The organism is Micromonospora parva (assembly GCF_040649675.1).
In the GTDB taxonomy this organism is placed as follows: domain Bacteria; phylum Actinomycetota; class Actinomycetes; order Mycobacteriales; family Micromonosporaceae; genus Micromonospora; species Micromonospora parva.
The window spans coordinates 57,672-100,560 of record NZ_JBEZFX010000004.1; the positions used below are offsets into that span (position 1 = coordinate 57,672).

Genomic DNA, 42,889 nt, shown 5'->3' on the forward strand with positions numbered 1-42,889 from the left:
CGGGCCACACGCCTCCATCCCGTACGTAATCAGGGAGTTATCTCTCGTGGCAGTGACCTCCCGACGCGGCTCGCGTCGGCTCACCTTCACCGTGCTCGCGGCCGGCGCCGGGTTCTTCGCGATGCTCCAATCGCTGATCACCCCCGTGCTGCCGACCATCCAGCAGGACCTGCACACCTCCCAGAACACAGTGACCTGGGTCCTGACCGCCTACCTGCTCAGCGCGTCGATCTTCACGCCGATCCTCGGACGCGTCGGCGACATGGTCGGCAAGGAGCGGATGCTGGTCGTCTCGCTCGCCGCCCTCGCCCTCGGCTGCCTACTGGCCGCCATCGCGCCGAACATCGGCGTGCTCATCATCGCCCGGGTCGTCCAGGGCATCGGCGGAGCTGTCTTCCCGCTGTCGTTCGGCATCATCCGCGACGAGTTCCCGGCCGCCCGGGTCTCCACCGCCGTGGCCGCCATCTCGGCGATCGTCGCCGTCGGCGGTGGCCTGGGCATCGTGCTCGCCGGCCCGATCGTCAGCACGCTGGACTACCGCTGGCTGTTCTGGATCCCGATGGTCGTGGTCGGGCTGACCGCCGTGGCCGCGCACCTGTTCGTGCCCGAGTCGCCGGTCCGCACCCCCGGACGCATCGACTGGCGCGCCACAGTGCTGCTCTCCGGCTGGCTGGTCGCGCTGCTGCTGCCGATCAGCCAGGGCGCGGCCTGGGGCTGGACCTCCGCCCGGGTGCTCGGCCTGCTGGCCCTCGCCGTGGTGTTGCTGGCCGGGTGGCTGGTCGCCGAGGTGCGCTCGGCCAACCCGCTCATCGACATGCGGATGATGCGCCTGCCCGGCGTCTGGACCACCAACCTGGTCGCCCTACTCTACGGCGCGTCGATGTTCTCCGTGTACGCGTTCCTGCCCCAGTTCGTGCAGACCCCGACCGCCGCCGGCTACGGCTTCGGCGCCAGCATCAGCCAGGCCGGTCTGCTCATGCTGCCGATGCTCGTCGCGATGTTCGTCGCCGGCCTCGTCGCCGGCCGGCTCCAGGCCGTGTTCAGCGCCAAGGCGCAACTCGCCACCGGCGCCGCGTTCAACGTGGTCGCCGCCGCGATGCTCGCCGCCGCACACGACACCCGCTGGGAGGTCGCCATCGCCGGTGGCCTGGTCGGCCTCGGCATCGGCCTGGCCTTCGCGTCGATGGCCAACCTGATCGTCGCCAGCGTGCCGGCCAGCCAGACCGGCGTGGCCACCGGCATGAACGCCAACATCCGCACCATCGGCGGGGCGATCGGCGCCGCCGTGGTCAGCGGCGTGATCACCGCCCACCCGCAGGCCAACGGCCTTCCCCGGGAGGCCGGCTTCACGATGGGGTTTCTGGTCCTCACCGCGATCGCCCTGGCCGCCGCGCTCGCGGCCCTCGCCGTCCCGTCCGCCCGGCGGGCGTCGGCCGGTCGCCGGCCGTCCGCCACGACGATCGTCGAGTCGGAGCTAGCCGGCGAGTTCGCCACCATGCCGGCGACCCGCTGACGGACCGTGGCGCAGCCCGGGCGGTTCGCCGCCCGGGCTGCGCCATGTCCCGGAGTACGCTGGCCGCTCCCCCGCCCACCGACCGTCGTCTTTCAGGATGCGCCCATGTCCGAGTTGCTGACCGCCGACCGCATCGAAGAGATCGCCGCCCTGGGCTCCGAGAGCCCGGACCCGGCCGCGCTCGTCGCCGAACTGGTGGGCGCCGTCGACGAGGGTCGGGTGGCGGACCCCGACGAGACCGGGTACGCCCTGCTGGTCGCCGCTGACATCCTGGAGCAGGCCGGTGACCTGGCCGACGCGCTCGCCCTGGCCACCCGTGCGGTCGCCGAACAGCCGGACGACAACGCGTACGCCCGAGCGGTGCGCGGCGGCCTGCTGCTGCGCCTCGGCCGCTCGGACGAGGGCCTGACCGAGCTGACCGCCCTGCGCCCGCTGCTGGAGACGGACCCCAAGTCCATGTACCTGATCGACGAGCTGGCCGAGTCCGGCCACGGCGAACTGGCACTGGAGTGGCTCACCGGGGCGCTGGACGCCATCCTGGAGCGGACCCGCACCCAGCAGCACGCGTCCGAGGACGCCCAGGACGAGGCCGCCGCCATGATCTACGGCCTGGCCCAGCAACGGCACGACCTGCGCGAAGAGGCGGGCCTACCGCACGACGAGTACGACAACCTCGCCGACCGGCTGCGCGCCGCGAGCACCCACGCCCTCGACGCCCTCGACGACGGCCCGGCGACACTGCTGTTCTGGCCGCAGGCGGAGTTCACCGCGCTGCTGCTGCGCTGGCCCACCCTCGTCGACAGCTACCCCGCCACCTGGGACGAGCACCGCGCCCAGATCGAACGCGCCCTCGTGGACGCCTCCGGCATGGGCGGCGCCGACCTGGGCGTGGTCGTCGGCACCGTCGACGGACTGGCGGCGTTCGCCCAGACCGCCGGCAGCGACCCCACCAGCGAGGAAACCCTCGACGAGTACGCCGACAGCCTCGACGAGGCCGGCGTGACAGCCTGGCCGCCCGGCCGCAACGACACCTGCTGGTGCGGGTCCGGCAGCAAGTACAAGAAGTGCTGCCTGCCGCGCTCACGCGGCTGACCCTCCCCCGCCGCGTATGATCGACACCCCGCTCGACCGTCCGGGCTCGACGATGGAGGCGATGCCGTGACCACCCACGAGCAGCACGAAACGGTCGAGGACAGCCCGGTCGGCTGGGTCGCCAGCCACATCCGGCGCTACGTGCAGACCGACGGCGCGGACGGGGGCACCTTCCACGGCGTACCCTCGCTGCTGCTCACCACCCGCGGACGCCGATCGGGCACACTGCGCCGCACCGCCCTGATGTACGGGCGCGACGGTGACAACTACGTGCTGGTGGCGTCCAACGGCGGCGCGGCCAGACACCCCGCCTGGTACCTGAACCTGACCGCCGACCCGACAGTGGAGATCCAGGTCGGGGCGGAGCGGATCGCCGGGCGGGCCCGGACCGCGACCGGCGAGGAGCGCGTCCGGCTGTGGCCGGTGATGACGAAGGTCTTCCCGACGTACGCCCGCTACGCGAAGGAGACCGACCGCGAGATCCCGGTCATCGTCATCGACCGCATCGATTGATATCCGTAACTGCCGGGGCAGGCTAGGGTGACCGCAGGTAGGCACCCACTCCGGCAAGGAGGACCATCGTGCGCCGCATCATCACCGCCATCGCACTACTCGGGCTGACCCTCTCCCTCGCGCTCGCGCCAACCCCGGCGAGCGCGGCCAGCAGCGTCGAAGTCACCTCCGCGGCCCTTGTCGCACGCGGCGTCGCCGTGGACATCACCCTCACGGTGACCTGCCCAGCCGGCCTGTCCGGCGCCACCGAGCTGATCGTCCGGCAGCGGTCGGGCGACAGAGTCGCCTACGCGGGTGGCTGGGCACCCCTCAACAGCTGCACGGGCGAGCCGCAAGCAGTGACCGGGAGGGCGTGGGCGCAGCCCGACGGGCTGGTCCTGCACAAGGGCGTCGCGCTGATCAGCGGTGGTTTCGAACTCTGCAACCAGGACGTCTGCGACTACCCGACCTTCGAGCAGACGTTCCGCATCACCCGCTGAGCACGGTTGCGCTGCCCTCGCAGGTGGTCAGTTGCCGAGCGCCCGGACCTTGGCGATCGTCTCCTGGACGTGCTGCTTGGCCGGGTCGCCACCCTGGGCGGCCTGTGCCAGCGCCTGACGGTACGAGTCGATCATGCCAACCAGCGGACCAGCGGCAACGCCCTCAAGGGCACCGGCGACCAGCGCCCGCGCCTCGGCCGCGTCCTGTGCCGCCGCTGCGGTCTTGGCCTTCGCCTCGTCCAGCTTCTGCGCCGCCGCCGCCAGCCTCGCGATGATCTGTGCCGCGCTCACGCGCACCTCCCCGTGCTCGACCACCAGCTCCACCGCGGAGACCACCTGGGAGCCTACGAGATCCGGGCACCCCACGCGATCGGGCGCTCGTTCCCGCCTCTCCAGGTGTGGACACGAGATCTTGGACAGTTTCCGTCACGTCCTGACGGAAACTGTCCAAGATCTGCAGCAACACCAGCCGGCAGGCCAGGCCGAGGCGGGCTACGGCGACGGCGGGCCGTTCTGGGCCCGGGTGATCAGATCGTGCAGCGGCTTGGTGCCGCTGCCGACCATCACACCGGTCACCACGGCATCGACCCAGACCGCCACCCCGTTCCAGTCGGCACCGGCGACCGCGTGCAGCACGTAGAACCCGCCGGCGCTGGACGCCACGGTGGCCAACCCGCTCGCGAGACCCCACGCGACGATGGTGCGGTTCGCCTTCGCCCGGGCGACCTTGGCCGTGGCCACGGCGATCGCCGCACGGTCGGCCTCGGTGGGGCCGTCGATCCGGCTGTTCGCGTCGGTCATCGTCTGGGACAACGCGGCCTCGGCGGCGCGTCCCGGCAGCCACCGCGAGAACGGTTCGAGGATCCGTTCGACAGCCGCGGCGAAGACCAACAGGGTGAGGAACACGCCGGTGGTGTCCTCGGGCTGGATCTTCGCCGCGGATGCGCCGCTACGCCAGATCAGCCAGCCGGCGACAGCGCCGACGCCGATCAACCCGAAGCCCGCAACCACCGCGCCGAGGCCGGCCTGCTGCGACGCGGCGACGACCGACAGCGCCCGCTCCTGGTCTGAGCCGGGCGTCGTCCTCGATGCGGCAGCATCGGCTTCAGGTGGCGAAACGGTCGTGCTCTCCCGCACCGACACCGGATCCCCGTGAGTGGACACCAGACCCTGCAATTGCCCGACCAACCTTTCGACAGCCGCTCATGAGATGCCGAGGCTGGACATTCCAGCCCCGGTCTCCCCATCGGAACCGACAGCGCTCGGGGCGCGAGACTACGGCACCGGTGTAGGCACAGTGGAGGCGACGGCCGGGAGGCGTGGCCGGGCACGCCCGCACCGTCGACCGGACCACGCGGGTCGTTCGGCGAGTCGAGCCTCGGCCGCGACGCCAGGTAGCAGCGGTGGCGCACGATCGACGGTGTGGACATGGCGCTGGAGTGGTTGCGGATGTGGGACTGGCTGGACCGGGGTGAACTGCTGCTGAGCACCCTGCTGGCCATCGTGGTGGTCTCAAGCTGGGCGAAGCTCCGGATGCGCCAACTGCGGCGCGGGGCGCCCGAGGAGCGGTACCGCCGATGGTTCATCACCGAGCACCGGGTGTACAACCCGTACCTGGCTGCGCCGGAGACGCTACGACTCGAACGGACCCTGGTGCCGCTGTTCGTCACCGAGGATGGGCAGCCGGACCGGGCAGCCGACGCCGGCGAACGGATCGCCGACCGGGACAGCCACGTCGTCCTTCTGGGTGACGCCGGGTCCGGCAAGACGACCACACTGAAAGCGTTCGGGATCGCGGCCCTCGGCGGCGTCGACGGTCACAGTGGGGACGGGCGGAACCGTGAGGTGCCGTTCCTGGTGCCGGTACGGCTGCTCCGCGGCGTCGGACAACCGGTCACCCTGACCGACTACATCCTTGCGATGTTGCGGTCGCAGAAGGGGTTGGCGCTGACCAGGGAGGAGGCCCACCAGCTCTTCGCCCAGGTGTTGCAGCAGCGGCGCTGCGTGGTGCTGCTCGACGGGTTGGACGAGGTGACGCCAACCGTCTACGCGGCCGTCCGGGACGAGGTGTACCGCTTCCTCACCGACCACACCCCGGAGCTGCCGACCACCAACGCCCGCATCGTGATCACCTGCCGGCGACTCACGTTCCTGCGGATCGCCGACGACTGGCAGCCCCAGCCGTTCGGTGCGCACCGCAGCTATGTGCTGGCACCACTGCGGGACACCGAGATACTCGCCTACCTGCGGGCCTTCCCGGACCGGTTCCCGGAGGTGGACGGACCGCAGCGCTTCATGCGGCAGCTACACGCATCGGGCACGCTGGGCATGCACCGCAACCCGCTGGTCCTCTCGATGTCGGTCGGCCTCTACGCGGGGCGGAAGTTCCCCGCCATCGCGCACTCGACGGCGCGGCTGTACGACGAGATGATCGACGAGATGCTCGGCCGGCACAGTTTCCGGGCCGATGACCTCACCAGCGGTGCGAACGAGTTCGATCAGGCCGACAAGCTGCGAGTTCTGCGGGAGTTCGCGTTGCGGGCGGCGATCGGCCCGCCCGGGTTCGGACCGTTCGACCGGTTGACGCTCGTCGACTTCGTGTCGGCGACGGGAGATCGACTACGGCAGAACCTCAACGGCCGCGCCGAGGAGTTCGTCGGCGAGATCATCCATCGGTCTGGGCTGCTCAGCCGTGTCGCCGACGAGCAGTACGAGTTCGTGCACCGTTCGTTGCAGGAGCACCTGGTCGCCGCCGAACTGCTACGCCAACGCGACGACGGCCTACGACTGCTACGTGAGCGGGCGACGGAGCGCGAGTGGCGTCGAGTGGTGCTCTTCTACACCGCCACGGCGGACCAGGCCGTGGTCACCGGCTTCATCGAGGACCTGGCCGACCTTGACCCGGCCCTCGCCTGCGCTTGCCTGGCCGGGGCGGACTGCCTCAACCCGGTCGGATTCGCCGTCCTGGAGCGGATGGCCAAACCGCTGCGCGACCCGAGGCCCGCGGTGATGCTCCCGGCGCTGGCAGCGGTGCTGAGCGCCACGGCCTCGCCCCGCGCGGCGATCCGCGACACCGCGCGCGACCTGGCCTTCACCTGGCTGACGAACGTCGCCGGCGAGGCGGACGCGGCGGACGCGCTCGGCGGCACCCACGAGACGCTGCTCGAGGTGGTGACGATGCTGGTGGAACGGTTGGGGGAGAGTTCCATCAGCCGCTTGATGGTCGCCCGGTTGGTGGGCGTCGTGCCTGATGATCCACGATTCGTCGAGCCGTTGTGGCGGTGCCTACGCACCGCCGAGGGCGCGGGCACCGACGACCCCTCCCTCGTACCGCTGGTCGACCGACTGCTCCGGCTCGCCACCGACCCGGCCTGCTTCCACACGTTGCAGCGTCAACCGGCCGCGCAGCCGAGGTTCGCGACCGCGCTGCTGCGTCAGCAGGTGTATCCGTTCCGGCGCGGACTGGACCGACAATCGAACCTGGTGACCCTGCTGTGCTGGGCCAGGGAGGTCACCGCGGAGGCACCGGACGTCAACCGTTTCCTGGAAGCCAAGGCCACCGACCCGGGCCGCTGGGCCAGCCTTGAGGCGGACTGGCGGCACCGGACCGCCTCGGTCGTCGTTCCGGTCTTCCGGGCGCACCGGGTCGACCGCCACCGGGCCGAGCGGGCGACGGGCGCGACGCTGACCCTGCTCTCGGTGGCGGCGCTCGTCGCGGTCGGCTGGGATCTGGCCCGACCCAGCGGCTTGCTGGGCCCGGTCGGCGGCACCGCGGCGGTCCTGTTGGCGACGGTGGAGCTGGGGCTGGCGCTGACCATGCTGGGGCTGCAGCCCTGGATCCGGATGCGTGCCGTACGGATGTGGCGACCCAACGAGTGGATCGACACCTACGAGGATCCCCGCAGCCGACACTGGTTGGTGCCGGACGGCGGCGACGGCCGGCCGGTGGGCGGCGTCACGGCGTGAGGTACGGCGGGACGTTGGCCGGCAGTCGGGGGCCGGTCTTGCCGAGTTGCCGGTACATCACGACCTTGCCGGTGGCCCGCCCGTCGCCGTTCGCCCGGCCACCGAACGACAGGGTGCCGGACGCCCCGGCGACCTTGTGGGCCAGCGTGAGGTTGCTGAACTGGGTTTGCACGTCGGCGGCTCCGGGCAGGTTGTCTCTCCCGGTGGCCATCCGGATCGCTTTCACAGCGCTCGCGACGGCGTCGTGGTACATCACCGCGTAGCCGTCGTTCAGATTGTCGGACGGGAACTTCTCGTCGACGTGGTATGCCTTGAGGAAGTCCGCGAAGCCCGCCGGCGTACCGGGTCGCCTGCCGATCCAGGCCGGCGCGTCCGCCGAGGAGGCCCAGATCACCGAGACGTTGGCCTCGTCGAGGAGATTCACCTGCTGCGGTGAGAGCTGAAATCCGGTGGCACCGACCATGATGGTCAGTGGGTGACTGCGGCAGGTCCGCTCCCGCAGTGCGGCGGCCAGGCTCGGAAAGTCGGCGACCCGGCCGGCGTAGAACACCATTTGCAGTTTGATGGCGTCGTCGGCCACCGCGTTGCACAGGTTCGTCACCACCGGGCTGAAGACGTTCGGCATAGCTGGATTGCCGACCGTGCCGCCGGCGAAGGCCTGCGGCGGCGCTTTGAGGTAGCCCTTCAGCACACTGGTGAAGGCCTCGGTCAGCGTCAACGGATAGGGGTCCTTGTTCTGGTCGTAGACGACGATTCCGTTGCGGGGCAGCGTGTCCGGGTTTTTGTCCAGCAGGTCCTTCAGCGACATCGCGTAGTCGTCGTTGCTCGGCGACACACTGTGGAACGTCGAGTATCGCTCTGCGTTCAGGCTGGTCGCGGAGGTGACCGCCCCGACCATGGGGATGCCCCGCTGGGACAACGCCGACGCGACCCCTTCGGTACCCGTGAAGCTGGAGCCGAGGCCCACGACGGCCACCACCGGATGCTCAGCGTCGCCCAGCGCCACAATCGCCGGAACGAGCGCGTCGAGGGCCGGTTGCCTGCTGCCCTGGTTGACCAGGAGCAACTGCACGGCGGGTGCGTTCTGGTCGCCGAAGGCCGACGAGGTGTTTGCCCGGCGCAAGGCCACGTAGGCGCCCTGCAAACTGAATGTGATCGGTTCGAGGGACATGGCCGAGGCTGCGGGTTTCGGGGCGATGCTCAACGGCGTCAGCAGCACCACCCGGACGTACCGTCGGGCCTGGGCACCGACCTCTCGATTGCTGACGAGGATCTTCTCGGCGACGTCCCGGATCGCGGGGTCGAGCGTGGCACTGTCGGTGACCGGGCCGAGGCATTCCTGGGTGCTGTCGTCCAGCACGCCGGCGCAACCGGCCGCGGAGGGCGTCGGGTCGCTCGTCCGCTTCTGGTCGGGCTCGCTGTCGCAGAAGGCCAGCACACCGACGAGCGCGAGCAGCGCAAGAGCGATGACCCCGGCCATCCCAATCCGTAACGCATTCGTACCCGTCGAACCGAACACCGAACTACCTCCATTTGACCAGAGCCCTGGGACGCAATTTCTGCCGGCGCGCCAGATCCGAGACATTTGCACTTCATTTCTCGGCTCGGGGGCGGCTACCGGCAGACGCGGACACCGTCTCCACCATCGGTCATGCCCAACGAATGGATGCGCTTCAGTCATCTAGCTGACTCGGCACCGCGACCAACCCCTCGGCCTACCGCTCACGACCCCCCGAGGTGGAACGACCCAGATCCTCGGCAAGCGGAATGCACACCGATAGCGCTCGGGGCGCGCACACCGATCAGCGCAGGCCGCGCACCAGCAGCAGATAGGCGCAGTAGGCCACCGGCACCAGCAGGAAACAGATCAGGAACCCCAGCGGCAGATAGCGCGGCGGGGTGCCGACGACCATCGCGGGTCGTCCCCACCGGCCCAGCACCAGGTACCCGCCGAAGAACGCCACCGCCGGCAGCCCCGCGCAGATCCACGCGCCGAGGGTGAACCCGTCGACCAGACCGACGCCGGAGGCGAGCACCAGCATCAGCATGAGCACCCCGGCCGCCGCGCCGCAGCCGGCGTAGACGGCGACCGCCCGGGCCAGCGGCGACCACGTCGGCAGCAGCACCGGCCGCTGGGCCAGCAGCTCCGCCTGGTGCCCGTGCCGGTCGGCCTCGTCGGCCATCCGCCGGGCCAGTTCCAACTCCACCGCCGGGTCGGCAGCGGCCGCGCGTTGCGCCGGCACCCCACCGCCCGCCGGGGTCACCGCCGTCGGCAGCGCCAGCCGCGCCTCGCCCGCCGGCAGCTCGGGGTACGCCTCGACCCCCGCCCGCCCCGGGGCGCCGGCTGCGCCGGCGGATTCCCCGCCCCCGGTTCCGGGTGCGGTGGCGGGGCCGAACCCCGTGGCGGACGCCGAACCGGAGCCGGACGGTGGCACCGAGCCGGCAGCGGACGCCGATCCGGGGCCGGACGGCGGGCCGGGCCAGGTGGCGGCGTCGCCCGACGCCCCGGCCCCCGGGCCAGCGGTCGGGGATGGCTGGTCGACGCCGATCGCCCGGCCGAGCTGGTCGAGGCGCTGCCCCTGGGCGGTCAGCCGCTGCTCGAGGGAGTCGACGGCGGCGTGCAGGTCACGACGGCGCGCGGACTCGGTGGCGGCGTGTTGTTCACCGGCGCGGCGCTGCTCAGAGAGCTGCCGGGCCAGCGCCGCGTACTCCTCGAAGGACACTGTCACCGCTCCCCGTCCGGCTCGTGCCCGTCGCCGACGAACGGGACTATCAACCGGATGCGCTGGTCGTGCCGGTCGATCAGCAGCGCCCGGTCGGCGCGGGGCGTGTAGGTCAGGTCGTGTGCGCCGAGGTGCACTGCCAGCTCGGCGCCGGGCACGTTGAGCGCGACCAGGCAGGCGACGTCGTCGCGGTTCTGGGTGCCGCCGAGGTCGTCGGCGAGCCGGCGCAGCCCCCGCCACCAGCCGAGCAGGTGCACCCCCTGCCCGGGGCCCTGACGCAGCACGGTACGCAGGTCGTCCAGCCCGGAGCGGAACGTGTCGGGGTCGGTGGCGCCGAGGACGGGCGCGGCGGCGTCCATCCCGAACACCACCAGGTATTCGCGGCCGGTGGGCTCGGCGGCCAGCGCGGCGATCCGGTCGCGCAGCCCGGTCGCGTCCAGGCGCTGCACCGGGTGGCCGGCGGCCCGCAGCGCGGCCTCGGTGTCGTCGGCGACCGGGTCGGCGGCGGTGACCAGGCAGGCCAGCTGGAACCGGGCGTCGCCGGGGGTGTGCTGGCGGGCCAGGCTGAGCGTCGCGGCGCGCAGCACGTCCGCGCCGGTCGGTGCGGTGCCCACCACGGCGAGGTGCCGGCCGGGGGTGGTGTCCATGAGGAACAGTGCGGTGGTGCCGTGCACGTCGACGGTTCGGCCGACCAGGGCCATCGGGCGTCGACCACCGGGGCGCAGCCCCGCGAAGGTGCTGTCGTCCTCGATCCGCGCGGCTTCGTACCCCTTGAAGACCGCCGGTGCGCGCGAGCCCGGCGGGCGGGCCTGCCACAGCTCGTGGCGCAACGCGGCGAGGTCGGCCGCGGCGGCGTGCGCGTCCGGGAAGCGCAGCACGGTGTCGGCGCCGACCGCGCCGGCGGCGGTGTTGACCACGGCGGAGCCGACCGGCAGGGCCGCGGCGGCGTCGTTGAGCTGGTCGAGCACCCCGCCACCGCCGGGCAGCGCCACCCGCAACGCGAACTGCCCGAAGATCGCCTCGGCCCGGCCGTAGAGGGCTTCGATGCCGGTCATGCTCTGGCTGGCCAGCACCAGGTGGATGCCGTACGAGCGGCCCTTGCGGGCCAACTCCTCCAGCAGGTCGACCGCCTCGCGGGCCAGCGCGTCGTTGCCGGCGAGCAGCACGTGGAACTCGTCGATGACGGTCACGATGCGCGGCAGCGGATTGTCCCGGGGCAGGTCGGCGAGCTTGGTGACGCCGTGCCGTTTGAGCGCGGTGGCCCGGCGCTGGGCTTCCCGGCGCAGCTCGCGCAGCACCGCGAGACCGTACTCGCGGTCGGACTCGATGCCGACGGCACGGGCGTGCGGCAGCCAGGACGGGTCCCGACCGGTGGGCACGAACTCGGTGAAGCTCACGCCCTCCTTGAAGTCGAGCAGGTAGAGCTGCAACTCGGCCGGCGAGTAGCGGGCGGCCAACCCGTAGAGGACGTCGAGGAGGAAGACGGTCTTGCCGGCACCGGTGCGCCCACCGACCAGCCAGTGCGGGGTGGCGTCGTCGAAGGCGAGCGTCAGCGCGGTGGCGAAGGCCGCCGTCGACCCGTCGCCGGCCCGGCCGATCACCGTACGCAGACCGGTGCTGGCGGACTCGGCCCAGCGCCGTTCGGGCAGCAGGTCGGTGAAGGGCAACGCGTCGGCGCGACGGGTGGCGGTGCCGAGGTGCTCGGCGAGCGCGCGGACCGAGGCGGGCGGCGGGTCGCCGTCGAGCAGGACGCGGGCGGCGAGGCCGCTGCCGTCGGCGCTGAACGGCGCGCCGGGCGGGTCGCCGACGTGTGCGTACCCCTGGTTGAGCCGCACCGCCGTGGTGCCACCCAGCGGCGGCGGGGTCTCGCCGGGCTGCCGGGACGGGTGGCCGGCGAGCAGCACGCACACGGCGGCGGCCGGGCCGGCGTGGGTGAGCGCGGCGAGCCGGGCCAGCTCGCGCGGCGGCGGCGCGGCGGTGGCGACGACCAGCAGCAGGCGGCGGGCGGTCGCCGCACCGTGCTGCGCGGCACGGGCGTGTTTCTCGGCGGCGTCCAGCAACGCGGCCACCTCGGCCTCGCTGGTGGCCGGCGGGTCGAGCACCCCGGCGTCGAGCAGCGGTCGTAGCGGGCCGAAGGTGGCGCCGAGCGTGGCGGTGTCGATGCCGACGACGCGGACCTGACCGGGTGGCGCGGTGGCGACCAGCCGCAGCACCAGCGCCCGCAGCAGCCCGGCGACCTGCGGCTCCCGGGCGTCGGCGTCCAGCGCCAGGTGGTGGCCGCCGCCGAGCGGGACCAGCACCGGGAAGCCGCCGTCCGCTGTGGACGCCGCACCGATCCGCACCGCTGCCGGCTGGTCCGTCAGCGGGGTGGCACCCGGGGCGGGGTTGGCCAGCGCACCGCCGAGGCGGGCGAGGCGGGCCACCACGTCGTCGTCGACCGGTGCGACGGTCGGTGCCGCCCCGAGGACACCGCGGACGGTGTCCAGGTGCGCCCGGGCCGCCCGGTGGGAGTTGACCGCCTGCCCGTACGCCGACGCGAGCCTGCCCACCCTCTGCCCCCAACGCCACGGCCGCCTGGTCCCAGGAACCCTAACGGACACCGGCGGCGCCCGGACAGTCCTGCGAGGACGTGTCGGTCAGGCCGGGCCGCACACCGCCGGGCCGGGCACGTCGGCCACCCCGCAGCGGAACACCTCCACCGGCGCCCTCGCCACATCGGGCACCTGCTCCACCCGCATCAGGGCCAGTCGCTTGTCGACCGGCTCCCCCGAGTCGGCCGTGAACCGGATCAGCCCGGCCACCCCCGGATAGCCCTGACCGGCGTTCTGCCGCAGCACCTCGGCGTGCACCGCCACCGGGTTGACGGCGCTCGGCTCCCAGCGTTGCCGGGGGTCGGCGTGGTGCAGCCGGGCGGCGAGGCTCTCCACCGCCCGGATCAGCATCATCGCCGCGTCGTAGGCGAGGCTGACCCGCTCGCCGACCTGCACCTCGGCGCCCGGCCGGCAGCGCGGCGGGTCGAGCAGGTCGTCGGCCTGGATCCGGGACAGGAAACTGGCCCGCGCGTCGTCGCGCCGGTCCTGGGCGGCCCGCAGCGCGGCGCAGGTGGCCAGGGCCGCCTTCGAGACGTACGTGACGGGCAGGTTGCCGGGTGCGGCGGCGCGCAGCCCGGGGTTGGCCATGTACCGGTTGGCCGAGTCGTCGGCGACGAGATGTCGGGGCGGGTTGCCGCCGCATTCGCGCAGCGCCCGCAGGAAACCGTCGAACTCCGACCACCGACCGGCGTAGAAGAGCAGCCCGGTGTAGCCGCACTCGTCAATCAGCCGCTGCCCGGTGTGCCACTCGTCGAGGCGGGTGATCCGGGGGCCGAACCGTTGTCGGAGCCCGTCGACGAGGGTGCCCACGTAGAGGTCCTCGGTGAGCGAACTGCCCTCCAGGGTGGTGTAGAAGACGTGCGCGTCGTTGACCTTGAGCACCTGGGTGGCGTACGCGTCGACCAGCTTCACCTGATCGGTGTTCGGCGCGGAGATCTGCAGGTAGAGGCGGGAGTTGGCGTCCATCCTGTCGGCGGAGAGAGTGGGCGCCAGCGCCGGCAGCCCGGCCTGGTTCAGCTCGCGCAGCGCGCGGGCGGTGCTGGTGCGACTCTCCACCAGCCCGACCACCCCGAGCACCGTGGGGTCGTCGCGGGCCAGCCCGGCCAGCATCGCCACGGCCCGGTCGGCGTAGATCATCTGTCGGCCGGCGTTGGCCACCACGATCCGCAGCAGCGCCGCGCCGTCGGCGCCGGCCGACTCCTTCAGCAACGCGTACTGGGCGGTGGCCATCCCTTCGAGTTCCTCACGCTCGGAGACGTACGACTCCTCGTCCGCGCGGGTCAGGTTTCCGGTCAGGGTGCCGAGGTAGACCAGGGTGAGGAAGGGCCGACGTCGGTCGCTGCGCTGCCAGACCTCCTCGGCGGCCCGGTTCTGCGCGAAGATGCGCCGTTGGACGGTGCGCAGCCGGTCCTGGCCGGGGTCGTTGTTGAACACCTGTGCGGCGCTGTCGCTGTAGCCGACACACTCACCGCTGGGGGCCACCTCGACGGAGACCTGACCGGTGAGCGAGGGGTGACAGCCCGGCCCCCACCGGCTGGCCACCCACAGGCCGAGCGCCGCCACCAGCACCAGACAGAGCGCCGCCGGCAGAAAGCGCCGCGACCACCACGGCGGGTCGGGCGCGGAGAACGGCCGCACTCCGCCCCGCGCCGGTGGGCCGGTGTCGGTCTCGTCGGGGCGCAGCGCCACCAGCCAGGTGGCCGGGCGGCGCAGCCGTCGCATCTCCGGCAGCGCCTCGGCCCACTCGTCGTACGCCTCCTCGGCCTCGGTCAGCGGGTGCGGTTCGGGCAGGTCCGGTGGGGGTTGCCCACCGGACGCGACGATCAGCAGCGGGTCGTTGCGCCCGGTCTCGGTGCGGACGTCGCCGATCAGGCGGACCAGTTCCCCGCCGACGTTGCCGGGGGCGACGTGATCGATCAGCAGCGCCGGGTACGCGGTGCGCCGCCAGTCCGACGGGCGCCACGGCCGACGCCGGTACGCCTGCCGCAGGTCCTCCAGGAAGGCGTGCAGCAGCAGCTTGTTGACCTGGTCGGGTTGCTCCCCGTCGCGCCAGCCGGCGGTGAGGCGCTCGGCGAAGCCGAGGAAGGTGACCGACTGCCGGGGCGCCAGGTACTGCTGGCGCATGAACCAGTTGTAGTGCCGGCCGAGCACCGGCACCCGACCGGAGACGGCAGCCCGGAAGACCACCCCCGGCACGGCGCGACGGACCAGCCAGAGCAGCACCTGCGAGACGATGCTGACCGCGTCACCGCCGGAGGGCAACGCCTCCGGCGTACGCGGGCCCCTGCGGTCGCGCAGCCGGCGGACCAGAGCCGCGCGGCTGTCGTCGGCGTCGACGCCGAGGGTGAAGCTCTGCTGCATGAGCCAGTCGGCGAGTGGATAGTGCCGGAAGCGCAGTCGGGCGGCGCCGAAGGCCTCCAGGGAGAGCTGCCGGTGCAGCTCGCGCAGCAGCGCCGGCACGTCCCCGGCACCGGGCGGCACGTCAGCGTCCAGCACGGCGTGCGGGACCCGCCGTCGGGGGCCCTGGCCGAAAAACCGGCGCAGCGGCACCATCAGTTCCGCGGTGTCGGAGCGGACCAGCCACAGCAACGGCAGCCGGCGGTCACCGCGACGGGGCCGCCGCAGCAGCCGGGCGAGCAGCGCGAAGAGCTCCAACCCGCCGGGCGGCAGTCGCTCCCGGGCCGCTGTCGACTGCCGTTGGCTGATCAACTCCCGCTTGGGCAACTCCGAGCGCCGCACGCGTCACCTCCGATCCCACTCAGTGTGACGCATCGGGTACAGACGCGACGCCGGCCGACGGCCGAGCGCCCACAGGGGACACTCGGCCGCCGGCCGGTGCGGGGGTACGAGGACGGATCCGCGTTGGATCCGGTGGCGCGGAATCGTCAGCCGGTGACCGCGTTCAGCGCCGGCAGGTACCCGTAGCGGTAGCCGTCGGCGTCCGGGTGGTAGGCCTCGATGATCCCGGAGACGTCGTTGATCCACGGGTCGCCGGCGCAGACGCCGTGCCCGGAGAAGGAGGACCGGGTGTCGGCGAAGGTGGCTCCGGCCGCTGTGGCCCGGGCAGACGTGACCGAGGCGAGCACGTCGGCGGCCTCGTTGAGGATGGTGCGCTTGTAGGTGCTCATCGCGAGCCAACCGCAGGAGTTCGTCTCGAACAGGCGTGGGTAGCCGAGGACGATCAGGCGTGCGTTGGGAGCCCGGTTGCGGATGGCGGCGTAGGTCGCGTCCAGTCGGGCGGGCAGCGTCGTCGTGGCGAAGGTCTTCGCCGTGTTGACGGCGTTGGTGCAGGACGAGGTGCTGCCGAACCGGCAGCTGGTGATGACGTTGACGAAGCCCGCGTCGTTGCCGCCGATGGTGATGGTGACCAGGGTGGTGCTGGCGCTGAGGGCGCCCACCTGGTTGTTGAGCACGTCGGCGGTGACAGCGCCGCCGCAGGCCGGGAAGCTGAAGGTGGTCACGCCGTGGGCGGCCGCCCAGAGCGGGGCGTACGACTTCTGACTGCGCAGGCAGCCGGACAGATCGTACGGACCGGCGCCGACGCCGGAGGAGTACGAGTCGCCGAGCGCGACGTAGTTGACGGCGGCGGCCTGCGCGGTGCCGGGCACGAGCACGGCGCCCAGAGCGGCGGTGAGGACGGCGACCAACGCGGCCAGCGCGCGGGCCAGCGGACGGTGGGGCATGACGGACCTCCACAGAACGGGGGTGGTGGGATCCTGCGACCGCGCGCGTGGCCAGGGGCGGAACGGTTGTTACCAGGCGGTAATGCTATCGAAACATCGACATCAATGGAATAGCGCGACCACGCCGCGCGGCGGGTCGGCGACGTTCACAGTTGTCGATTAGGTTGACGAGGCGAACACCCCGATGGAGGGAGTCCACCCCGTGCGACGAGCACTCACGGCGGCCACCGCCGCCCTGACCCTCACCACCGCCGGCACCATGCTCGCCGGCACCCCCGGCCAGGCGGCCCCGACGGGCTGGGGCCGGCCGGTCGTCACCGCCGCGCCGCAACCCGGCGCGCCCGGCCTGGGCGACAGCTACTTCCCCGACTACGGCAACGGCGGCTACGACGTCGAGCACTACGACGTCCGGCTGCGCTACGACCCGGCCACCGACCTGCTCACCGGCACCACCACCATCCTCGCCACCGCCACTGAGGACCTCTCGACGTTCAATCTGGACTTCCTGCTCGACGTCGAGTCGGTCCGGGTCAACGGCTGGGCGGCGACCACCAGCACCGCGGGGGCGCACGAGCTGGTGGTCACCCCGGCCCGCACGGTGACCCGGGGTCAGCAGCTCACCATCGTGGTGCGCTACTCCGGCGTGCCGTCGGAGACGCTGGTCGGCGGCTACACCGGCTGGACGCGCACCGACGACGGCGCGCTCGCCGTCAACGAGCCCGAGTCGGCGTGGTGGTGGTTCCCGAGCAACGACCACCCACTGGACAAGGCCACCTACGACATCTCGGTGTCGGTGCCCACCGGCGTCGAGGTGATCAGCAACGGCGTGCAGCCGAGGCCCCCGGCGGCCGAGGCCGGCAACCGCACCCGGTGGATCTGGCGGACCACCACCCCCACCGCCACCTACCTGGCCTTCATGGCCATCGGCCAGTACGACATCGTCACCGACACCACACCGGGCGGCCAGCCGGTGATCAACGCGTACAGCACCTCGTTGGGCGCGCTCGGGCCGGCCGCGCGGGCCAGCATCGAGCGGACCGCCGAGATCGTCGACTGGGAGAGCGGGATCTTCGGCCCGTACCCGTTCGAGGCGCAGGGCGGCGTGGCCGGGCCGGTGGACGGCATCAGCTTCGCGTTGGAGACGCAGACCCGACCGGTGTACGGGCCGGGTTTCTGGCGACGCGGCGCCAACACCTACGTGGTGGCCCACGAGAACGCCCACCAGTGGTTCGGTGACTCGGTCTCGGTGGCCGAGTGGCGCAACATCTGGCTCAACGAGGGCTTCGCCTCGTACGCCGAGTGGCTGTGGTCGGAGGAGCAGGGCGAGGGCACCGCCCAGGAGGTCTTCGACTTCACCTACGCCAGCTACCCGGCCGACGACGAGTTCTGGCAGGTGCTGCCCGGTGACCCGGGTGCCGCCCGGGTCTTCGACAACGCCGTCTACGACCGGGGCGCGATGACCCTGCACCAGCTGCGGTTGGCCGTCGGCGACGACGCGTTCTTCGAGATCCTGCCGGCGTGGACCGCCGAGCACCGGTACGGCAACGCCACCATCGAGCAGTTCCAGGCGCTGGCCGAACGGATCTCCGGTCTGGACCTGGACGACCTGTTCACCACCTGGCTGTTCACCGCCGGCCGCCCCGACGTGGCCAGCGTCGCCCGCAAGGCCGCCGCGCCGACCGAGCCGAAGTCCTGGGCCAAGATCCGCGAGGCCCACGACCTGATGTCGCACTGAAGGTTCGACCACTGCTGAAGATCCGCGCAACTTCAGGGAGGCGCCACGTTCCTGTTGTTGCGCGGATCTCGGCGTGGGGTGGACGCCGCGCTCACCGCGATGTCGGCGCCGGGCCGGCGGTGGCCAGCTCCCTGAGCTGGGTCCTGTTCGACGCGACAGCACCGGCGTCGGCGGGCGCGATCACACAGACCGCCCCGGTGGGCCGCACGATGCGGGCGGCCCGAAACGCCGCCCGGCGTACCGGATGGCGGGGCCGCGGCACGACCAGTGCGAGGGTAGCCGTGCGGGCGCGCTGCCGGTCCAGCGCGACGCTCGCCGCCACCGTGGCGATCGCGGCGGCCGATCCGGCGAGGACAAGCGTCTGACGGGGCCCGGCGTGTTCGGCGAGCCAGCCCAGCAGCGGGGCGCCGACCGCGGCGGAGACCGAGCCGGTGACCGCCAGGGCGGCGAGCACCCGCCCCCGCATCGCGCTGTCGGTGTCGAGTTGAGCGCGGGTGCCGACGGTGGTGTCGATGACCACCGCGGCGGCGGCGATCGGCAGGATCACCGCGGCGAAGCTCCAGGTGCCCGGTGCGAGACCGGCGACGATCTGCAACCCGCTGGCGAGCAGGCCGGCGACGACAAGCGTCCGGTAGCCCAGCGATCGCCGTCGGGCCGCGACGAGCGCGCCCACCACCGTGCCGACAGCGAACACCGTCGACAGCAGGCCGTACCCGGAGGCGCCGGCGTGCAGCGGGCCGTCGCTCATCGCGGCCATCGTCACCTGGTAGTTGCGGCCCAGGCTGCCGAGCACGAACGACAGGGCGAGCGCGAGGAGCAGCACCGGCTGCCCCCGCAGGTAGGTGAACCCGGCGCGGACACCGCCCCGGTTCGGCCCGGCGTCGGGCACCGCGAGTGCGGACACGGCTCCCTGGCGTACGGCGAACAGCGCCACCACCACGGCGATGAAGCTGGCCGCGTTGATGCCGAACAGCAGGGCGGGGCCGACGGCGGCCACCACCACGGCACCGAGGCTCATGCCGAGGATGCGGCCGGCGGAGTTGGTGAGCGAACCGAGCGCCAGGGCGTTGCCCAGCGTCTCCCGGTCGACGAGGCTTGCCGCCCAGCGCCCCATCACCGGGCCTTCGACGGCCGAGACGGCACCGGTGGCCAGCGAGATCGCGAAGATCAGTGGCAGGCCGCCGACCCCGGTCAGGGCGACCGCCGCCAGTCCGGCGGCGAGCGCCGCGTGGGCGCCCTGGGCGGCGATCAGCAACGGGCGGGCGGGCAGCCGGTCGGCCAGCACGCCACCCCAGACGCTGAGCAGCAACGTGGGCGCCGCCTGGAGCAGCACGGCGAAGCCCATTGACGTCGCCGAGCCGGTCTCCTTCAGCACGTACCAGTTGACCCCGAGGACCTGCATCCAGGTGCCGACGACGGAGACGAAGCCGGCGAGCGCCCAGATCCGGTAGTTGCGGTGGCGCAGCGCGGCGAAGGTGGCACCTCTGGCCACGACGACCCTCCAGCGATCGGCAGCACGAGCATTCACACCGATCGCGGCGCGGTTCGGCAGCCGACAAGTCTTGCCGGCTTATACCCTTTTACCCACTTTTGTGAGCGGCTTCACCAGCGGGAATACCCGGCCGGTGCGGCAGCGGACCTGCCGCACCGGCCGGGCGCCCGCAGCTCAGCGAGCGGCGAGAGCCTGCGCGTCCGGGCCCACCGGGGCCGGCAAGGCACCGACACCACCCAGATAGCCGTGGATGGCGGCGGCCGCCGCCCGCCCCTCGGCGATCGCCCAGACGATCAGCGAAGCGCCCCGGTGCATGTCACCGGCCACGAACACCCCGTCGGCGGCGGTCTGCCAGTCGTCGCGGGCGTCGACGGCGCCCCGCGGGTTGCGGGCCACGCCGAACTGGGTCAGCAGCGGCTGCTGCTCGGTGCCCTCGAAGCCGATCGCCAACAGCACCAGATCGGCCGGCAACTCCCGCTCGGAGCCCGGCACCACCGTGACGATCCGCCGGCCGTCGCGCTTCTCCACCGTCACCTCGGCGATCCGCACCGCCCGCACCTGACCGGTGCCGTCGTCCACGAACTCCTGCACCGCCACGGCGAAGACCCGCTCGCCGCCCTCCTCGTGCGCCGGGTAGCTGCGCAGCACCCACGGCCAGGTCGGCCACGGGTCCCGTGCCTCGTCGCGCTCCTGCGGCGGCTGCGGGTACAGGTCGAGCTGGTGCACGCCCGCGGCGCCCTGGCGGTGCGCCACCCCGAGGCAGTCGGCCGCCGTGTCCCCACCACCGATGATCACCACGTGCTTGCCGGCCGCGTCGATCGGGGTGCCGTCCGGCAACACCGCCCGACCCGGCCGACCCTCGCCGGTCACGGCGACGCCCGGCTGGTCGGTGGTCGCGGTGGCGACCGCGCGATTCGCCGCGACCAGGTGCGCCATCGCCTGGTGTACGCCCCGAAGCGCCCGCCCGCGGGTCTCCGGGGTATCCCGGCCCTGCAACGCCCCACACGCCAGCAGCACCGCGTCGTGCTCGGCACGCAACTGCTCGGCGGTGACGTCCACCCCGACGTTCACGCCCGTACGGAAGCGCACCCCCTCGGCGGTGAGCTGCGCCAACCGGGCGTCGATGTGCCGCTTCTCCAACTTGAAGTCGGGGATGCCGTACCGGAGCAGACCACCGATCGCGTCGTCGCGCTCGTACACCGTCACCGCGTGACCGGCGCGGGCCAACTGCTGGGCGGCGGCGAGGCCGGCGGGCCCGGAGCCGACGACGGCGACCGACCGGCCCGACGGCGCCGGCACGGCGCGGGGGGTGAACCCACGCGCGGCGGCGGCGTCGGCGATCTCCACCTCGACCTGCTTGATGGTCACCGGTTGACCGCCGGAGATGCCGAGCACGCAGGCCGCCTCGCAGGGCGCCGGGCAGAGCCGGCCGGTGAACTCCGGGAAGTTGTTGGTGGCGTGCAGCGACTCCACAGCGGCGTCCCAGTTGCCGGTGCGCACCAGGTCGTTCCAGTCCGGGATGCGGTTGCCCAGCGGGCAGCCGTCGTGACAGAACGGGATGCCGCAGTCCATGCACCGGGTGGCCTGCTCGCGGATGAGGTCCTCGCCGGCCGGCGGGTAGACCTCCCGCCAGTCGCTGATCCGCACCGGCACCGGGCGGCGGGCCGGCAGTCGCCGGTCGTAGCGCAGGAAACCGTTCGGGTCAGGCACGTGCCACCTCCTGGGCAGCCACCCGCGGGGCGGGCGGCACCGGCATCGCCGGCACAGCGGGTGCGGTCAGTTCTGTCATGACCGCGTCGTCGACGTCGCGGCCGGCGGCTTCGGCGGCCCGCATGATCTCCAGCACCCGGCGGTAGTCGCGGGGCACCACGGCGGTGAACTCGGCGACCGCCTCCGGCCACCGCTTGAGCAGTTCCTCGGCGACCGCCGACCCGGTCTCGGCCACGTGCCGTTGGACCAGCTCGTGCAGCAGCGACTGCTCCTGCTCGCCCAGCGGCATCAGGTCGACGAGCTCCGCGTTGACGCGGGCCCGGTCCAGGTGGTGCACGAACGCCGTGCCACCGGACATGCCGGCCGCGAAGTTCCGGCCGGTCGCGCCGAGCACCACCACCGTGCCACCGGTCATGTACTCGCAGCCGTGGTCGCCGACACCCTCGACGACGGCGACCGCGCCGGAGTTGCGCACCGCGAACCGCTCCCCCACCCGGCCGCGCAGGAAGACCTCGCCCGCGGTGGCCCCGTACAGGATGGTGTTGCCGGCGATGATCTGGTCCTCCGCGCGCTGGCCGGGCGCGGCGTCCGCGTCGAGGAACGGCGCGGCGGCGTCCGGACGGACGATGAGGCGACCGCCGGAGAGGCCCTTGCCCACGTAGTCGTTGGCGTCGCCGTGCAGCCGCAGGGTCACCCCGCGCGGCAGGAACGCGCCGAACGACTGCCCGGCCGTGCCGTGCAGCACGAACTCGATGGTGTCCTCGGGCAGGCCGGCACCCCCGAAACGGCGGGTCACCTCCCCGCCGAGCATCGCGCCGACGCTGCGGTGCTCGTTGCGTACCGCCACCTCGACCCGCACCGGCGCGCCCTCGGACAGCGCCGGGCGGGCCAGCGCGATCAGCTCGTTGTCGAGGGCGTGCTCCAGGCCGTGGTCCTGCGCCCGGACCCCGCGCCGGGCCGCGCCGGCCGGCAGTTCGGGCAGGTGCAGGACGGGTGCCAGGTCCAGTCCGTGCGCCTTCCAGTGCGTCACCGCCGGGGCGACGTCGAGCAGCTCGGACTGCCCGATCGCCTCCTCGATGGACCGGAAGCCCAGCTCGGCCAGGTACCCCCGGACCTCCTCGGCGAGGAAGAGGAAGAAGTTCTCCACGAACTCCGGCTTACCGGTGAACCGCTCCCGCAGCACCGGGTTCTGCGTGGCGATGCCGACCGGGCAGGTGTCCAGGTGACACACCCGCATCATCACGCAGCCCTCGACGATCAGCGGCGCGGTCGCGAAGCCGAACTCCTCCGCGCCGAGCAGCGCCGCGATCAGCACGTCCCGGCCGGTCTTGAGCTGACCGTCGACCTGCACGGTGACCCGGTCACGCAGCTTGTTGAGCAGCAGCGTCTGCTGGGCCTCGGCCAGCCCCAGCTCCCACGGGGTGCCGGCGTGCTTGAGCGAGTTCAGCGGAGACGCGCCCGTGCCGCCGTCGTGCCCGGAGATGAGGATGACGTCGGCCTTCAACTTGGCCACGCCGGCAGCGACCGTGCCGACACCCACCTCGCTGACCAGCTTGACGTGCACCCGGGCGGCCGGGTTGACGCACTTCAGGTCGTGGACGAGCTGCGCCAGGTCCTCGATCGAGTAGATGTCGTGGTGCGGCGGCGGGGAGATCAGGCCAACGCCAGGCGTGGCGTGCCGGGTCCGCGCGATCCACGGCCAGACCTTGTTGCCGGGCAGTTGGCCACCCTCGCCGGGCTTGGCGCCCTGCGCCATCTTGATCTGGAGGTCGTCGGCGTTGACCAGGTATTCGCTGGTCACGCCGAACCGGCCGCTGGCGATCTGCTTGACCGCCGAACGGCGGGCCGGGTCGTGCAGCCGCTCGACGTCCTCGCCGCCCTCACCGGTGTTGGACTTGCCGCCGAGCCGGTTCATGGCGATGGCCAGCGTCTCGTGCGCCTCGGCGGAGATCGACCCGTACGACATGGCGCCGGTGGCGAACCGCTTGACGATCTCGGAGGCCGGCTCGACCTCCTCGATAGGCACCGCCGGGCGGACCCCGGTACGCAGGGTGAACAGCCCGCGCAGCGAACCGGCCTGCGCGGCGAGCGCGTCGACTTTCGCCGTGTACTGGCGGAACACGTCGTACTGCCGGCTGCGGGTGGCGTGCTGGAGCAGGAAGACCGTCTCCGGGTTGAACAGGTGCAGCTCACCCTCGCGGCGCCACTGGTACTCGCCGCCGACCTCCAGCCGGTCGGAGACCGCCGCGCCGGCCGGCGGCCAGGCCAGCGCGTGCCGGGCGGCCACCTCGGTGTGCACGCCCGCGAGACCCACCCCGCCGATGCGGCTGGGGGTGCCCCGGAAGTAACGCTCGACCAGCCGGGTGTCCAGGCCGACCGCCTCGAAGACCTGCGCCCCGCAGTACGAGGAGACCGTCGAGATGCCCATCTTGGACATGATCTTCAGGACGCCCTTGCCGAGCGCCTTGGCGTAGTTGCGCACCGCGGCGACGGGCTCGATGCCGGCCAGCGCGCCGGTGGAGATCAGATCCTCCACCGACTCGAACGCCAGGTACGGGTTGACCGCCGCCGCGCCGTAGCCGATCAGCACCGCCGCGTGGTGCACCTCCCGGCAGTCGCCGGACTCGACGATCAGCGCCGCCTGCGTACGTGTCTGCTCCCGCACCAGGTGCTGGTGCACGGCGGCGGTGAGCAGCAGCGACGGGATCGGTGCCAGGTCGGCGTTGGAGTCCCGGTCGGAGAGCACCAGGATGCGCACGCCGTCCTCGATCGCCTCGGAGACGTGCCGGCAGATCTCGGTCAGCCGTGCCTTGATCCCGGCGGCCCCCTCCCTGATCCGGTAGAGCCCGGAGACCCGCACCGCCTTGAAGCCGGGCAGGTCGCCGTCCTCGTCGATGGAGAGGATCTTCGCCAGCTCGTCGTTGTCGATGATCGGATGCGGGAGCACGATCTGCCGACAGCTCGCCGCGCCCGGGTCGAGCAGGTTGCCCTCCGGCCCGATGGTCGACGCCAGGCTGGTCACCAGCTCCTCGCGGATGGCGTCCAGCGGCGGGTTGGTGACCTGGGCGAAGAGCTGGTGGAAGTAGTCGTAGAGCAGCCGCGGCCGGGTCGACAGCGGCGCGATCGGGGTGTCCGTACCCATCGAGCCGAGCGGCTCGGCGCCGGTGCGGGCCATCGGCGCGAGCAGGATCTTCAGCTCCTCCTCGGTGTAGCCGAAGGTCTGCTGCCGGCGGCGCACCGAGTCGTGCGTGTAGACGGTGTGCTCGCGGGCCGGCAGGTCGTTCAGCTCGATCAGCCCGGCGTGCAGCCACTCGCCGTACGGCTCGGCGGCGGCCAACTCGGATTTGATCTCCTCGTCGTGCACGATCCGCCCGGCCACGGTGTCGACCAGGAACATCCGGCCCGGCTGGAGCCGCCCCTTCGCGACCACGTGGGCCGGGTCGAGGTCGAGGACGCCCGCCTCTGAGCCGAGCACCACGAGCCCGTCGTCGGTCTGCCACCAGCGCCCCGGGCGCAGCCCGTTGCGGTCCAGCACCGCGCCGACGATCTCGCCGTCGGTGAACGCCACCGAGGCCGGACCGTCCCACGGCTCCATCAGGCTGGCGTGGAAGCGGTAGAAGGCACGCTTGGCCGGGTCCATCCCGGGGTCGTTCTCCCAGGCCTCCGGAATCATCATGAGCACCGCGTGCGGCAGGCTCCGCCCGGCCAGGTGCAGCAGCTCCAGGACCTCGTCGAAGTTCGCCGAGTCGGAGGCGGCGGGCGTGCAGACCGGGAAGATCCGCCGGATGTTGCCCGGCACGTTCGGCGAGCGCAGCAGCGCCTCACGGGCCTGCATCCAGTTGCGGTTGCCCCGGATCGTGTTGATCTCGCCGTTGTGGGCGATGAACCGGTACGGGTGCGCCAGCGGCCAGGACGGGAAGGTGTTGGTGGAGAAGCGGGAGTGCACCAGCGCGATGGCGCTCTCCACCCGCTCGTCGCGCAGGTCGGGATAGAACGCCGGCAACTGGTCCGGCGTGAGCATGCCCTTGTAGACCATGGTGCGGCTGGACAGCGACGGGAAGTACGCCGGAACGCCCCGCTCGGCGGTCTCCCGTTCGGCCTGCTTGCGCAGACAGAACGCCACCCGGTCCAGCTCGATGCCGCGCAGCGGGGAGCCGGCCGGCCCGCCGGGCGCGTCGGTCAGCCGGTGCGCGGCCAGGAAGATCTGCCGGACCCGGGGCATCGCCGCCAGGGCGGTCTCGCCCAGGTCACCCGCGTCGGTCGGCACGTCCCGCCAGCCGAGCAGATCGGCGCCCTCGACCAGCGCGTACTTCTCGACCACCCGCCGGGCACGCGCCTCGGCGGCATCGTCGTCGGGAAGGAACACCAGCCCGGTGGCGTACTCGCCCGCCGGGGGAAGCGCGACGTCGGCCACCGCGCGCAGGAACGCGTCGGGCACCTGGATCATGATGCCGGCGCCGTCGCCGGTGTTCGGTTCCGCGCCGCGGGCGCCCCGGTGGTCCAGCCGACAGAGCGCGCCGAGCCCGTTGGCGACGACCGAGTGGGAACGCCGGCCGTGCAGGTCCGCCACGAAGGCCACGCCGCAGGCATCGTGCTCCTGCGCTGGGTCGTAGAGGCCCTGGGCGGCCGGACGGGGGTGGGGCGTCGGGGACGCCTGCGGGCTGTGCGGGTGCGGCTGTGCTGTGTCCGCGTACGGCTGAGCCACCGGGCCTCCTGTCGTCACTCAGGTTGGATCATGATGGGGACGACGTCGGCCCGTGGGTCTATTGAGTCTACGTTAGGGCCGGGGTCGCACGGCCACCCGAGATTGATCACACCGTCCACTGGCTGGGACGTGTAGTCTCGCGCGGTGGATCCGCTACACAAGCACGTCTTCGACCGGTTGGAACGCTTCTACGACGCGGTGCCCCGCGACGCCGCCGGTGCGGAGGAGCATGGTGGGCTGGTGCTGTTCGTCCGCGATGGCGCCGGGTGGCCGTTCTACGCCCGCCCGCGCATCGACGCCACCGAGCCGCCGTCGCTCGCCGACGTGACGTCGGTCCGCGAGCGCCAGCGGAAGCTGGGTCTGCCGGAAGCCTTCGAGTGGGTGCACGAGACGACGCCCGAGCTGCTGGCGGTGGCCCGCTCGGCGGGGCTGAACGTGCTGGAGGCGCCGCTGATGGTGCTCGACCCCAGCGCGCTGCCCGACCCGGCGACGCTGTCCGACGCGGCGGTGCGGGTGCTGGCGGCGGACTCCCCCGGCTTCGCCGCCGATGTCGCCGCCCGGCGTGCGGTGGCAGCGGTGTCGTTCGCCGCCGCCGGCACCGCGCGCGGTGAGGCCGGCCCGGCCGAGCGCGACGCCGCCGTCACCGAACTCGAACTGGCCGCGCTCGACGAGGAGCGCGCCCGGATCGCCGACGGCCGGCGGATCTCCGCGCTGGCCGGCACGCCGACCGAGGGCGCGCTGGCCAGCGGCATGGCGATGCGGGTGGACGACGTCGCGGAGATCGCCGGGGTGGCCACCCTGCCGTCCGCCCGGCGACGCGGGCTGGGTGCCGCGCTCACCGCCACCCTGGCCCGGGAACTGCTGGCCGCCGGCACCGACCTGGTCTTCCTCTCCGCCGGCAGCGAGGAGATCGCGCGGGTCTACCTGCGGGTCGGCTTCCGCCGCATCGGCACCGCCTGCATCGCCGAACCCGCCGCCCTCATCTCCTGACCCGCCGCGCCCGCCTGCCCTGCCCGGCGACCGAGGTCAGGTCGGTGGCCGCCACTGCGCGGCGGAGGCGGCGGCGCTGGAGAGCAACCGCGAGTTGATCGTGCCGAGGGCGGCGTCCCGGGCGCGCAGCGCCAGCCGGCCCCGGGTCTGCAGCACCGCCGACATCCGCCGGGTCTGCCGGACCACCGTCGCGGCCCGGGGACGGCGCACCCGGTCGTACGCCACGACGGCGTCGGGCAGCCGCGCCTCCCGCAGCAGCGAGGAGAGGGTGGCGGCGTCCTCGAACGCGAGGCAGGCGCCCTGCCCGAGGTGCGGCGGCATGGCGTGCGCCGCGTCGCCGAGCAGCACCACCCCACCTGGACCGACCGGAAAGCCGTACGCCCGGGGCAGCGGGCGCAGCTCGCGAACTTCCTGCTGGACCAGGTCGGCCGGGTTGGTGGCCTCGAGGAGCGCGCCGACCGGCGCCGGCCAGTCCGCGTACCAGCGGCGCAGCAGGGCGAGCTGGGTCTCCGGTGGTTCCGGGCGTGGCGCGCCGGCGGCGGTGGCCACCCAGTAGATGCCGCCACGGCTGGACCCGCCCGAGGAACCGCGCTCACCCAGCGACGCGGCCACGAACCGGTAACCCGCGCCGAGAATCTCACCGGCCAACGGCTGGTCGTCGGGGAGTCGAGGGGCCTGGTACCAGGGGATGACGGCCCGCCAGGCGGCGCACCCGGAGCTGACCACCCGGGACTCGGGTGCGAGTTGGCGGCGGATGCCGCTGTCCGTGCCGTCGGCGGCGACCACCAGATCGGCCTCGATGGTGTGCCGCCCGTCGCTGACGCCCGGTCGCTCGCCCGGCTCGACACGGACGTGGCGCACCGTCACCCCGGTCCGCAGCTCGACCCGGTCACCGAGGCCGGCGATCAACGCGTCGTGCAGGTCCTCCCGGTGCACCACCACCGGCATCCGGTCGGCCGGGATCGGCCGGGGCTGCACCAGCCAGTGCCCGTCCGGGCGACGGACGCCACCGTCGGGCAACGGGGTGGCGATGGCGGCCAGCCCGGCGCCGAGACCGAGGGCCTGCAGCGCGCGGACACCGTTGGGCCAGAGCACCACGGCGGTCGGCTCGGGGCGAACCCGTTCGGCGCGTTCCAACACTGTGACCTGCCAGCCGGAACGGGCCAGCGCGCCGGCCACCGCGAGGCCACCGACCCCTGCGCCGACCACCACCGCGCTTCGCATCGGTGCCGCCTCCGCTCAGCTGTCCCGGTCGGCGGGACGCGCGCCAGTGGCGTCGGCCCGCTCGGTGCGCTCTGCGGACGGCTCGTCCGTCGGCTCGTCGTCGCGCGACGCGACGTCGGCGGGAACCGTGTCGCCGGACGGCTCGCCGTCGTCCGGCCGGGAGTCGTCGGCGCTCGTCGGCGGTACGACGCCGGTGTCCCGCCAGGCGGCGTACTGCTCCTCGCTCACCACCCGGTAACCCTCCGGCGCGGCGGCCCGCGCGGGGGTCTCCCGCTCGGAGAGGTCGACCTGGGAGAGGTCGGAGGTGGGGGGCGGGGTCGTCGTCGCCGCGCCCAGCGGGATCAGGTAGTCCCGAGGGCCGCGCACCCGGACGAAGTAGATCAGGGCACCGAGGAAGACCAGGGCGGCGGTCCAGACGTTGAGGCGTACGCCGAGGATCTGGTTGGCCTCGTCGGTGCGCATCAGCTCGATCCAGAACCGGCCGGCGGTGTAACCCATCACGTAGAGCGCGAACGCCCGGCCCCGGCCCAGCTTGAGCCGGCGGTCGAGGACGAGCACCAGGGCCACCACGCCGAGGTTCCACAGCGCCTCGTAGAGGAAGGTGGGCTGGTAGAGGCCCGGTTCGAGGATGGGCTGCCCGGCGTCGTCACGCAGCGCGTGGCCCGGGTTGTCCGGGTCCATCCGATGGATCTCCAGACCCCACGGCAGTGTGGTCCGGGCACCGAAGAGTTCGTTGTTGAACCAGTTGCCGACCCGGCCGACCGCCTGGGCCAGCGGCAGCCCGGGGGCCAGCGCGTCGGCCACCACGCTGAACGGAATGCCGAGTTGCCGGGCGGCGATCCACGCGCCGACCGCCCCACCGGCGACAGCACCCCAGATGCCGAGACCGCCCTCCCAGATGGCGAACGCCTTCATCGGGTCCCCACCGGCGCCGAAGTACTTCTCGGGTGAGGTGATCACGTGGTAGATCCGGGCGCCGATGATGCCCGCGGGCACCGCCCAGACGGCGATGTCGAGCACCGCGCCGGGCGCGACGCCGCGTTGCCGCAGCCGACGCTCCGTCACCCAGCAGGCCAGCACGATGCCGGCGATGATGCAGAGCGCGTAGGCCCGGATCGGCACCGGCCCGAGCTGCCAGACCGCGGTGCTGGGACTGGGCAGGGCCGCCTGGGGAGAGAGCGAGGCGAGGGTCACGGGTGCACACGCTACCGCTGCACACCCCCGCAGCGGCACCCCGGGCGGCGGGAGCGCGCATCCCGATGACTTCTGGTTTGCACCGTCGTAGGCTCTTTGTCCATGAGCGCGCTCACCTGGGCGGTCGCCGCGGTCGTCACCGACGACACCGGTCGGGTGCTGCTCTGCCAGCAGGGCCGGGGCACCCGCCGCTACGCGTTGCCCGGCGGGCGGCTGCGTCCGGCCGAGGGCCCGGTGCGGGCCGCCCTCCGGGACATCCGCGCGGAGACCGGCTGGGACATCGAACTGGTCGACCTGGTCGGCGTCTACCACCTTGCCGGCCCGGCCGGGGTGGCCGCCGCCGGACGCGCCGGGCCGCTGCCGGACGTCCTCGCGCACGTGTTCCGGGCCCGCGCGGCCGGGGTCCGACCCGCCTGCGACCCACCGCCGGGCTGCCGGTTGTCCTGGCACTCCCCCGACGCGCTGCCCGCGGTGGTCACCCCACTCACCCGGGCCGCCGTCACCGACGCGACCGCCGGCCGCTCCGGGGTGCTCCGCGACGTCCCCTGGGCACCCGACACCGCCGACCCCGCGTCACTCCCGGCGGCTCGGCCCGCCGAGGAGGGCCGGCCGCCAGCCGACCAGGGCACGCAGCCGCCGCGGACCAGCCAGGACAGGCAGTCGCCCGGGACCAGCCAGGACGGGCAGCGGCCCGGCACCGGCCAGGACGGGCATCCGGGGGCGGGGCAGCCGCCGGAGCAACGCGGCGAGGCCGCGAACCCGTCCCTGCACCCCTGACAAGCAGCAACCGTTCCGAGCTTCGTCGCGTGCCCGCAGACACCTTCGCCGCCGCCTCATGCGAATGAGCGACAGGCAAAATGCCCCCACGCGGCGCGGACGGCCGCCGCGAGCGGCGAGGGGTCGTCGAGGGCGGGCTCAGCGGGTGGGGTTACGGACGCCCTCGGCCAGCTCGGCGCTGAGGGTACGCAGGGCGGCCAGCCCCTCCGCCTCGGTGGGCGCGTCGAGCAGGCACCGGATCAACGCGCTGCCCACGATCACCCCGTCGGCGTAACCGGCGACGGTGCCGGCCTGCGCGCCGGTGCCCACACCAAGGCCGACACCGACCGGCAGGTCGGTCACCGCGCGGGCCCGCGACACCAGCGTCGGGGCGGCGTCGGAGGTACGCGCCCGCGCACCGGTCACCCCCATCACGGCGGTCGCGTAGACGAAGCCGCGGCAGTGCCGCACCGTCATCGCCAGCCGGGCGTCAGTGGACGACGGCGAGATCAGGAACGTGCGGTCCAAACCGTGCGCGTCCGAGGCGGCCAGCCACTCGTCGGCCTCGTCGGGGATGAGGTCCGGGGTGATCAGGCCGGTGCCGCCGGCCGAGGCGAGGTCACGGGCGAAGACGTCCACGCCGTACCGCTCGACCGGGTTCCAGTAGGTCATGGTGACCACCGGGGCACCGGTCGCCGCCACCGCCTCGATGATGCGCATCGTGTCCGCGGTGCGTACGCCCCCGGCCAGCGCGATGTCACTGGCCCGCTGGATCACCGGACCGTCCATCACCGGGTCGGAGTAGGGGATCTCCACCTCGATGACGTCAACGCCGGCCTCGACCATGGCGGTCATCGCGGCGATGCTGCCCTCGACGGTCGGGAACCCGGCCGGCATGCAGCCGACCAGCAGTGCCCGTCCGTCGGCGCGGGCCTTGTCGAAGGCCACCCCGATCCGGCTCATCTCACCGCTCCTTGTCGAGGATGCCGAAGTAGTCGCCGGCGGTGTGCACGTCCTTGTCGCCCCGCCCGGACAGGTTGACCACGATGGTGGGCTCCCGGCCCAGCTCGGCGGCGAGCTTCGGGGCCAGCGCGACGGTGCCGGCGAGCGCGTGGGCGCTCTCGATCGCCGGGATGATGCCCTCGGTGCGGCAGAGGAGCTCGAAGGCGGCCATCGCCTCGTCGTCGGTGACCGGCAGGTAGCTCGCCCGGCCGGTGTCGTGCAGCCACGCGTGCTCCGGCCCGACACCGGGGTAGTCCAGGCCGGCGGAGATCGAATGCGACTCCAGGGTCTGCCCGTCGGCGTCCTGCAGCACGAAGGTGCGGGTGCCGTGCAGCACCCCGGCGGACCCGCCGGTGATGCTCGCCGCGTGCCGGCCGGTGGCCACCCCGTCGCCGCCGGCTTCGAAGCCGTACAGCCGCACCGCCTGATCACCCACGAACGCGTGGAAGATGCCGAGCGCGTTGGAGCCGCCGCCGACGCAGGCGGTGACGGCGTCCGGCAGCCCACCGGTGAGGTCCAGGCACTGCTGGCGGGCCTCGTCACCGATACCCCGGACGAAGTCGCGCACCATCGCCGGGAACGGGTGCGGGCCCGCGGCGGTGCCGATCAGGTAGTGCGTCTCGTCGACGTTGGCCACCCAGTCGCGCATCGCCTCGTTCATCGCGTCCTTGAGGGTGCGCGAACCATTGGTGACCGGAACGACCGTCGCGCCGAGCATCCGCATCCGGGCCACGTTGAGCGCCTGCCGCTCGGTGTCGACCTCGCCCATGTAGACCACGCACTCGAGGTCGAACAGGGCGGCGGCGGTCGCGGTGGCGACACCGTGCTGACCGGCACCGGTCTCCGCGATCACCCGGGTCTTGCCCATCCGCTTGGTGAGCAGCGCCTGGCCGAGCACGTTGCGCACCTTGTGCGCGCCCGTGTGGTTGAGGTCCTCGCGCTTGAGCAGCACCCGCGCGCCGACCTTCGCCGAGAACCGCCGGGCCTCGTAGAGCAGCGACGGTGTGCCGGCGTAGTCGCGCAGCAGCGCGCCGAACTCGGCCCGGAAGGACTCGTCCGCCATCGCCGTACGCCACGCCCCGTCGAGCTCGTCCAACGCGGCCACCAGGGCCTCGGGAACGAACCGGCCGCCGAAGCGGCCGAAGTGACCGGCGGAGTCGGGCTGCGGGCCGGCCACCGGGGCCAGCGCGTCGGCGCTCATCGGGAATCCTCTCGGTGGTACGTCAGGTCGGCGCGGGGTCAGCGCACCGGCCGGGGCGTTGCCGGGTGGTTGCCGGCGTTGACCAACTCGGCGACCGCCTCGCGGGGGCTCTTCTGAGTGACCAGGCCCTCGCCCACGAGGACCGCGTCGGCGCCCGCGGAGGCGTACCGGATCAGGTCGTGCGGGCCACGAACGCCGGATTCGGCGATCTTGACGACGCTGCTGGGCAGACCGGGCGCGATCCGCTCGAACACCGACCGGTCAACCTCCAGGGTACGCAGGTCACGGGCGTTGACCCCGATCACCTGCGCGCCGGCCTCCAGCGCGCGGTCGGCCTCCTCCTCGTCGTGCACCTCGACCAGAGCGGTCATGCCCAGCGACTCGATCCGCTCCAGCAGACCCATCAGGACGTTCTGCTCGAGTGCGGCGACGATCAGCAGGACCAGGTCGGCGCCGTGCGCGCGGGCCTCGTGGATCTGATAGCTGGAGACCACGAAGTCCTTGCGCAGCACCGGCACGGTGACCGCGGCACGGACCGCCGCCAGGTCGTCCAACGAACCGCCGAACCAGCGCCCCTCGGTCAGCACGCTGATCGCCCGCGCCCCACCGGCCGCGTAGTCGACGGCGAGATCGGCCGGATCGGCGATCTCGGCCAGCCGGCCCTTGGACGGCGACGAACGCTTCACCTCGGCGATCACGGCCACGCCGGGCTTACGCAGCGCCGCGTACGCGTCCATGGGCGGCGGCGCCGCCGCAGCCAGTTCACGGATCCGCTCCAGCGGAACCTGCTCCTGGCGTCGGGCGACGTCTTCACGCACGCCGGCCAGAATCTCGTCGAGCACGCTTACGGACGCTGCCTGGCCGGCCTCGTCCCCCTCCGCGTGCGCATGCTCAGCAGTCACGAACGGACTCCCCTCTCCGGGCGTCATGGGCCGATGCTAGGGGCAGCCGACCGACGCCGGACGCCGGGGGTATGGCGCTGCTCACGAAAAGGGCTGCGGCATAATGGCCGACCTGCCGTGAATGGGTTGTCACGCAGCGCCACCTCCGGTATCGACCACCGTCACGCGGTAGGGAGCCTGACGGCCGCAGTCGGACCGGGCCGATCCATCGATCATGCCACCAGTTGCCGCCCGCCGCCCGACGGCAACGATATCGATCGATGCTGTGAGCAAGCTCAAGGCCGAACGGCCGGTCCCAGGTCACGACCGAGGCGGGACAGTTGACCGGGCGGTCACCCCGGCGAAACGTCGACGGGCCAGCATCGTCCTCGGGCAGACTCGATGGCGCGCCTGCCCCACGCCACAACTCCTCGTGCGAGGTGACCATGAGCATTTCCGAACCGCACCCGACCATCGGACTGACCACCATCTCGCGGACGGTCGCGTCACTCGCCGTCGGGGTCGTGCACACCGTGGAACGGGCCGTGGTGGGCGAGGCACGGATGCGGACGGCACGGGGCAACGCCTGGGAGGCGGTCTGCGCCGACCGGGCCCGCGCCGACCAGCGCGCGGAACTCAACCGCCTGGTCGCCGAACTGACCGCCGCCCGCGCCGCGAGTCGCCGCGCCGAGTGGGAGCGCCAGCCGGTCGGCTGACAGCCGCCGACCGCCGCGCCCACCGCGTCAGTCGGCCGTCGGATCCTCGCCCCGGTCCAGCGCGTCCCACGCCTCGGTGGTCCGCCGCCCCGCCAACGGGGTCGACGACCCGGCCGGGTCACCCTGCGCCGACGCCGCCTGCGCAGTGGTCCGCGCCGGACGTTCGTACCGGGCGCCCATCGCCGGCCACTCACCGCCCCGCAACGCCGTCCACCAGCCGCCCACCGCGGCCAGCAGACCGCCCAGCAGGCAGAGCGCCGGCCACTGCCGGCTCACCGCGCCGCCCACGTCGGCCACCAGCCCGTACCCGCCGCCGGCCACCACGGCCAGGCCGAGCACGCCGAGCAGCACACCCAGTGCCCGCCGCAGGCGGCCCCGGGTGGCCAGCACCGCACCACCCCCGGCCAGGGTCACCAGCGCCAACGCCGGCAGCCAGGGCAGCAGACTCGCACCGCTGCGCGTGTCGCGCACCGGCGGCAGCGGCGCCGGACGTACCGACAACTCGACCGACCAACTCCGCGTGGCCGCCCACAGCGCCAGGCCCGCGCCGGCCAGGCAGAGCAGCACGGCGTACGTCAACGCCCGCCGGCCCACGACGGCCCGCTCCCCACTCACTGAGTCTGCCTTTCGTTCGCGACTGCGGGGCTCCGCTGCGCTGCACTCCTCGCGCTCACCGAGCGGGCCGGAGGGTCTCGGCGGCCGCGATCGCGGCCAGCACGGCCGCTGCCTTGTTCCGCGTCTCCTGATCCTCGGCGGCCGGGTCCGAGTCGGCGACCACACCCGCCCCGGCCTGCACGTAGGCGCGGCCGTCGCGGATCAGCGCGGTCCGGATGGCGATCGCCATGTCCAGGTCGCCGCCGAAGCCGAAATAGCCGACGGTGCCGCCGTAGAGACCACGACGAACCGGCTCCAACTCCTCGATGATCTCCATGGCGCGCACCTTGGGTGCCCCGGAGAGCGTGCCGGCCGGGAAGGTCGCCGCCAACGCGTCGAAGGCGCTCTGGTCGTCACGCAACGTGCCGGTGACGGTGGAGACGATGTGCATGACGTGGCTGTACCGCTCGATGGTCGCGAACTCGGGCACCTCCACGCTGCCGGGCTGGCAGACCCGCCCCAGATCGTTGCGGCCGAGGTCGACCAGCATCACGTGCTCGGCCCGTTCCTTCGGGTCCGCGAGCAGCTCGGCGGCGAGCGCCGCGTCGGCGGCGGGGGTGCCACCTCGTGGCCGGGTGCCGGCGATCGGGTGCAGCAACGCCCGGCGCCGCCCGTCCGCGCCGCCGGTGACCTTCAGGTGCGCCTCCGGAGACGAGCCGACGATGTCGAACCCGTCGAAGCGCAACAGGTACATGTACGGGCTGGGGTTGCTGGTGCGCAGCACCCGGTAGACGTCCAGCGGGTCGGCGTGGGTCGTCCGCTCGAAACGCTGGGAGAGCACGATCTGGAAGCACTCACCGGCCCGGATCGCCTCCTTGGCCGCCTCCACCGCCTTCGGGTAGCCGCCCTCCGGCGTACGGCAGAGCACCTCTCCGGCCGGCGGACGCTCGACGGTGGAGATCATCGGCGGGATGGGCCGGGACAACGCCGTGGTCATGGCGTCCAACCGGCCCACCGCGTGGTGGTAGGCGGCGGCGACCTGCGGGGCGCGGTCCGGGGCGTCCAACGGCGGCAGCACCGCGTTGGCGACCAGGATCGCCGAGCCGTCGTAGTGGTCGAGCACCACCAGGTCGGTGGCGAGCATCATGCCCACCATCGGAACGCCCAGGTCGTCCTCGGTCAGCTCGGGCAACCGCTCGAACCGCCGGATCAGGTCGTAGCCGAGGTAGCCGACCATGCCCCCGGTCAACGGCGGCAGACCGTCGGACGGGTCCCCGACCGGCCCGGCCAGCGCCGCGACCGTCTCCCGCAACATCCGCACCGGGTCACCCTCGGTGGGCAGCCCGCTCGGCGGCTGGCCGAGCCAGGTCGCCACGCCGTCGCGTTCGATCAGGGTGGCGCTGCTGCGTACCCCGATGAACGAGTACCGCGACCAGGCCATCCCGGCCGAACCGACGCCCTGCTCAGCCGATTCCAACAGGAACGTGCCCGGCCCACCGGCCAGCTTGCGGTAGACGCCGACCGGGGTCTCCGCGTCGGCCAGCAGCCGCCGGGTCACCGGCACCACCCGCCACTCGGCGGCCAACGCGGTGAAAGTGGCCAGGTCAGGGCTGAGCGAGCCGTCGGTCATGAGTGCGCCTCCGTCCCGGTGACGGGCAGCTCGGTGAAGAAGCAGGTCCGGTGGCCGGTGTGGCAGGCCGCGCCGACCTGGTCCACGCTCACCAGCAGCGCGTCCCCGTCGCAGTCCAGGGCGACCGACCGCACGTACTGGTGGTGCCCTGAGGTGGCGCCCTTGACCCAGTATTCGCGTCGGCTGCGCGACCAGTAGGTGGCCCGGCCGGTGGTCAGGGTGCGGTGCAACGCCTCGTCGTCCATCCAGGCGACCATCAGCACCTCACCGGAGTCGTGCGCGCGCACCACGGCGGCGACCAGACCGTCGGCGGTGCGGCGCAGCTGGGCCGCGATGGCCGGGTCGAGCCGGGAGGGGCGCGCCGGCGCGGGCGCGGCCAGCTCGTTCGGGTCGCTGGGTACGCCGGTCACCGGCGGGTCAGGTACGGGCACAGTGAGCAATTCTCCCGCACGCGGCGCGGGCACCGCCGACCGCTCCCGCCAGGGCTGAGGCGAGGGCCCCGAGGGCCGGGTCTGCGGCGGGGACGAGGGCTGCGGCGCGGGCCCCGCCGGCCGCGCCAACTGGGCGACGTAGCGGTCCAACCGGCCGTCGACCAGGGCGGCGGCCAGGTCCGCGCCAGCCGTGTCGGCGATCTCCTCGGCGTACGGCCGGATCAACGGCAGGGTGCCGGCGACCAACCGGACGGCGGCGGCCCAGAGCTGCCCGGTAGCGCCCGGGCGCAGCCCGAGGCAGAGCAGCATGTCCGACCGGTAGCCCGGTGGGGTCACCGGCAGTTCCAGGGCCGCCGCGAAGGCCGCCCGGCGGGAGTGGACCCGCACGGACGGGTTGGCCGGGCGGAGCACCGAGGGACAGAGCCGCGCCAGGTCGGCGACGGCGAGCCGGACCCCGAGGCGGTCGTTGGCCGCGCGGGCGGCGGCGGCCTTACCCAGCGTGGCGATCATCTCTTCCAGCCGGGGCGGCTCGGCGGGCTGACACAGCACTGGCAGGTCGATCCGGGGCCGCCAGTGCGGGTCGGCCCAGAGCAGCCGCGCCGGCGCGGTGACCGGTAGCCCGAACGCCCAGTCGGCCGGTTCGCCGAGGCGGTGCACCCAGGACCGGACGTCACGGGCGGCCACCGAGACGTGGGTGAGCTGGCCTGCGGACTCGGCCAGGTAGGCCCGGCGGGCCGCGTATGGGGCGCCGCCGACCAGCACGTCCAGGTCGACGTCGCTGTGCGCGGTGGCGGCGCGGCGGGCGTGGCTGCCGCGCAACAGGATGCCGACGACCGGCCGCTCGGCGGCCTGCCGCAACCGCGCGGCCCAATCCTCGAGAAAACCGCTATCCGGTAACGGAGCGTGACCCACGGCGCCATCGTGCCGCACGTCCGATCGGTGCGCAATGCCCGTTGGCGGACTTCGTGTCCGGTCCGGAGCTTACTGCCCGTTCTCGCACTGGGCGCAACGGTCGGCGCCCAGTTGTCGATTCCGGGCCGTTGCGTGGGGCGCGGTATTTCATCTAGCGTTGAGTTCAACAGGTGATGAGTTTGTGGAGGTGTGCGATGGACGATGCGATAGCCGTCCGGGACCTGGTCGTCGACCGGGGTGGGCGGCGGGTGCTGGACGGCATCAGCTGCCGGGTGCCGCGCGGCGCGGTCACCGGGCTGCTCGGCCCCAGTGGCAGCGGCAAGACCACCTTCATGCGCGCGGTGGTCGGGGTGCAGGTGGTCGCCAGCGGGACGGTCACCGTGCTCGGCCAACCGGCGGGCACTCCCGCGCTGCGACACCGGGTGGGCTACCTGACCCAGGCGCCGAGCGTCTACGCCGACCTGACCGTCCGGGAGAACGCCCGCTACTTCGCGACCCTGTACGGGCGTGGGCGCGCCGAGGCCGATCGGGCGATCAGCGATGTCGGGCTGGCCGAGGCGGCCGGTCAGCTGGTCGGCACCCTCTCCGGCGGTCAACGCAGCCGAGCCTCGTTGGCGTGCGCCCTGGTCGGGGAGCCGGAGCTGGTCATCCTCGACGAGCCGACCGTCGGTCAGGATCCGGTGCTGCGCGCCGACCTGTGGGCCCGGTTCCACGCGATGGCCGCCGCCGGCACCACCCTGCTGGTGTCCAGCCACGTGATGGACGAGGCGGCCCGGTGCGACCGCCTGCTGCTGATCCGTCAGGGGCGGTTGATCGCCGACGACAGCCCGGCCGCGATCCGCGCCGCCGCCGGTGTGGACGACCTCGACGAGGCGTTCCTGCGGCTCATCCGGGCCGGCGAGGCCGCCTCCACCAGCACCGACGCGACCGCCGCACGGGAGACAGCATGAGCCCGCGAATCCTCGCCGCCACCACCGGCCGCATCCTTCGTCAGCTCCGGCACGACCGGCGGACCATCGCGCTGCTCGTGGTGGTGCCGGCCGTCCTGCTCACCCTGGTCTACTTCATGTACGCCGACCAGCCGACCCCGCCCGGTCAGCCGAGTACCTTCGACCGGATCGCGCTGGTGATGCTCGGCATCTTCCCCTTCGTGATCATGTTTCTGGTGACCAGCATCGCCATGCTGCGCGAACGCACCTCGGGCACGCTGGAGCGGCTGCTCACCACCCCGCTGGGCAAGCTCGACCTGCTCTTCGGGTATGGCATCGCGTTCGGGCTGGCCGCCGCCGTGCAGGCCGCCGTCGCCGCCGCCGTGGCGTACTGGATCTTCGGTCTGGAGACCGCCGGCAGCATCGGGCTGGTGATCGGGATCGCCGTGCTCGACGCGGTGCTCGGCGTCGCCCTCGGGCTGCTGTGCAGTGCCTTCGCGCGCACCGAGTTCCAGGCAGTACAGTTCCTGCCGGTCGTGGTGATCCCCCAACTGCTGCTCTGCGGGCTGTTCGTGGCCCGCGACCAGATGGCCGGCTGGCTCCAGGCGCTCAGTGACGCCTTCCCCCTGTCGTACGCCATCGAGGCTTTGCAGGAGGTCGGTGCCCACGCCGACCCGACCGGCCGGATGTGGCGGGATGTCGCGGTGGTGCTCGGCGCGGTGGTGCTGGCGCTGGTGCTCGCGGCGGCGACCCTGCGCCGACGCAGCGGCTGACCGCCGACGCCGGGGGCGGCGGCCGGCACGGCTGCTGACCCCGGCGTTGACCGGGCCGGCCCACCACGGCCCCAGGCGGACGAACGAAGGGCGGCGATGACGCGGCGAACCGGCCGGCGACCCGGCAAACCGGGCACCCGGGAGGCGATCCTCGACGCGGCGCGGGCGGCGTTCGCCGAACGGGGCTTCGACGCCGCCTCGATCCGGGCCATCGCCGGCACGGCTGAGGTCGATCCCGCGCTGGTGCACCACTACTTCGGCAGCAAGGACCAGCTCTTCCTGGCCGCGATGAACTTTCCGGTCGACCCCGGTCAGCTGGTGCCGAAAGTGCTCGCCGGTGACCGGGACGCCGTCGGCGAGCGGATGGTGCGTACGTTCCTCGGCGTCTGGGACTCCCCGGCCGGCAGCGCCGCGCAGGCACTGCTGCGTTCCGCGGTGAGCAACGAGTGGACGGCTCGACTGCTGCGGGAATTCGTCACCACCCAGGTGCTGCGCCGGGTACTCGAAAACCTCGACGTCGATCCGGCCGAGCTGCCGCTGCGGGGCTCCCTGGTGGCCAGCCAGATGATCGGCCTGGCCATGATGCGGCACGTGGTACGCCTTGAGCCGGTCGCCTCGGCCGACCCGGAAACCCTGGCGGTCATGGTCGGCCCCACGATCCAGCGTTACCTCACCGGCCCGCTGCCCACCTAGCCCCCTCGACCCCAACCCCCTCCCGCGATCTTGCTCTTTCTGCGCCGACATAAGGGATGCAACCCGCATATCGGCAACCGAAAGTGCAAGATCGGCGCGGCGGAGGGCCGGGGCCTGGGGGGGGTTAGTGGGGTGGGTGGGTGGCGGCAGTGAGTCGCAGTGGGGGGAGCAGACGGGGGAGGTCGGCTGGGTCGGCCAGCGGGTTCGGGAAGGTCAGCCGGACCCGACGTCGGGCACCGGGTCGACCGAGGGCGACCAGCAGCCCGTAGCGGTCGATGCGCACCACCCGGGGAGGTCCGTCCGGGGTCTGCCCGGTCAACCCGAGCTGCTGGCACAGGTACTCGGTCACCTGGGCGCCGTGGCACTCGGCGAGGTCGGCGAGCAGACGGGCCTCGACCGGGTGCACCGGGTCCGGCTCGGCCTCGGCGTACGCCACCGGGTCGATCCGGTGCACGACGCCGGCCCGCTCCCAACGGACCTCGACCACCTCGAAGCGGAACAACCGGAACCGGGTGCCCAGGTCGAGCAGGTCCCCGGTCGGCTCGACCGCGGCGAAGTCGACAGCGCCCTGGCGGGCCTCGTCGCCGCGCAGCTCGGCCGCCCAGCCGGACACCCAGGCCCGCCCCAGGCCGGGCGCACCGGCGGCGGGCGGCAGGTCGAGCACGTCGAGCACCACCGCGACGTCACCGCTGCCGGGCGCCGGTTGCAGGGCGGCGGCCAGGTGACTGGCCACCGGCACCAGCAACAGCACCCGCCCGTCCGAGTCGGTGACGTGCCGGGCGTGGTGCGGGCCCGGCCGGTGGGCCAGGTGCACCAGACCGGGCAGGCGGCCGGCGACGAGGGTACGGACGATCTCGGCGGAGTTGGGCCGCATGGGCGCGACCTCCTTAGAAGGTTAGGCTTACCTAACCCGGAGCCTAGAGCACCCGACCGTCGGCGTCCACCACACCGCAGCACCTCACCGGGTCTGCTCCAACCAGGAGGCGTAGAGCAGCCCGTACACCGAGTCGGCGTCGCGGACCAGCTCGTCGTGCGGGCCGCGCTGCACCACCCGACCCCGGTCCACCACGATCACCTCGTCGGCGGCCTGCGCCGTGGAGAGCCGGTGCGCGATCGCGAGGGTGGTCCGGCCCCGGGTGACCGCGTCCAGCGTGCGCTGCAACCGCACCTCCGTCGCCGGGTCCACCGCGCTGGTCGCCTCGTCGAGCACGAGCAGATCCGGGTCAGCCACGTACGCGCGGGCCAACGCGACAAGCTGACGCTCGCCGACGCTGAGCGCCTCGCCGCGCTCCCCGACGGGAGTGTCCAGGCCCGCCGGCAGACCCTCCAGCCAGTCCGACAGACCCAGCTCGGTGAAAGCGGTGCTCAGCTGCTCGTCGGTCAACTCCGGCCGAGCGAAACGGACGTTGTCCCCCACTGTCGCGTCGAACAGGAACCCGTCCTGCGGCACCATCACCACGCGCGAGCGCAGCGAATCGAACCGGACATCCGTCAACGGCACCCCGGACAGCAGCACCGCCCCGGCCGACGGGTCCATCAGCCGGGTCAGCAGCTTGGCGAACGTGGTCTTGCCGCTGCCGGTCTCACCGACCACCGCCACCCGACTCTTCGCCGCGATCTCCAGCTCGATGTCGTGCAACACCGGCGGCCCACCCGGATAGGCGAACCGCACCCCGGTGAACCGGATGTCCAGCGGCCCGCCCGGCAACTCCCGCCCCTGCTCCCCCGGGTCGGCCACGTCCGGGGCGACGTCCAGCACGTCCAACACCCGACGCCAGCCGGCAATCGCGTTCTGCGCCTCGTTGAGCACCTCGGTGGCGATCTGCACCGGCTGGATGAAGAGCGTCACCAGAAAGAGGAACGCGGTCAGCTGGCCGATCGACAGCGTGCCGTCCACCCCCAACACCACACCCAGCACCACCACGCCGGCCAGCGCCAGCCCCGCCGCCAACTCCCCGACCGAGCTGCCCACGATGCTGATCCGGATCGCCCGCTGCTGCGCCAGCCGCTGCTTGTCGATCGCCTCGTCCAGCCGCCGCTCCGTACGCCCGGCGATCCCGTACGCCCGGATCACCGGCGCGCCCACCACGCTCTCGCCGATCGCGCCGAGCAGCGTCCCGGTGCGCTGGCGCACCGTCGCGTACGCCGAGCCGAGGCGGCGTTGCAACTGCCGGATGACGAACACCGCCGGCAGGAACGCGGCCAACACGACAAGGGTCAACTGCCAGGAGTACGCCAGCATGACGGCGGTGGTGACCACCAGCTGACCCAGGTTGACCAGCAGGATCACCCCGCCCCACTGGAGGAACTGGGTGATCTGGTCGACGTCGCTGGTCACCCGCGAGACCAACGAACCCCGCCGCTCCGACTGCTGGTGCAACATCGACAGGTCGTGCACGTGCCGGAACGCCCGCGTCCGGACATTGGCCAACGCCGTCTCGCTGACCGTGAACAGCCGGCGCATCATCAGGTAGCCGCAGATCGTGGTGATCGTCAGGATCGCCGCGGTGATCGCCACCACCGTCCAGACCACGGTCAGGTTCAGACCGCCGACGAGGCCCCGGTCGATGCCCTGCTGCACCGCCACCGGCACGGCGACCCGACCGACCATGTAGACCAACGCCAGGCCCAACGTGCCGGCCAGACCGATCCGTAGCTCCGGCGAGAGCGCCAGGCCCCGACGCAGGGTCTGCCAGGTCGTCTCCTCCCGCTGCCCGCGCTCCTCGACACTCACCGGGTCACGCCTTTCGTTCGCGACTGC

At 72.9% G+C, this 42,889-nt stretch carries 32 protein-coding genes and 1 pseudogene; 12 read left to right on the forward strand and 21 right to left on the reverse strand.

Annotation, left to right across the window (positions count from 1 at the left end):
- Positions 1–46 precede the first annotated feature (46 nt).
- The 4 genes from AB0C03_RS11525 to AB0C03_RS11540 all read left to right on the forward strand — a co-directional run bounded on the left by AB0C03_RS11525 (position 47) and on the right by AB0C03_RS11540 (position 3,597).
- Positions 47–1,513, forward strand: coding sequence for an MFS transporter (locus AB0C03_RS11525; protein WP_030334385.1), 1,467 nt, complete (start codon positions 47–49; stop codon positions 1,511–1,513).
- 105 nt (positions 1,514–1,618) lie between these two features.
- Positions 1,619–2,605 (forward strand): SEC-C domain-containing protein, encoded by a 987-nt coding sequence (locus AB0C03_RS11530; RefSeq protein ID WP_210866174.1) that lies wholly within the window; start codon positions 1,619–1,621, stop codon positions 2,603–2,605.
- Between the two features lie 66 nt (positions 2,606–2,671).
- On the forward strand, positions 2,672–3,118 hold the full coding sequence (locus tag AB0C03_RS11535; RefSeq protein ID WP_030334388.1) for a nitroreductase family deazaflavin-dependent oxidoreductase: 447 nt from the start codon (positions 2,672–2,674) through the stop codon (positions 3,116–3,118).
- A gap of 68 nt (positions 3,119–3,186) precedes the next feature.
- Positions 3,187–3,597: a hypothetical protein gene (locus AB0C03_RS11540; RefSeq protein ID WP_210866173.1), complete on the forward strand. Its 411-nt coding sequence runs from the start codon at positions 3,187–3,189 to the stop codon at positions 3,595–3,597.
- A 27-nt stretch (positions 3,598–3,624) separates the two neighbouring features.
- Here the strand turns inward: AB0C03_RS11540 and AB0C03_RS11545 are convergent, their stop codons facing one another.
- Together AB0C03_RS11545 and AB0C03_RS11550 are read right to left on the reverse strand one after the other, a co-directional pair.
- Complete coding sequence (locus tag AB0C03_RS11545; RefSeq protein WP_357636324.1) at positions 3,625–3,933, reverse strand: DUF6244 family protein; 309 nt, start codon at positions 3,931–3,933, stop codon at positions 3,625–3,627.
- 156 nt (positions 3,934–4,089) lie between these two features.
- Positions 4,090–4,761 (reverse strand): hypothetical protein, encoded by a 672-nt coding sequence (locus AB0C03_RS11550; protein ID WP_357636327.1) that lies wholly within the window; start codon positions 4,759–4,761, stop codon positions 4,090–4,092.
- Positions 4,762–5,025: 264 nt separating this feature from the next.
- Here AB0C03_RS11550 and AB0C03_RS11555 point away from each other — a divergent pair, with 264 nt between their 5' ends.
- Complete coding sequence (locus AB0C03_RS11555) at positions 5,026–7,563, forward strand: NACHT domain-containing protein (RefSeq protein WP_357636827.1); 2,538 nt, start codon at positions 5,026–5,028, stop codon at positions 7,561–7,563.
- On the opposite strand, the gene AB0C03_RS11560 is transcribed toward AB0C03_RS11555, so the two are convergent.
- From AB0C03_RS11560 to AB0C03_RS11580, 5 genes are all read right to left on the reverse strand, one after another.
- Entirely contained in the window at positions 7,553–9,148 is a 1,596-nt protein-coding gene (locus AB0C03_RS11560; protein ID WP_357636330.1) for a type 1 periplasmic-binding domain-containing protein, read from the reverse strand. The two genes, AB0C03_RS11555 and AB0C03_RS11560, sit on opposite strands and share 11 nt — an antisense overlap.
- Before the next feature lie 217 nt (positions 9,149–9,365).
- Positions 9,366–10,286, reverse strand: a complete 921-nt coding sequence (locus AB0C03_RS11565) for a hypothetical protein (protein ID WP_357636333.1) — start codon at positions 10,284–10,286, stop codon at positions 9,366–9,368.
- 2 nt (positions 10,287–10,288) lie between these two features.
- The gene (locus AB0C03_RS11570) at positions 10,289–12,835 is read right to left on the reverse strand and encodes an FtsK/SpoIIIE domain-containing protein (protein WP_357636336.1); all 2,547 of its coding nucleotides are present in this window, start codon (positions 12,833–12,835) and stop codon (positions 10,289–10,291) included.
- Positions 12,836–12,922: 87 nt separating this feature from the next.
- Entirely contained in the window at positions 12,923–15,616 is a 2,694-nt protein-coding gene (locus tag AB0C03_RS11575; RefSeq protein WP_357636339.1) for a hypothetical protein, read from the reverse strand.
- A gap of 146 nt (positions 15,617–15,762) precedes the next feature.
- Positions 15,763–16,560 (reverse strand): SGNH/GDSL hydrolase family protein, encoded by a 798-nt coding sequence (locus AB0C03_RS11580; RefSeq protein ID WP_030334407.1) that lies wholly within the window; start codon positions 16,558–16,560, stop codon positions 15,763–15,765.
- 184 nt (positions 16,561–16,744) lie between these two features.
- On the opposite strand from AB0C03_RS11580, the gene AB0C03_RS11585 reads away from it, so the two are divergent.
- Positions 16,745–18,295, forward strand: coding sequence for a M1 family metallopeptidase (locus AB0C03_RS11585; RefSeq protein ID WP_435823369.1), 1,551 nt, complete (start codon positions 16,745–16,747; stop codon positions 18,293–18,295).
- A 91-nt stretch (positions 18,296–18,386) separates the two neighbouring features.
- Here the strand turns inward: AB0C03_RS11585 and AB0C03_RS11590 are convergent, their stop codons facing one another.
- The 3 genes from AB0C03_RS11590 to gltB all read right to left on the reverse strand — a co-directional run bounded on the left by AB0C03_RS11590 (position 18,387) and on the right by gltB (position 26,202).
- Positions 18,387–19,787 carry an MFS transporter gene (locus AB0C03_RS11590; RefSeq protein WP_357636346.1) on the reverse strand — a complete coding sequence of 467 codons (1,401 nt, stop codon included), beginning with the start codon at positions 19,785–19,787 and terminating at the stop codon, positions 18,387–18,389.
- A 174-nt stretch (positions 19,788–19,961) separates the two neighbouring features.
- Complete coding sequence (locus AB0C03_RS11595; protein ID WP_357636348.1) at positions 19,962–21,497, reverse strand: glutamate synthase subunit beta; 1,536 nt, start codon at positions 21,495–21,497, stop codon at positions 19,962–19,964.
- Positions 21,490–26,202: a glutamate synthase large subunit gene (gene gltB / locus AB0C03_RS11600; RefSeq protein WP_357636351.1), complete on the reverse strand. Its 4,713-nt coding sequence runs from the start codon at positions 26,200–26,202 to the stop codon at positions 21,490–21,492. The genes AB0C03_RS11595 and gltB overlap by 8 nt, the downstream gene beginning before the upstream one ends.
- A 144-nt stretch (positions 26,203–26,346) precedes the next feature.
- Between gltB and AB0C03_RS11605 the strand changes: the two genes are divergently transcribed.
- The gene (locus AB0C03_RS11605; RefSeq protein WP_357636354.1) at positions 26,347–27,192 is read left to right on the forward strand and encodes a GNAT family N-acetyltransferase; all 846 of its coding nucleotides are present in this window, start codon (positions 26,347–26,349) and stop codon (positions 27,190–27,192) included.
- 36 nt (positions 27,193–27,228) lie between these two features.
- Here AB0C03_RS11605 and AB0C03_RS11610 read toward each other — a convergent pair whose 3' ends face one another.
- Both AB0C03_RS11610 and lgt read right to left on the reverse strand, forming a co-directional pair.
- Positions 27,229–28,416: an FAD-dependent oxidoreductase gene (locus AB0C03_RS11610; RefSeq protein ID WP_030334418.1), complete on the reverse strand. Its 1,188-nt coding sequence runs from the start codon at positions 28,414–28,416 to the stop codon at positions 27,229–27,231.
- 15 nt (positions 28,417–28,431) lie between these two features.
- A complete protein-coding gene (gene lgt / locus AB0C03_RS11615; protein WP_357636357.1) occupies positions 28,432–29,610 on the reverse strand; it encodes a prolipoprotein diacylglyceryl transferase in 1,179 nt (392 codons plus the stop codon).
- Between the two features lie 102 nt (positions 29,611–29,712).
- On the opposite strand from lgt, the gene AB0C03_RS11620 reads away from it, so the two are divergent.
- Positions 29,713–30,387, forward strand: a complete 675-nt coding sequence (locus tag AB0C03_RS11620) for an NUDIX hydrolase (protein WP_357636360.1) — start codon at positions 29,713–29,715, stop codon at positions 30,385–30,387.
- Between the two features lie 138 nt (positions 30,388–30,525).
- Here the strand turns inward: AB0C03_RS11620 and trpA are convergent, their stop codons facing one another.
- From trpA to trpC, 3 genes are read right to left on the reverse strand one after another with little or no spacing between them, the layout of a single operon-like run.
- Entirely contained in the window at positions 30,526–31,329 is an 804-nt protein-coding gene (gene trpA / locus AB0C03_RS11625; RefSeq protein WP_357636363.1) for a tryptophan synthase subunit alpha, read from the reverse strand.
- Between the two features lies 1 nt (position 31,330).
- A complete protein-coding gene (gene trpB / locus AB0C03_RS11630) occupies positions 31,331–32,569 on the reverse strand; it encodes a tryptophan synthase subunit beta (protein ID WP_030334426.1) in 1,239 nt (412 codons plus the stop codon).
- A 38-nt stretch (positions 32,570–32,607) separates the two neighbouring features.
- Positions 32,608–33,411: an indole-3-glycerol phosphate synthase TrpC gene (gene trpC / locus AB0C03_RS11635; RefSeq protein ID WP_030334428.1), complete on the reverse strand. Its 804-nt coding sequence runs from the start codon at positions 33,409–33,411 to the stop codon at positions 32,608–32,610.
- A 485-nt stretch (positions 33,412–33,896) separates the two neighbouring features.
- Here trpC and AB0C03_RS11640 point away from each other — a divergent pair, with 485 nt between their 5' ends.
- Complete coding sequence (locus AB0C03_RS11640; RefSeq protein ID WP_030334430.1) at positions 33,897–34,166, forward strand: hypothetical protein; 270 nt, start codon at positions 33,897–33,899, stop codon at positions 34,164–34,166.
- 27 nt (positions 34,167–34,193) lie between these two features.
- Here the strand turns inward: AB0C03_RS11640 and AB0C03_RS11645 are convergent, their stop codons facing one another.
- The 4 genes and pseudogenes from AB0C03_RS11645 to AB0C03_RS11660 form a co-directional block, all read right to left on the reverse strand.
- Positions 34,194–34,781: a Trp biosynthesis-associated membrane protein gene (locus AB0C03_RS11645; RefSeq protein ID WP_030334432.1), complete on the reverse strand. Its 588-nt coding sequence runs from the start codon at positions 34,779–34,781 to the stop codon at positions 34,194–34,196.
- Between the two features lie 55 nt (positions 34,782–34,836).
- Positions 34,837–36,390 carry an anthranilate synthase component I gene (locus tag AB0C03_RS11650; protein ID WP_030334434.1) on the reverse strand — a complete coding sequence of 518 codons (1,554 nt, stop codon included), beginning with the start codon at positions 36,388–36,390 and terminating at the stop codon, positions 34,837–34,839.
- Positions 36,387–36,821, reverse strand: coding sequence for a phosphoribosyl-AMP cyclohydrolase (hisI, locus tag AB0C03_RS11655; RefSeq protein ID WP_030334436.1), 435 nt, complete (start codon positions 36,819–36,821; stop codon positions 36,387–36,389). Before hisI ends, AB0C03_RS11650 begins: the two co-directional genes overlap by 4 nt.
- Positions 36,822–37,052: 231 nt before the next feature.
- Positions 37,053–37,331, reverse strand: a pseudogene (locus AB0C03_RS11660) (phosphoribosyl-AMP cyclohydrolase); the annotation flags it as partial.
- 596 nt (positions 37,332–37,927) lie between these two features.
- On the opposite strand from AB0C03_RS11660, the gene AB0C03_RS11665 reads away from it, so the two are divergent.
- The 3 genes from AB0C03_RS11665 to AB0C03_RS11675 all read left to right on the forward strand — a co-directional run bounded on the left by AB0C03_RS11665 (position 37,928) and on the right by AB0C03_RS11675 (position 40,128).
- Entirely contained in the window at positions 37,928–38,683 is a 756-nt protein-coding gene (locus AB0C03_RS11665; RefSeq protein WP_030334438.1) for an ABC transporter ATP-binding protein, read from the forward strand.
- Positions 38,680–39,435, forward strand: coding sequence for an ABC transporter permease (locus AB0C03_RS11670; protein WP_357636368.1), 756 nt, complete (start codon positions 38,680–38,682; stop codon positions 39,433–39,435). Before AB0C03_RS11665 ends, AB0C03_RS11670 begins: the two co-directional genes overlap by 4 nt.
- A gap of 96 nt (positions 39,436–39,531) precedes the next feature.
- Positions 39,532–40,128, forward strand: a complete 597-nt coding sequence (locus tag AB0C03_RS11675) for a TetR/AcrR family transcriptional regulator (RefSeq protein WP_030334442.1) — start codon at positions 39,532–39,534, stop codon at positions 40,126–40,128.
- A gap of 124 nt (positions 40,129–40,252) precedes the next feature.
- Here AB0C03_RS11675 and AB0C03_RS11680 read toward each other — a convergent pair whose 3' ends face one another.
- Together AB0C03_RS11680 and AB0C03_RS11685 are read right to left on the reverse strand one after the other, a co-directional pair.
- Positions 40,253–41,002 carry a DUF2470 domain-containing protein gene (locus AB0C03_RS11680; protein ID WP_030334444.1) on the reverse strand — a complete coding sequence of 250 codons (750 nt, stop codon included), beginning with the start codon at positions 41,000–41,002 and terminating at the stop codon, positions 40,253–40,255.
- Between the two features lie 84 nt (positions 41,003–41,086).
- On the reverse strand, positions 41,087–42,862 hold the full coding sequence (locus AB0C03_RS11685) for an ABC transporter ATP-binding protein (RefSeq protein WP_030334446.1): 1,776 nt from the start codon (positions 42,860–42,862) through the stop codon (positions 41,087–41,089).
- Between the last annotated feature and the right edge of the window lie 27 nt (positions 42,863–42,889).

Bases quoted from the DNA above. Each gene is read 5' to 3' on its own strand.
- AB0C03_RS11680 (WP_030334444.1), bottom strand. From the start codon at position 41,002: ATGCGGCCCAACTCCGCCGAGATCGTCCGTACCCTCGTCGCCGGCCGC.
- AB0C03_RS11585 (WP_435823369.1), top strand. From the start codon at position 16,745: ATGGAGGGAGTCCACCCCGTGCGACGAGCACTCACGGCGGCCACCGCC.
- trpB (WP_030334426.1), bottom strand. From the start codon at position 32,569: ATGAGCGCCGACGCGCTGGCCCCGGTGGCCGGCCCGCAGCCCGACTCC.
- AB0C03_RS11665 (WP_030334438.1), top strand. From the start codon at position 37,928: ATGGACGATGCGATAGCCGTCCGGGACCTGGTCGTCGACCGGGGTGGG.
- AB0C03_RS11620 (WP_357636360.1), top strand. From the start codon at position 29,713: ATGAGCGCGCTCACCTGGGCGGTCGCCGCGGTCGTCACCGACGACACC.
- AB0C03_RS11650 (WP_030334434.1), bottom strand. From the start codon at position 36,390: ATGACCGACGGCTCGCTCAGCCCTGACCTGGCCACTTTCACCGCGTTG.
- AB0C03_RS11560 (WP_357636330.1), bottom strand. From the start codon at position 9,148: ATGTCTCGGATCTGGCGCGCCGGCAGAAATTGCGTCCCAGGGCTCTGG.
- AB0C03_RS11580 (WP_030334407.1), bottom strand. From the start codon at position 16,560: ATGCCCCACCGTCCGCTGGCCCGCGCGCTGGCCGCGTTGGTCGCCGTC.
- trpA (WP_357636363.1), bottom strand. From the start codon at position 31,329: ATGAGCCGGATCGGGGTGGCCTTCGACAAGGCCCGCGCCGACGGACGG.
- AB0C03_RS11675 (WP_030334442.1), top strand. From the start codon at position 39,532: ATGACGCGGCGAACCGGCCGGCGACCCGGCAAACCGGGCACCCGGGAG.
- AB0C03_RS11640 (WP_030334430.1), top strand. From the start codon at position 33,897: ATGAGCATTTCCGAACCGCACCCGACCATCGGACTGACCACCATCTCG.
- AB0C03_RS11670 (WP_357636368.1), top strand. From the start codon at position 38,680: ATGAGCCCGCGAATCCTCGCCGCCACCACCGGCCGCATCCTTCGTCAG.
- AB0C03_RS11555 (WP_357636827.1), top strand. From the start codon at position 5,026: ATGGCGCTGGAGTGGTTGCGGATGTGGGACTGGCTGGACCGGGGTGAA.
- AB0C03_RS11610 (WP_030334418.1), bottom strand. From the start codon at position 28,416: ATGCGAAGCGCGGTGGTGGTCGGCGCAGGGGTCGGTGGCCTCGCGGTG.
- AB0C03_RS11530 (WP_210866174.1), top strand. From the start codon at position 1,619: ATGTCCGAGTTGCTGACCGCCGACCGCATCGAAGAGATCGCCGCCCTG.